This window comes from Hymenobacter rigui (assembly GCF_003944715.1).
GTDB classification, from domain to species: domain Bacteria; phylum Bacteroidota; class Bacteroidia; order Cytophagales; family Hymenobacteraceae; genus Hymenobacter; species Hymenobacter rigui.
This window is the reverse complement of the sequence record NZ_RWIT01000007.1, coordinates 57,672-115,342: the sequence shown is the minus strand read 5'-3', so window position 1 is coordinate 115,342 and position 57,671 is coordinate 57,672. Positions and strand designations below refer to the sequence as shown.

Sequence of the window (57,671 nt, the reverse complement as noted above, 5' to 3'; positions counted from 1 at the left end):
CGTGGCCCTGAATGCCAATACTCACCTGGGCATCCTACGAGGGCTGGCTACGCTGCGGCAGCTGGCCCAGGTGGAAAAGAAAACAGTCGTGTTGCCTGAAGTGGACGTAGTGGACGCGCCGCGCTTTCCGTGGCGGGGGCTGCTGATTGATGCGGCCCGGCACTTTATGCCCGTATCCGTTATCAAGCGCAACCTAGATGGCATGTGGGCTACTAAGTTCAACGTGCTGCACTGGCACCTCTCCGACGACCAGGGTTTCCGGGTGGAGAGCAAGCTGTTTCCGCGCCTGCACCAAGTGGGCGGACAGGGGCAGTTTTACACCCAGCAGCAGGTGCGCGACATTGTGCGGTACGCAGGCCGGCGCGGTATTCGGGTGATTCCGGAGCTGGATATGCCCGGCCATGCCACGGCCTGGCTGGCTGCCTATCCCCGCTTGGCTTCTAACGACTCCACCTACGGCGTGGCCCAGCGCTGGGGTGTGCTCAACATTGCTATGGACCCCACCCGGGAAACCACCTACAGCTTTATCGACTCCCTGCTGAGCGAGGTGACGCCGCTGTTTCCGGACCCCTATTTCCACATCGGAGGCGACGAAAACGACGGCCGGCAGTGGCGGCGCAACCCGCGCATTATGGACTACATGAAGCAGAATGGCTTTGTTACCGAGAAAGGCCTGCCCGATAAACACGCGCTGCAGGCCTACTTCAACCAGCGGGTGCTGGCTATGCTGGTACGCTACAAAAAGCAGCTGGTAGGCTGGGATGAAATACTGGGCCCCGGGCTGCCACCCAGCGCCGTAATCCAGAGCTGGCGCGGTAAAAAAGGATTATATGATGCGGCCAAAACCGGTCATCAGGCCCTGCTGTCCAATGGCTACTACATCGATCTGAACCTATCCGCCGCCTCTCATTACCTTCCGGACCCGCTGCCCCAGGACGCCCCGCTTACGCCCGAGCAGCAGAAGCTGATTCTGGGCGGTGAAGCCACCATGTGGGCCGAGTTTGCCGATTCCGTCATCGTAGATTACCGCATCTGGCCCCGGGCTGCGGCTGTGGCGGAGCGCCTCTGGAGTGCTGCCTCCGTGCGCGACGTGCCCGATATGTACCGCCGGCTGGCCCTGCTTAGTCCGCAGCTGGAAACTCTGGGCCTGCAGCACCGCAAAGCACCGGCGCAGTTGCTACAGCAGTTGGCCGCCAGCACCGCCGCCGTGGTACCGCTGCGCACCCTGGCACAGGTATTGGAGCCCGTGAAGGAATACAAGCGCCACTTTCAAGGTTTCAAATACACCACCCAGACCCCGCTCAACCGCCTTGTAGATGCCGCCCCGGCTGAGTCGGATGTGGCCCGGGAGTTTGGCGGACGAGTAGATAAGCTATTGGAATATAGCCGTACTACTCCTACGGAAGCGCGTTTCCGGGAGGCCGGCGGCAAGCAGCAGCTGGCGGCACTACAGGAGCAGTTGCAACAATGGCAGAACAATGATGCGCTGGTACAACCCATTCTGCAACAGAATCCGCTATTGAAAGAATACGCCCCGCTTTCCACTACCCTGAAAACCGCCACCGCCCTGGCTCAGGAACGCCTCACGCTGCTGGAAAAGGGGCAGGCACCCACTCCGGCCTGGCAGGCGGCGGCCCTTAAGCAGCTCGATGCCCTGAAAGCTCCAGCAGGACAGACGGAGCTAGCCGTACTACCGCATCTGCGCCGGTTGGTGGAGGCAAAATAATGACGAAGAAAGTGAAGCGAAGACCGTCATGCTGAGCTTGTCGAAGCATCTCTACCGCTTCGTTGAATCAAGGTAGACGAAGCGGTAGAGATGCTTCGACAAGCTCAGCATGACGTGCTTTCTTACTGCCCTATATACCTGTCACTTTCTACCAATTCTAGAACAGCACGGCTACCTGCATACGGCCGGTGTGTACCGCATTGAGGCCGTTGGCTTTGCGGCCGTCGTAGGCCAGCGTTACGTTGAGGCCGTTGCTGAGGCGCTGCTCCACGTTCAGGTTCCAGGTGAAGTTGCTGCCGGGCCGCAGGGCGTTCAGAATTTCCAGGCCCACCAGACTGGCCTGATTGCCCTGGAAACCCACCCGCACGAAGCGCGTGGTGGCCGACACCGTGCGTTTGCCCACCTGACTGATACGGGTTTCCAGCCCCAGGTCGTCGAAGGTGCCGCTGGTGTCGCCATCGGGGCCGGCGGTGTTGGTTTTGGTAGTACGCAGGTAGCTGCCGGTAAGGCGCAGCACTTGGCTGGGCTGGTAGCTTAGCTCCGGAGCCAGCTCATACTGCAGCACCCGGAAATTGCGGTTGTCGAGGTAGTTCGAGCGGTTTTCGCGGATGCTGCGGGTGGTGGTGAAGCGCGCCGTAAAGGACTGGGCCAGCGTCCGGCGTAGCAGCAGGCTCTGAGTGGCGAGGTTGCGGGTATCGGAGCCCTGCGTGAGCAGCACCTTCTGCTGGGTTTGCTGCACGGTAAATTCAGCCCCGAAAATGGGATTAGAGCGGTTGAAGTACAGCGTATTGCGCAGCAGCTTGTTCAGGCTCAGCAGCAAGGAATCAGCCGTTTGAAAAGCAAACGGGTTCAGGCGCGACGACAGAGAATTGTCCGTGGAGCGGCGGTCCAGCGTGACGGTGGTAAGGGCTGAAAACCGCCCTGCCAGGCCCCGCCAGCCCGGCTGCTCCCGCCAGCTGCGCGGCGCATTGGTGGTGAGGCGGTAGCTGAACCGGTTGGAATACGCCGGCACGTACACATCCGTAGGCAGAAACAGCTTGATGTATGTGCGGTACTGCGCGTCGGGTGTCTGGGCCTCAAAGAACTCATTGCGCTGCTGCTGCCCGTCCTGGTTGAGGTCGTCCCAGTAGTGGGTACCCTGGCCGGCCGGCACACTCAGAAACGTATAGTCCCGCTTGGCTTCGCGGCCGGTGGCCACGGCATAGCTCAGCTCCGAGCGAAGCACATTCTGCAGGAAGCTGGCATTCCAGTCGAGTTTGCCCAGCACGGTACGCTGCCGCACCGAGTCACGTACGGCCAGGTCGCGGTACGTAGCCAGAATGGCCAGGTCCTGCGTTTGGCTGAAGCGGGAAGCGAAAGTACCCTGCCAGGTTTGGGCCCGGCCCCGCTCACGCAGCGCGGTCTGCTCGGGGTTAGGCGTCTGGTCGCGGCGGTAACTGTAGTCGAGCCGGAAACGGGTGCGGGCGGAGTCGCGGCTTTGCAGAAACAGGGCGTGCTCGTCGTAATAATTGGCCGAGGTGAGCGAATCGCCGGAGGTTTTGGCTACCCGGTTCTTATCGAAGCGGTACACGTAGCCCGGCACCACTGGCCCGGCCACGTAGCGCGCCGCCGCCTCGCCGCGCGCCCACCGTGACTGGCGCCGGCCGGCCTCCGAGTTCAGCAAAAACAGATTCCCGCGCAGCTGCACCGGGCCCAGCTGCCGGGCGGCATCCAGCCAGTGCTGCACGCCATTCACCTCCCCGGCCCGGTAGCGCCGACTCAGGCGGTACCCAATGGCGTTATCGGCATCCTTCACCAGGCCCACGGCTGCATTCAGAATATTCTCTTCGCGGGGGCGCTGATTGTTGGTGATGAGGGTGTTGCTCGTGCTCCAGTTCCGGTCAAACTCAATATCCCGGTACCGGTCGATGGGCGCAAACTGGTGGCTGGTGTACTCGTAATCGAGGGAACTGCGCAGCTTATAGCCCTGCAGGCCGGGCAGGCGTACCGGCTTGTCCTGCACCGTATAGCCCACCCGCATAGCCCGCCCCTGCGCCGACTCCGGCGAAAACCGGTTCAAATCCAGGTCGGAAGCGGCCAGATCCACAAATACCGTGGAGGTAGAATCGACCTGGTAGCTGGTGCCCACCGTCATCAGCTGCTTCTGCAAGGGCGTGGGCAACAGCCGCAGCGGAGCATAGTCGCCCCGGCCCTGGCCCACAAACTCATACACGCGCCCGTTGGCCGTGCCATACTGCGTACTGATTTTGTAGCTTCCTTGGTTGGTGCCCACATTGGTAAACCGCACCGTGTAGGCACCCTGCAGCGTGTCGCGGAGAGGAAACACAAAAACCGGCACCTGCTGGCCCGTTACGGGGTCCGGCTGCACTACGCGGCTATATTGAATCTGTTGCCGGTCGTACTTCGCGGAGTCGGCGCCGGGCAGCTGAGCCAGGCTCACGTTGCCGCGCAGACGCCGCAGCCGGGCTTTGGTAGAGTCGTCGAGGGTAAGGTTGGGCGAGTTGTCGGGGTTGTCGGCTTCGCGGTAGAAGTTGGCGTGCACCTGCAGGCGGCCCAGCTGCTGGTAGTGGCTGGCCTGCAGCAGGGAGCGGGTGTAGTTGAAGTCGGAATACTCGAAATCAACCTTGATGCGCGAGTTACTAGTGATGAGGTGGCGGGGCGAAAACGTCAGCTCAGCCTGGTTGTAGTCGATTACATAGTCAAAATCGAAACCCCGTACCATCAGCCGCCCATCCAGGTACACCCGCTCGGAATTAGCCAGAATGATAATGAACTGCTCGCCGTTGGGCCCGCGCAGCCGGTAGGGGCCCTGCACGTTTTCCAGCGGGGCAATATCGAGGCTGGCAAACTTGCCTTTGGCCACGCCCGCCGCCACCGAAGTAGTAGCAAAGGCCTCGCCCCGCTTGGTGGAAAGCAGCGGCTGCCGGCGGCGCACCGTGGTTACTGTCTGGCTCAGGCCATTCGGCCCGATGCCGTTGGGCGTGACGCTGCCGGGCGCGGCGGCAGTGCCGTTCTGTACCTGCCCCGAGCCGGCCGGCACGGGTACCGTGGGCGGCGCCGTCACGAAGGTGCCGGTACTGGTGCCCGCCGCATTGGGGTACTGAAACAGCTGCGGTGTACTCGCCCCCGGCCCTATTCCGCCGCCAAAACCACCTATCGGCAGCTGCCCAAAATTGGTTTCCAGCGCCCCGCCCTGAATGTTTTTATAGTAGCGCAGAAAGTAATCGGGCTTGTTGCGCAGCACCACGTCGCCGGCCGTCAGGTTCCAGCGTGGGTGCGTGAGGGTGATGTAGATCCGGTCGAATTCCTGCAGCTGCTGGGTATTGCCCTCGGGCTGGAAGGGCACGTTCTGGTCACTGATAGCCGCCGTGAGGTTAATCTGGTCCGTCAGTTTGCCTTCCAGCTGCAGGTTGAGTGAGGAATTGACAAATACGTTCTGGGCATTGCCGAACGATACGCCCCGCGACAGGTTACCGGTTTTGTTGATGCCCGGCGTGCTCAGAATCTGCTCTTTCACCGCAAAATCCTCTGCCCCAAACGAGGGTCGCCGGAAGAACTCCAGGCTGTCCATGAGCCGGCGGGGCCGCAGGTACCGCGCCGCCGACAGCTGCACCGGCAGCACCCGGTAACACACCAGCACCGAATCGGGCCCACCGGGCAGCACCACATCGGGGCGGCCGGTTTCGGGGCTGGGTACCCGCCGCCCCGGCAGTACCAGCCGGTACCGGTCCAGGCGCGCATCATAGGCAACAGAGCGGCCCTCTACACTTACCGAAGCCGGGACTACCGTGAGAGTATCCCGCACAGTAAATTCCGTCGTATCGCGCCCCGGCGTGAGGCGCACCCAGGTGCAGCGGCGGGTGCTGGGGGGAGCATCGGGCCGCAGCTGGGCCTGCGCCTCTCCAGCCAGCAGCCACAAAACCGCCAGCAGCCCCCAAATGCGCAGGAAAGAAGGCGTAGAGCTGCGGGTCAACGGAATTAAAAATTGAGAATTAAAAATTAAAAATTCCTTGAGCAAAGGTAGCGGCTGACGTGCGGAGCTGTTGCGGCCCTCAGTGTGGGTTGCGGAGCATTCGTCTTGCAGGCGCAGCCAGATTTACCGTATAAACGCCCCAACTGCCGTTTTTAACTTTTAATTCTCAATTTTTAATTCCTCCGTCACCCCGCCAGCGGCAGCTCAATAAAGAAATGGGTACCCTGGCCTTCCTCGGTTTCAAACCAGATGTGACCACCGGCACTTTCGATGCCACGGCGGGCCACGGCCAACCCGATGCCGGAGCCTGTTTCCTTGGTGGTGAAGTTGGGCACGAACACCTTACTCTGCACGTCCTCCGGAATGCCCGTGCCGTTGTCCTGAATGCCGATGCGCACCCGGTCGGGGCCTACTGTTTCCAGAGTGGCCGTAATTTCCGGCGTGCGCCCCGCCGGCATTGCCTGCAGCGCATTGATGAGCAGGTTATTGAAGGTACGCACCAGCAGGCTTTCATCGGCAAACACCACGTAGCGGCCGGTTTCAGCATCGGCGGGCAGCTGCAGGCTAATGGTGCCGCCATTGGCGCCGCCCTGGTGCAGGCCCACGCAACGGCGCAGAATGGGTGCCACATCCAGCCGCTCGGGGCGCATGGCAGGCAGGTTGGTGAAGTTGCTGAATGAGGTGGCAATGTCCGTCAGCACGTCAATCTGCGTGATGAGCGTCTGCGAAACCTTATTCATCAGCTCGTCCAGGTTGGGGCGCTGGTCCTGAATGGCGCGCTGCAAAAACTGCAGGCTCAGCTTCATGGGCGTGAGCGGGTTCTTGATTTCGTGGGCCACCTGCCGGGCCATTTCGCGCCAGGCAGCTTCCTTTTCCTGAGTAGCCAGCTCCTGCTTGCTCTCCTCCAGCTTCAGCAGCATCTGGTTGTACTCGCGTACCAGCAGCCCAATCTCATCTTCCGACTCATAGGCCAGCATTTCGTTCTGCCCGGTAAGCGTGGTTTGCTTGAGCTTCTCGGTGATGAGCTTGAGCGGCTCGGTGAGGATACGCGAGGCAATAAAAGCCAGCAGCAGAAACAGAATGAACATGATGGTAAACACGTTCAGAATGGTGCTCAGCAGCTCCGTCAGCTTGTTATCCAGGTCCTTTTCGGAGTCGAAGAACGGAATACCCACGTACCCGACTACCGGGCCGGCCCGGCCCTGACGCACAGCGCTGGCCCGCAGCGGCAGATACAGCGTGTTGAACGACAGAGAGCCGGCCCGCTCCGTCAGCAGCGCCTGCGGCTGACCATCTTCGGCCAGGGCAGCCACGGCCTGCGGGTTCATGAGGGTACTGAGCAGGCTGGCCTCGAAGATGAGCGGCTGACTGCTTACCAGTAGTTCCCCGTGGGCATCATACAGGTTCAGGTCGGTTTCCGTAAGGGCAGCTACGTTTTCCGCCAGCTCCACCAGTTCGGCCCGGTTGGCCGATTCGCTTAGCATCACCCGGTTTTTCAGCAGGTTTTCCTGCACCGCCTGTCCCCGCCGCTGATACGCCCGGCGCAAATCCCGCTTGTAGGAGCTGGTTACCTGGCTGGCAATGGCCACGCTCACCACAATCAGGGGCACCAGCACCCCGAAATTGAGGAACAGTTGAATCTTGGTGCTGAAATTGGTGCGCAGCAGCGTCCGGTAGCGGCCCTGCACTAACAGCACTACGCCCATCAGCAGCAGCCAGCAGAAACTGTACAGCAGAAACAGAAACGAGAAATTCGCCAGCCAATCGGAAAAAGAATACGTGGCCGTCGTCACCACCACCATGCGCCCCGAGCGGTCAGTGCCGCGCACGGCCAAGTGGTGGTAGCCATTCAGGGCCACGCCGGTCGTGTATAGGCGGGCATCCCGAAACAGGCTGGCCGGCAGTCGGTTGATGTAGTCAAAATCACCCTCACTGTACACCAGCCGCCCGTTTTCGTAGCCGGCGTAACTCAGCTCAGTACCCAGGCGCGGCTGAAAAAACTTCTGGTCAATGAGCAGCTCCGGCACCACGCTGTTGGTCGTCAGCTTTTTCAGCGTTAGTTCCAGCACAATAGTACTGGCGCCATCGGCTGCTTCCGGGGCTGGCACCGTAATAAAATCCACGTAGCGCCGCGAGCTGAAAGCGGTGCTGTTGTCGCGCACGAGGTATAGGTTGGGATGGTCGGTGGTGCGGGCATTCCGCAGCAGATACTCGCGAGTGGTAGCCAACGTGCCGCCAATAGCCACGCCCCGTCCTTCCGGATTGAAGAGCATCACCCGCACTTCGTACTTATTGAAATAGTCGCGCAGGTAGAACTTCACCACCTTTTGCCGGATCAGGTCCAGATTCACGAAGGGACTGGCGAGCATGGTGCGCAGCACAGGGTCTTGGGCCATTTCCTGGCCACGCTCCACCAGCAGATATTCGCCCTGCAGGTCGTTATCAGTGAGCAGATTACCGGCCAGGTTTTGCTTGTTGAGTTGCAGCTGGCGGTTGAAGTGCTCGTACAGCGCCAATGCCCCTACCGCTGAGCTGATACCCAGCATCAGGAAAATAAACAGGTACACCTGATACGGCAGCACCGCCCCGGCCGACTTCAGCCCGGTCAGGCGCAGAATCAGGAAAAACAGCAACGTGATACCCAGTAGCGTACAGTGCACCTGCGCAAAACCAAGCCCCGCCACCAGAAAGACTACCCCACTCAGCGTCAGCAGCAGCACGCCGATGCGGCGGGTAACCGGCCGCACAATAGCACTGAACAGCTGTGCCAGCATGTAGAATCCGGCCAGGAAACTGCCGGTGTGGAGTACAATAGCCAGACCCAGCACCAGCTTAAAGGGATTTACCTGAATATCCTGCGTGATATCCAGAATAAGCTGCGAGTTGCTGAAGCTGCTGGTGTAGAAATCAAACAGCAATTCCAGCAGCCCGTAGAAACCCAGCACTACCCCAGCCCCGGCCAGCACCCGCTGCCGCCAGCTTTGCACCCGTTGCATCAGGCGCAGCACCCCATACCGCCGGAACAGCAACAGCCCGTACCAGGCCAGTACCGCCAGCAGCAGCGCATTCAGCAGCAGGTCGCCCAGAGAAGGTGACATCCAGGAGGCGGCGTACACGCGCGGGTCAAAGATGCGCACTTCCAGAAAGGAAAACGGTAGCCCCAGGTACAGAATCAGTGCCCGAAAAGCCACCAGCGGCAGAATCAGCAGCGCAACGCCTTTCACAATTCTACCGGCCGCAAACTCCCGGCGGGCCAGCACCACCCACCCGGCTATATAGGCCGCCACGCCCAGCAGCAGCAGCAGCAGCGGCAGATATTTCCCGGTAATGGGGTCCGCCTGCAGGCTTCCAATGGAAAACAGGTAGTTACCCTCGTTGGATACCAGCCGGGGCAGGTCGGTTTCCCGACCCGGTTTTTCTATTACCAGCCGTACGTTCTGCCCCTGAAAAATACCTTGACCATTCCCGTCGCGCAGGTACCGGTTGCTGATGCCGTAGCTGATTTCCAGCGGAATGTAGGTGAGCACCGTGTAGGGCCCTTCCACGTGGCGCAGTACCAAAAACTTACCGAAACGGGTTTCCAGCAGCCGCTCGTGGTAGCGCTGCAGCGCCTGCTCCACATCCGGCCGCACCGTGTGGTCGGACCAGTACACCACCTGCTCACCGCGGAAGATGAACGTAGGATAGGTAGTGTGACTGGTAAGGCTCCGGAAGCTCACCCGCCCCGTTGCCAGCCGTTGCAGCAGATCCGTTGATTCCCGCTCCCCGGTCAGCTCCGCTTCCATCAGAGCATCCTGCAGCCGCGTGGCGGAGGCCCGCAGCACTATCTCGGGATTCTGGCTGTAGCGGTTGCTGAAGTAGGCCCCTGCAAAGCAAAGCAGCGCCACGAGTAACAGCCAAACCGAAGATAAACGCAGGAATTTCAACAAAATGGACGGCTGGTGAGCCTAAGACACTACAACCTTGATACCAAACAAAAATGCCGCCCTATGGCGGCATTTCCTAACCCATACAAACAGCACCCTTTCTCAGCCCCGAATGGAGTAGCGTTTATCATACTTTACCCCACCAAAGAAGTATAGCATCAGCGTCCGGGAATAACGCAGGCTTAGAGGTGTAAGTACCAGTGCTACAACGGCTACGGCTGTTGTATACACCCACGTATCAGGGTCGTTGAGCAGGTAGTACACCGCAAATCCCACTACCAGCATAATACCCGTAGAGAAAGCAAAGCTGATGTACATGGCTCCCCAATAAAAACCGGGTTCCGGCTCATAGGCCTGCCCGCAAACCGGACAGGCCACCGGCATTTCAGTGAAATGAGCCAAGCTCAGGGCAGAGTGCGTGAACAATGGCCCCTGGTGGCATCGGGGACACCGTTGCTGCAGAATGCTGAGGAAGGTGGAATTCATGCGTTAGGCCTGACCAACGGCCTTTTTCTTCAATTGCCGGCTGTGCCGGTACCAGAAAAAGCCCACGGTTCCAATCAGCACGTACGGAATGGTCATCAGGAACAGAATCCCTTTGTTGAGGCCAGTCGTATCATAGCCATCCTTCTCCTGTCGGGAGGCTTCCACCTGCGTTTTACACATGGTGCATTGTGCTTGCGTAGTCAGTGGCAGTACACTGAGCAACAGTACAATCAGCACGGCAAAAAAACGGCCAAACGCTGCTTTCTTCATGATTTCTGACTTAAGGGTAAGTTGCTTGACTAACCATCCGCAGCCCTCCTGGGTTCAGGCTACCACAGACAATAATTTCAGCAGGTATTAGGTGTAATACGGCGAAATCATGAAGTACACGATAACACCCGTAACCGACACATACAGCCAGATGGGATACGTCCAGCGGGCAATGCGGCGGTGCTTGGCAAACTGCTCCGTAAGGGCAAAGTAAAGCGTGAACAATACCAAGCCCACCGTCACGGCCGCCAGCAGAATATGCGTTAGCAGAATAAAGTAGTAGATGCCTTTAATTATGCCTGTACCCCCAAACTTCGTGCTGGGCACCTGTGAGTGATAGGCTACATACGAGAGCAGAAACAATGAACCCAGCAGAAATGCCAGTCCCATCATAGCCCGGTGCTTCGCCACATCCTTCTGCCGAATGAAGTAATAGCCTACCACCAGAAAAACGGCTGTTAAGGAGTTCAACACCGCATTTACCGCCGGCAGCATCTTCACATCCAGACCCGGAATGACGAACACGCCCGGGAAATAATACAGAATGGCCACAGCAACCGGGATAATGGCGGCCAGAGCCACCATTATTACCTTGTACTTGGTAAAGCCCGCCGGATTGACGGTTGGATCAGGGGTGTTCATAGGTGTAAAGCAGAACGTCTATTTCGGTAATGAGGCGGTTCACGTCCTTTTCGTCGGTGCCCTCGTAGCAGCCGCGCACCTGTCCGTTGCGGTCCACCAGAAACACCGTTTGGCTGTGTACCAGTGCCGGACCGCTGCCGGTAGGAGCCGGCAGCCGGAACTCCTGCGTAGCTAACCGGTTCAGGGCCGTTTTGTCACCGGTCAGGAAAAACCATTTGCCGGCAATGGCCCCGTACTCCTCCGCATAACGGGCTAGTACAGCCACTGAGTCGTGCGCGGGGTCAACGGTGAAAGAGGCCAGCCGTACCCGCGGGTCGCTACGAAACTTCTCCTGCACTCGCACCAGCTGGCTGTTCATGCGCGGGCAGGCACCGGGGCAGGAGGCAAAGAAAAAGCTGGCTACATACAGGCCCTTGCTGCGCAGTTCCGCCCCCGTCACTTGCCGCCCGGATTGGGAGGTAAACTGAAAATCACCGACTTGGTGAAAAACAGTATCGCGCTGCCACTTTCCGTCAACCTGAGTAGAATCTACTCGGTCGGGCAGGAAAGTTGGCAGCGCGTAACGGTTGGTACCAAAGCTTTTCAGAAACAGAAAGGCCAGTACCGGAACTAGCAGAATCAGGCCCAACACCAGAATTTGTGGGGGCCGCATTCGTTAGTATATGGCGTTGTGAATGGCGTTACCTTCCGTAACCAGTGCCACCAGCAGCCACACCAGCAGGGCCATTGGTATCAGCACCGACCAGATGAGGCCTTTGGTTTCATGCTTCAGGTGCATGAACTCAGCTACAATGAAGAATGCTTTAAAAATCGTGAGAACAATGAAGATGGAGTTACGCAGCGTGCTGGGATCCATCAGGAACACGAACACGAATTCCAAGGCTGTAATACCAACCAGCACAAAGAAAGTCTTCCAAATCCACCCTACGTTCGGCTTCGGAATTTCGCCAACATGCGTTGACTGGGCAGGAGCGTGATGAGCCATTGTTGAGAAAGTAAATGCGTGGTCAGGTAAAGAAGAACTATCCGCCGCTACCCGACCAATGCGTTACTGTGAAGTTGAATTAAACGAGGTAGAAGAACGTAAACACGAACACCCACACCAAGTCTACAAAGTGCCAGTAGAGGCCGATTTTTTCTACCATTTCGTAGTGCCCACGCTTTTCAAAGGTACCGTTGGTGGTAGCAATGAAGCACCATACCAACAGGCAGACACCCGAGAATACGTGCGTACCGTGGAATCCGGTAATGAAGAAGAACAAATCAGCAAACAGCACTGGACCATACTGATTCATGGCCAGATTGGCACCATGGAATACAGTACCATCGTTCATCAAGGTACCCTTCTCAGTACCATGGATGAAGTGGCTCCACTCCCACGCCTGTGAGCTGAGGAAGGTAGCGCCGAACAAAATCGTCCACAACAGCCACTTCTGCACATCCTTCTTGTCCATGCGGTGACCAGCTTCTACGGCCAGTACCATCGTCACGGAGCTGAAGATGAGAATCATCGTCATCAGGGCCACGAATCCCAGCGGCACATCGGCATGACCCATTCCAGGGAAGGCATTAAATACCTTATCGGGCACGGGCCACCACTTGGTGGAGAAGTGGAAAGCGCCGTTCACGGCCGGGTCGTACGCAGCGTAACGGTGACGGATGAGGCCGTAGGTGGTCAGGAAGGCCGCGAAGGTAAAGGCATCCGACAACAGGAAGAACCACATCATCAGCTTGCCGTAGCTCGCGTTGAAAGGCTCGTTCCCGCCGTCCCAGGTACCGGTGCGCGGCTTATCCAGGGCGGAGTCAGAAATTACCTGCGTCGTGGAAATGGTGGACATAGCGTGCGGGGTTGACAAAAATCTAGTGGTTCAAAAGTAGGAACAAATACAGGTACAACCAAAGCGCGCCCAGGAAGTGCCAGTAAATGGTGACGTTGCCAATAGAAAGCATCTGGCGGGAATGCACCTGATACTGAAAGCTTTTACGCAGAACCTTGATCAGAAAGATAAGCCCGGTAATGATGTGAAAACCGTGCAGACCTACTAATACATACAGAAATGAGCCGGAAGGGTTGGCATCAGTGCCCCCAAAAAACACCCGCTGCTCTACCAGCTGCCCCCACAAGAGCCACTGGCCTACCAAAAATGCCACCCCAAGCGCAAACGTAACTACCAGTGCGGTGCGCACCTGAGCCAAATTGTCTTTACGGGCCGCCAGCCAGGCCCACTGCAGGGTAATGGAGCTAACTACAATCAGCAGGGTAGTATAGATGAAGCCGGCCGGTAGGTCAAACTCCAGCCAGTTCCCTTCGTTGCGGCGCACAATGTAGCCGCTGCTCAGACCGGCAAACATCATGAAGATGCTGACAATCATCAGAATCAGCAGAAAGCGCGTCGGGTGAATCCCGGTGGCCGGCTGTTTGGTATTCAATGCTTCGGAAGAATGCATATTTTTTGAAAAATGAGAAGTAAGACAAGCAAAGTGAGTCTCTTCAAAAACATGGAAAGGAGCACTTTTGTCTCATTCCGCATGCCTGATTTCTCACTTCTGATCCGCTGTCATATTTTGTCCAAGACCAGCGCAATCTGCACAATGGGCAGATACAGGAACGAACCGAACATGATACTCATGGCTGCCTTTTTACTTACGGTGCGCATCAGATAAAACGTCTGCATTAAAAACAGCACGCCACAGATAGCCGCCACCATCGGGTAAGTGGTACCCGTCATATGGAAGTAGAACGGCAGCAGGCTCAGCGGAATCAGCACCAGCGTATAGGTCATGATCTGAAATGCCGTGCGCAGATCCTTTTTGCCGGGGGTAGGCAGCATTTTGAAGCCAGCCTTCTTGTAGTCGTCGTCCAGCACCCAAGCAATGGCCCAGAAGTGCGGAAACTGCCACATAAACTGAATACCAAACAGAATCCACCCCTGTGTGCCCAGGAACCCGGTGGCCGCTACCCAGCCGATAAGTGGTGGTAGCCCACCAGGAATAGCCCCCACGGCCACGCAGATTGGGGAAATGGTTTTGAGTGGGGTGTACACAAAACCATATAAAATCAGTGAAACCAGCGAAAGGGCCGCCGCCAGCGGATTGAAGAAGTAGGTTAGCAGACCTAACCCCAGCACGCCCAGCACCACTACAAATACCCAGGCCTCCTGCGGACTAATGATACCCAGCGGTAATGGCCGTTTGGCCGTACGCTTCATTTGTCGGTCCAGATCAATCTCAAAAATCTGGTTGATGGTATTCGCCGAGCCGGTTACCAGCAGCCCCCCTACCAGTACCAGCAGCGCCCTGCCCCAGTCCAGTTCATGGGCACCCAGCAGGTAGCCAATAGCACTGGAGAAGGCGACAGTAAGAGCCAGCCGGAATTTGAGTAACTGAAAAAACGCCCTAGCCTTGCTCATCAACTGCTGAAAACAGATTGCGCGGCGAAAAAGTCCGCCAAACGGGGCCGCAAAGTTACGCAACAACGGCCGGAGTAGCCACCTGCCGCCGCAACTTCGTGGTCTGCTGATAGGCAACCAGTGCTAAAAACTGGGCTCCGAACAGCAGCGTCGCCAACGTGAGGTGAATCGGCTGCACTGCCGCCGGAAATGAAAAGTACGCCAGTACAATGCCGGCCAGTATCTCGCCTGCTATTAATACCAGAATAGCCGTAGCCAGTCTATGTAGCCGCCGGACCGGTAACGCGTACAGTCTATACGCCAGATACACGTTGAGCAGCAGCAATACAGCCGAAAACGTACGGTGAAAGCGGAAGCTACCACCTAGCTGCTCTACCCAACCAGCCCGGTTCAGATAATTAGCCGCTGCCGCAATCAGGTCAATCTGTTCCCGCACTTGGGTACCCAGTACAATCTGACCGAATGTGAATAACACCGCAGTCCACAGCACCGCTGTTAATCCAGGTATGCGATGCACTGGTCCACTATCGGCTATCATACCTCGCTGCGAACGGTCGACGGCATACAGCAACATAGCCACAATCACCAAGGCCAGCCCCATATGAATAGTTACCATGATGGGTAACAAGTTGGTCGACACAACCAAAGAGCCTAGCCAGCCTTGTACACCAGTCAGGATGAAAGAGCCAAATGCCAGCCAGAATACTGCCGGGTCGCGGCGCCAGTATGGCAGGGCAAATACCACTGTTCCGAATACGAATAATCCAATCAAGGCTCCTACCAGCCGGTTGACGTATTCAATCCAGGTTTTGACAGGGTTAAAGTCAGTTTCAATGTATTGTGTGGGGTGTGCAAAAATGTCCCCGGCCACCTGATGAAACCCCATACGCTCCAGCCGGGCGGCCAGCTTCTTGTTTTTTTCGACGCGCTGGGCCGTGTAGATTTCCTTGTAATTGGCTGGTAGTTGGCTGATATGAGTGGGTGGCACCCAGGTACCAAAGCACTTCGGCCAGTCGGGACAGCCCATTCCAGAGCCTGTGCTACGCACTACCCCGCCTACCAGAATCAAAACGTACACGGCCGCCACTGTCAGGATGCCCCAGAACCGAAAGCGCCGCACAAATGCAGGTATTGACATACTCGCCTGAATAAAGGAGAAATAGTCGGCTGATAATCTCAGCACGGATAATGAAAAAGGGAAACCTTGCCCGGCGCTGCCGAACCGGTTTCCCTTTAGAAAAGTAAAACGGGCCGCCGTGGATACAGCGGCCCGTTTTTAGAAGGCAGATGTCCGAAGACACTTATTCCATTTCTTTCTCGTACGGCAGGTTCGACGACTGAGTCTGCGAGTAAGGAACGTGCTGCGGAATGAAATCCTCAGCGGCACCGGGCTTGCTGTAGTCGTACGGCCAACGGTGAACAGCCGGAATAGCGCCGGGCCAGTTGCCGTGACCCAGTTCAACTGGCGTCGTCCACTCCAGCGTCGTCGAGTTCCAAGGGTTCTCAGTAGCCCGACGGCCACGGAAGATGCTGTAGAAGAAGTTAAAGATGAAAATGAACTGACCGATGAAAGCCACAATAGCAGCTACCGAAATAAACTTGTTCAGGTCAGCAAACTGGCTGAACGTGTCAAAACCAGTCCAAGCGTAGTAACGACGGGGGAAACCGGCAATACCCACGTAGTGCATTGGCAGGAACACCAGGTATACACCAATGAACGTCAGCCAGAAGTGGATGTAGCCCAGTTTTTCGTCCATCATACGGCCGAACATCTTGGGGAACCAGTGATATACACCAGCCCACAGACCAAAGAAAGCCGACGAACCCATTACCAAGTGGAAGTGAGCTACCACAAAGTAGGTATTGTGCATCTGAATGTCCAGCGCAGCGTTACCGAGTACAATACCCGTCAGACCACCGGCAATGAACAGCGACACGAAGCCGATAGAGAACAGCATAGCCGTGGTAAGGCGAATGTTACCGCGCCACAGCGTAGCCAGCCAGTTGAAGGTCTTCACGGCGGAAGGCACTGCAATGATCAGCGTCAGGAACATGAACACTGAACCCAGGAAGGGATTCATGCCGGTTACGAACATGTGGTGAGCCCACACGATAAACGACAGCAGCGAGATACCAAGCAGGGAACCAATCATGGCACGGTAGCCGAAGATGGGTTTGCGGGCGTTGGTAGCCAGAATTTCCGACACCATACCCATGGCGGGCATGATTACGATGTACACCTCTGGGTGACCCAGGAACCAGAACAAGTGCTGGAACAGGATGGGCGAACCGCCGGTGTTCGACAGTGCTTTACCGGCAATATAGATATCCGACAGGAAGAAAGACGTACCGAACGAACGGTCAAAGATCAGCAGCAGTGCAGCCGAGAACAGTACGGGGAACGACAACAGACCCAGAACAGCAGTGAGGAAGAATGCCCAGATGGTCAGGGGCAGTTTGCTCATGCTCATACCCTGCGTACGCAGGTTGATTACCGTCGTGATGTAGTTCACACCACCCAGCAGCTGCGATACGATGAACAGTGCCATCGATACCAGCCACATCGTCTGGCCCATGCCTGAACCCGAAATGGCCTGGGGCAGCGCCGACAGTGGCGGATAGATTGTCCAGCCGGCAGCGGCAGGACCGGTTTCGATGAACAGCGACGTGAACATTACTACGCTCGACAGGAAGAAGAACCAGTACGAGAGCATGTTCATGAAACCCGAAGCCATGTCGCGGGCTCCAATCTGCAGCGGAATCAGGAAGTTAGAGAAAGTACCAGACAGGCCGGCCGTCAGCACGAAGAATACCATGATGGTACCGTGCATCGTAACCAGAGCGAGGTAGAACTCTGGGTTCAGCTTTCCGCCTTCGATCCACTTACCCAGGAAAGGCTGAAGCCACTCCAGAGTAGCCTCGGGCCAACCGAGTTGCAGACGGAACAGGCTCGACAGCGTACCACCGATGATAGCCCAGAAGATACCCGTAATCAGGAACTGCTTGGCAATAACCTTGTGGTCGGTGCTGAAGACGTACTTCTGCAGGAAATTCTGCTCGTGGTGCTCGTCGTGGTGCAGGTGCTCGTCGTGCGAAATGCCTGGCTCGGTAGCCCCGATGCCACCCTGCACTTGCGCGTGAGTAGGAATGTTAGCAGCCATATGGTGAAGCGTGCGATTAAATTAGTTTAGAGCGAAGCCTTAGCGGCGGGAACTACGGCAGCAGCGGCCGGAGCAGCATCTTCCTTCTCAACCAGTTTGTTCGACTTCTGTTTGAAGCTGGCTAGAACATCTGGGTTTTGTTCCGAAAATGACTTCTGAGCGGCAAACCAAGCCACGTAGTCGTCCGGATCATCCACCACAATGTTGAGCTTCATAGCGAAGTGGCCACGGCCGCAGATCTGGTTGCACGCCAATTCATAGTTGAACTTGGGGTTACCAGTCTGGGCGCGCATTTCGTCGGTCGTTTTGGTTGGGGTGAACCAGAACTTGGTCGGCATACCGGGAACGGCATACATCTGCACGCGGAAATGCGGCATATATACAGCGTGCAGTACGTCACGCGAGCGAATCTTCAGCAGTACCGGATGGCCCTTCGGCACGTGAATCTCGGGGGCTACGAAGTCATCGATGCCGTTCTGGTCACTCAAATCGAAGCCAAACTCATTGGTTGCGTCGATCAGGCGGTAGTTCACCAAGCCCAGTTTCTGGTCGCGGCCAGGGTAACGAACAAGCCAGTTAAACTGCTTACCCATTACTTCCAGTACAATAGCATCCTTAGGAGCCGGTCCCGTAATACGGGTCCACTCTTTCCAGCCAGCGAATACCAGACCCGCCATCACTACGGCCGGAATCAGCGTCCAGATAACTTCAATTTTGTTGTTGTGTGGGAAGAAGAAAGCCCGACGGCCCTCTTTGTGCTGATACTTGTACGAATACACGAACAGCAGCACCTGGGTAAGCGTGAATACAATCCCCAGAATAATCATGGTCGTCCAGAACATCCGCTCGGTAGCATGACCGTGAACGGAAGCAATAGGCGGGTTCATCTTATCGTAGTTGTCAACGAACGACCAAGCAAAGGCCGCACCACCGACAACCAGAAAGATAATGCACATGATGGCATTTACGCGGTTGCTTACCCCTACTTCACGGGTTGAACTGCCCGAGAAAATAGAGGTCAGGATCTGGAGGCGGAACAGCAGGCCGAACACGACCAGCAGCAACACCAGCACCAGAAGAATACCAAGAGTAGTCATTTGGAAAGAAGTTAGAAGCTAGGAGCCAGGAGTCAGGAGCTAGGTGGAGAATATTCTCACTCCCAGCTTCCAACTCTTAGCTTCTTCAAATTTAGGTGGTGTGGTGGACGCTTTCATCCAGGAAAGGATGATGCACTGGCACCAGAGATGCCTGAGCCAAACGGTTAGTCATCAGAGTCAGGAAAGCACCCAAGAAAATCAGTGCTACGCCTATCTCAATAACAAACCCGTTTCCAGCCTTCATCGTTCCGGGCATGATTGCCAAATAAAAGTCCGACCAATGGCCTACCAGAATGGCAATACTCACGATTTTCATCATAATCATCTGACGCTTCGCATCCCGGGTCATCAGCACCAAGAAGGGGAATACGAAGTTGATGAGCAGGTTGCCGAAGAACATCCAGGTATACTGACCATCAAAGCCACCGAGGCGCTGGTTGAAGTACACCGATTCTTCCGGAAGGTTAGCATACCAGATCAGCATGAACTGCGAGAACCACACGTAGGTCCAGAAGATGCTGAAACCGAACATGAATTTACCTAAGTCGTGCAGATGCCCTTCCTTCACCCACTGCAGGTAGCCGGCTTGTTTCAGCAGGATGGTGCACAGCGTGATGGCAGCCAGACCCGATACCCACCAAGAGGCAAAGATGTACCAGCCGAACATAGTGGAGAACCAGTGCGTGTCAATCGACATTACCCAGTCCCAGGCCGCAATAGGCGATGAAACGGCGAAAATCACCAGAAACAGCGCTGATACATTAATGCTCTTGTGGAAGTACTCCGTACCGCCGTTCAGATCTTCGGCCAGCGACAGGTCGCGCAGACGTTTGGTAAAGAAAGCCCACAGCCCCAGGAAGATGACCATGCGGGCAATGTAGAAGGGCAGATTCAGGAAGCCTGATTTACCAGCAATGATTTCATCATAGTTGGCATTGCCTTTCTCCATAATGCCCGGCAGCGTCCAGTGGAAGATGTCGTGCGTGAAATAGCTGATGCCAAACACCACAATCATAATCACCAAACCCGGAATCAGCCAAGCACTCAGTGCCTCCGCTACGCGCTTAATCAGCACCGACCAGCCGGCATAGGCTACGTATTGAATAGCCACGAACACTGTACCAATAGCGGCGACGCCGGTAAAGAATACATTGTTGTGCCACAAGCTTACAATCAGGCGTTTCAGCCAGGGAGCACTGCCGTGATGTTCAGCAGCACCATGCGCGGCGCCGTGAGCAGCGGCAGCACCTTCGTGATGCGCTGCCCCAATCCCCATCATGGACATAATGATGCCGATTGCCAGCAGAACAACGCCTGCTACGATAATCAACATGAAGTTTTTACGGGTACCCGGCGTAACCTCCAGGTATTCAGCCGTAACGCTTTCTTGATGCGTCAGAGTTGCCATAGAAGTCAGTTAAATAGCCGTTCCGTTGTTTGCTTTGTCCCCCTGACCGGGCGTTTCCGATGCCTTATCGGAGCCCGCCTTCGTGGGGTTTTCTTTCACCTGACCACTGGTCATGGTAGAGTCTGCCGTGGGTACATTGGCGCTTGCGCCACCGGCTTTCACCATGTCAGCCAGCCCATCGGGGCCTTTGCCGAGTTGCAGAGCACGTACATACATGGCAATTTTCCAGCGTTCCTCCGGGTTCACCTGCGAGCCGTGCGGCATCATGCGGTTGCGTCCCCACTGAATCACGTGGTAGATGTGGCCGTCGTTCATCGTTTTGTAGGCACCAGCCGAGTAGTTCGGTACCCCTTTGAACTTCGCCCCTACCGGACCCTGACCGTCGCCCTGCTCACCATGGCAGTGCTGGCAATTGCGTGAGTACAGCACTTTGCCTTCTTCCAGATTCTCCTTGGTATAGGGGAACGGGTTACGCAATGTGGTTTCAGCGGTGGCCACATCGTCTTTGGCAATGTGGGTATAGTAGTTAGCCTTACCGCGGGCCACCGTGCCCACCGCAGGGGTGCGCTCGTTGATGCCCATGGGGTTAACCGTGTTGGCGTTAATCTGGCGCAGTGGGTCGTACGGAATCGATTCGTACATCTCCGGAGCGTACTCCAGGCCGGGGTCATCGGCGCGGTTGCAGGCGGTGGTGAACACCGATGCCAGCAGAACCGCCGACGCTTGCAGAGTTAGTTTCAGCGAATGCGTCATTAGAACTTAGACATTTCTTTTTGGTTCACCTCCGAAGCGCCGTTGTCACGCAGCAGTTGGGTCAGCTTGGTCATATCGGTATTTTCGTTCACCTCAATAGCCACTACAAACTTGTCGTCAGTAGAGCGGACATCCAGCACCGGCGTTTTCCAGCGCGGATAGAGTTTGCTGATGGTATAGAAAGTAATCACCATACCATGACAGCAGAAAAGTACCGTCAACTCGAATGATACCGGAATGAAAGCTGGCAGCGCAATGTGCGGCTTACCACCGATAATCATGGGCCAGTCGAAACCCAGCGTGTAGATCTGCAGCCACAGAGCGAAGCACAGACCCGTCAGGCCAAAGAAGAAGGCCGCAATGGGCAGACGGGAACGTTCGATGCCGAGAGCATCATCCATCCCGTGGATTGGAAACGGCGTGAAAACTTCGTAGATCTTAACGCCCGCTTCGCGGACGTTTTCAACGGCGTGCAGCAGCACGTCTTCGTCGTCGAAGATGCCGAGGGCGAAGCGCTTAGTCATGCTTATCGTAGTTTACAGAGGCCGAGGCCGGAACCCCGTGAGTGGTGGCAGACTGATGAGCGTGGTGGTGCGGGTCGTGACCAGTGTAGGTCGGGCCATTGTCCACCGTGTATTTCAGGACCGACTTCACTTCCGCCATGTTGATTACCGGGAAGAACTTGGCAAACAGCAGGAACAGCGTGAAGAACAGGCCAATGGTACCAACATAGATGCCGATGTCGATAATAGTGGGCGAGAACATAGCCCAGCTCGATGGCAGATAGTCACGGTGCAGGGAGGTTACGATAATCACGAAACGCTCGAACCACATACCGATGTTCACGATAATGGAGAGGATGAACGTCAGCGGAATGCTGTAACGCACCCGACGGAACCACACCAGCTGTGGCGTAATTACGTTGCAGGTCATCATCGACCAGTAAGCCCACCAGTAAGGACCGGTAGCGCGGTTAATGAAGGCGTACTGTTCAAATTCTACGCCCGAGTACCAAGCAATGAAGAACTCCGTGATATAAGCCACACCTACAATCGAGCCCGTAATCATCATGATTTTGTTCATGAGGGCAATGTGCTCGATGGTGATGTAGTCTTCCAGCTTAAACACTACGCGGGTAATGAGCATCAGCGTCAATACCATGGCAAAGCCGGAGAAGATAGCACCAGCTACAAAGTAGGGAGGGAAGATGGTGGTGTGCCAGCCCGGTACTACCGAGGTAGCAAAGTCCATCGATACGATAGTGTGTACCGAGAGTACCAGCGGGGTAGAAACACCGGCCAGAATCAGCGAAACCGTTTCGTAGCGGCTCCAGTGCTTAGCCGAGCCTTTCCAGCCGAAGCTCAGCAGCGAGTAAGCTACTTTAGCGATAGGGCCTTTGGCACGGTCACGGATGGTTGCGAAGTCAGGCACTAGACCCGTGTACCAGAACACCAGCGACACGGAGAAGTAGGTCGAAATAGCAAACACGTCCCACAGCAGCGGCGAGTTAAAGTTTACCCACAGCGAACCAAGCGTGTTTTGCAGGGGAAATACGTAGAAAGCCAACCACGGACGGCCCATGTGCAGTACCGGGAACATGGCGGCGCAGATTACAGCAAAGATGGTCATTGCCTCAGCTGCCCGGTTGATAGAAGTGCGCCACTTCTGGCGGAACAGCAGCAGAACTGCTGAAATCAGCGTACCGGCGTGACCGATACCTACCCACCATACGAAGTTGGTGATGTCCCAGGCCCAGCCTACGGTTTTGTTCAGACCCCATTCACCGATACCATACCAGAGGGTGCGGTATACAGAATAGAAGAATACACCGAGGAGGAAGAGGGCGACGCTCAGGGCGGCCATCCACCGAATATTCGGGGCGGCTTCTACCTGGCGGCACACGTCCTGGGTGACGTCGTGGTACGTTTTCCCCCCGGTAACGAGCGGCTCCCGTACAGGCGATACGTGCTGCATAGTTTTTTGGACTTAAAGGAGTAGTGAGGGAGGGCAATAGTGCAGTGGGCGCTTCTGCCCTCCCCCGTGGCTCTGTTTCTAGGCGTTGAACTCCGACGTTTCCGTGTTACGGATCTTCGTCAGGTACGTGATGTTCGGCTGTACGTTGATGGCGTCAAGCACGTGGAAGGCACGCTCACCATCTTCACGACGCAGCAGTTGCGAGATCCGCGACTCGGGGTCACGCATATCACCGAATACGATGGCCTGCGTGGGGCAGGACTGGGCGCAAGCCGAGACAATCTCGCCATCCTTCGGACGACGCTTCTGTTTCTTGGCTTCCAGTTTACCGAGCTGGATACGCTGCACGCAAAGCGAGCATTTCTCCATCACACCGCGGGCCCGTACCGTTACGTCGGGGTTCAGTACCATGCGGCCCAGGTCGGTGAACATGTGGCCGTTTACGGTTTCGAACTTCTCGTTGGTGTAGTACGAGAACCAGTTGAAGCGACGAACCTTGTAGGGGCAGTTGTTTGCGCAGTAGCGCGTGCCCACGCAACGGTTGTAGGTCATCTGGTTCAGACCTTCCGAGCTGTGGGTGGTAGCCAGTACAGGGCACACCGTTTCGCAAGGAGCGTGGTTGCAGTGCTGACACATCATCGGCTGGAAGATAACCGAGGGATTCTCGGAGGGGTCTTCCATAGCCGCGTAAGTATCGAGCTTGCCTTTGGTCTCGAAGTCGGATTTGTGCGCATCGGAGCTGTAATACCGGTCGATACGCATCCAGTGCATCTCGCGACGGTTGATTACTTCCTGCTTTCCTACTACCGCTACGTTGTTCTCAGCCTGACAACCCACTACGCACGAGCCGCAGCCGATGCAGGAGTTGAGGTCGATGGCCATGCCCCAGTGGTGGTTCTTGTATTCGTAGTCCTGCCACAGCGAAACCTTGTTAGGCTTCTGCAGGCCGTCGGGGGTCGAAATCTTTTCGTATTCCGTTACCTCTTTGGGGTCTTTGATGTACTGCGCCAGCGTAGCTTCCTGCACCACCGGCTTGCGGTCCATGATGGTATGGTGCGTCTGCGTCTGGGCAATGGGCTCCTGCGTGCCGGTAGCTGCCAGCGTTGCCGAAGCAACATAGCTGATAGCATCATTGCGCATCGTCAGTAGCGGCAGTACGTTCTGCCCTAGGTCGTTGCCAACTTTGCCAGCTTTCGTTCGGCCATAGCCGAGAGCAATACCGATGGTACCGGCCGCCTGACCCGGCTGGATCAGAATGGGCAGTTCAACCGATTTGCCGTTTACCGTTACTTTAACCACATCACCCTGCTCCCATTTCTGGGCTACAGCGTAGGCGCGTGGTACAGTTACGTAGTTGCCCCAGGTAGCTTTGGTTACCGGATCGGGCAATTCCTGCAGCCAGGGGTTGTTTGCATCAGCACCGTTGCCAACACCTATTTTTTCATACACGGCTAGCTCAATACCCGAGGGCTTCGGAGCCGATTTGATAGCCGAAATGGCCGCATTTGCATCCAGAGCAGCAGCCGTTTGTGCGGGAGCAGCCGGAGCGGCGGAACCCATAGCTACACCGTCGTGCACTGCCTTATCCCAGGCTTTGTTGAAGTCGCCACCCAGTACACCTTTCCACTGCGTGCGCAGGTAGTTGTAGTACGTGGTGGGGTTACCGGCCCAGGTCAGGAGTGAATCCTGAGCCTGACGCGTGGCAAACAGCGGCGTAATAACCGGCTGAGCCAGGCTCAGATAGCCGCGTTTGGGCTCGTAGTCATTCCACGATTCCAGGAAGTGGTGGTCGGGAGCGGCGTAGGTGCACAGCTCGCCGGTTTCATCCAGACGGTCGTTCAGCGAGATGGTCGTGCGAACTTTGCCGGCTTTCAGCGCAGCCGCCAGATCCGCCCCCATCGGGTGGTCGAATACCGGGTTGGCGTTGTAGAAAATGACAGCACCTACCTGACCTGCGCTGATGGCCTTGAGCAGATTGCTCATTTTGGCATCATCCCCCTGACGAATCATAGAGGGGTTGGCTACGTCAACGGCAGCAGAGGCAAGCTTCTGGTTGATGGCAGCTACCAGCGTCTGGATAGCAGGGTCATTCGAACCAGATACAACCAGACCACGCGAACCAGCTTTAGCCAAGTCAGCAGCAGCCGTTTGAATGCGCTTGTCGGTGTACGAGGAAGCACTGCCGCCACCAACTACCGAGTTATACACGGCCAGCACGGCTTCTCCCAGTTCGGAAGGCTTCAGCGGCACGCGTACGTCGGCGTTGGAGCCGGTCAGCGACATGTTGGTTTCGAACTGATAGTGGCGCGACATGCTACGCTTCTCGCTCGAAACCTTACGGTTGGTTACGTACTGACGGGCAAACTCAACGGGCGACAACCAGGTACCCAGGAAATCAGCACCGAAGCTTACAATAATATCCGCTTTGCTGAAGTCATAGGCAGGTATTACGCCGCCATTAGCACGCAGCAGGCCGGATGCCGAATTCACGTCGTACATCACGTGCTCCGTACCAGCGAAACGACCAGCAAACTCAGCAATTACCTTCTTGGTAGAAGGGCTGATGATGGTGTGCGATACAATAGCCACGCGGCCGGCGCCAGCCAGTGCATTACGCACTTCCTGGTCCAGCTGATCCTTATCGATTTTGGCACCTTTCTTAGCGAAGTGCTGCAGGCGGGCACCATCATACAGGCTCAATACCGAAGCCTGCGCGCGGGCCGACAGACCGCCACGCGTGATGGGCGATTCTGGATTACCTTCCAGCTTAATCGGACGGCCCTCACGGGTTTTCACCAGCACACTGTTATAGTCCTGGCCGTTGAAGAAGGTAGAAGCGTAGAAGTTGGCAATACCCGGATCTACCTCCTCGGGCTTGTTGAGGTAGGGAATAGCCTTTTTAATGGGGGTCTCGCAGCTGGCGAGGGTGGCTGCGGCCAAGCCGAAGCCCATGAGCTTGAGGAAGTCGCGGCGCGGGGCCACCGTGGCATCCGAGGTGCCATGGGATTCCTTCACCGGTAGGAAGTCAGCAAACTCAGTGAGTGCATTCTTCACGAACTCCGGTGAGTTCTCCAGTTCCTCAATTCCCTTCCAGTACTTAGGCGACTCTTGCATCGTGTTTTTGGAACTTAGGGTCTTAGAGACTTAGGGACTTGGATTTGCGGTCCGGTAAGTCGCTAAGTAGGCTGTTTTTAAAGGTAGGTGGGGCCCTGAGCGCCCTGGCTGCTGACAGTAAGATCAGAAACCGAGGCGCCCAAGGCCCTAGCTTACTAGTAGTGGCACTTCGAGCACTCCGTGCCGCCGTTCGACGATACGGTGAACGGTACAGCACCATTCTCCGAGTCGTGCAGCTTCACGAGGTTGTCGTAGTAGCCGTTGCCCTTGGTGTTGAGCGGAGTTTCGCGGTGGCAGTTGATGCACCAGCCCATGGTGAGAGCTGAATACTGATATACCACGTCCATGTTCTGGATGGGGCCGTGGCAGGTCTGGCACTCAATGCCGCCCACCTGCGTGTGCTGCGAGTGGTTGAAGTAAGCCAGATCAGGCAGGTTGTGAATACGAACCCACTGAATCGGCTGCTTACGCTCAATGGCGCGGTAGATTTTCTTGATTTCCGGCGACTCCGTCTTGATCTGCGAGTGGCAGTTCATACAGATGTTCGGCGAGGGAATATTGGCCGATTTGCTCTTGTACACCGAAGTGTGGCAATAGGCGCAGTTGATCTGGTTTTCGCCAGCGTGCAGCTTGTGCGAGAAGGCAATCGGTTGGGTGGGCTGGTAGCCCTGCTGCAGGCCTACACCCATAGCACCCTGGATGGTCTCGTACAATACGGCCAGCACGAATACCGTTCCGACAATACCGCGTACGGCCGTCGACTTGTAGATTTTGGCGAAATCAAAGCGCTGGTCAATCACTTCCAGGTCGCGGCCATCAATGTCCTTCCGGCCACGCAACACATCCTTCATGATGTTGGCGATGATAACCAGCGTTACCACCAGCACAATCAGCACTACCACCAGCACGATGAGCAATACGTTCATCGTTTTGCTGGAACCAGCTTCGTCACCGGCAGCAGCAGCCGTACCGTCTACAGCAGCTTGGTCGCCGCTTTTAGCGTTCAGGTCAGTCTTCTGACCTTGCTTGCCTTCTTCTGACGTGATGTAAGCGACAATCGAAGTGATTTCCGCATCCGACAGCTGGAAGCTGGGCATCTGCTGCTTCTGGTACTGGTTGAACAGCTTCACGGCATATTCGTCGCCGCTGGCTACCAACTTGCTGGAATTCTTCACCCATGGAATAATCCAGGACATGGGGCGGCGCTTGGTAATGCCACCCAGAGCCGGACCAACTACTACGTCGTTCACGGCGTGGCACTGGGCGCAGTTGCCTTTGAATAAAGCGTCGCCAGCGGCAATGGCAGCAGCGTCACCAGCGGGGGCGCCAGCTGCGGCGGCGGGGGCAGCGGCCGCCGTAGCGCCGGGTGCCACGCCTGCTTTGCTCGGGTCGGTCGCAGTTCCCTGAGCAAAGGAAGAACCTACGCTGGCAAAGAACAGAGACAGAGCGAGAAAGAGGCGGGAAAGGGGTCGTAGTCGGATGCTATCCATAGCACAATTTGACTGGAAAAAAGAAACGCGGGGGTGCTTCAAGGCCACAAATGTAGGTCGGGAAACCCAGAGAACAAACCAGCCCGGGCTAATTTTCGCCCTATTCGGAAAGCTTAGAAACATTCTAAGAACCGATAAGTGGCTGCGCAGAATACCAAATGCTATTCGTCGCCCAGCCAGTAAGTCCTCCTCTTCTACCTCCTTATTAATTAGGGAATACAGCAGTACTTGCTCTATTCAGAATAGATGACAACCAACCCGCCGATTAGTTTTAGGTTTGATAGTCAATTTCTTACCAACCTGAGTTTTCTACAAAAAGACGGGTTGAGCAGTAGTAGGTGCGGTAAATTCCGTTATCTTTGCCCCTCATTTAGTTTTTCACATCAATTTCACCCCGTCGTAATGGCAGTAAGAAATTACGAGACGGTCTTCATTCTGACTCCCGTGCTGAACGAGAGCCAAGTGCAAGAGACGGTCGAGAAGTTCTCGCAGGTGCTTAAGGAAAATAGCGCCGACATCATCAACACTGAAGCTTGGGGCCTCAAGAAACTGGCGTACCCGATTCAGAAGAAAAACACTGGCTACTACTTCCTCGTGGAGTTCACCGGTGAAGGTAACGTGGTAGACACGCTGGAACTCGCGTTCCGTCGTGACGAGCGGGTTATCCGTTTCCTCACTACTGTACTGGACAAGCACGCCGTGGCCTACGGTGCGCGTCGTCGTAAAGGCGAGATGAACCAGCAGAAAGTTAAACAATCGGAAGCCGTAGCCCAATAAGTATCATGAGCCTCGCCAACGAAAAGATCCACAAGCAGGATACCCGCAAAAAGTACTGCCGCTTCCAGAAGAACGGTATTAAGTACGTTGATTACAAAGACCCGAACTTCCTGCTGAAGTTCGTGAACGAGCAGGGTCGCATCCTGCCCCGTCGTATTACCGGCACCAGCCTGAAGTTTCAGCGCAAAGTGGCCCAGGCCGTAGCAAAAGCTCGTCACCTGGCCCTGATGCCCTACGTAACCGACTCTTTGAAATAAGTTTCTAGTTGCTGGTTGCTAGTTGCTGGTTGATGCTCATTGACATTCTGCCAATAACTAAAAACCAGAAACCAGAAACCAGAAACTAATTTTCGACATGGAAGTAATTCTGAAAGACGACGTTAAAGGCCTGGGTTACAAGAACGACATCGTTGCTGTAAAGCCCGGCTACGGCCGTAACTATCTGCTCCCGCAGGGTCTGGCCGTTCTGGCCGACAAGACCAACAAGAAAATCGTAGCTGAAAACGTACGCCAGGCAGCCCACAAAGCTGACAAAATCAAAGGCGACGCGCAGGCTGTTGCCGACCAGATTGGCGACATGGTGCTGGAAATTCCGGCTAAAGTAGGTGAGAGCGGCAAAATCTTCGGCCGTGTAACCACGCTGCAGCTGGCTGACGCCCTGAAAGCAAAAGGTGTTGAAGTTGACCGCAAGCGTCTGTCGTTCGACTCGGAGCCCGGCTCCGTTGGCGAATACACTGCTACGGCTGACCTGCACCGCGAAGTGAAGCACAAAGTGCGCTTCAACGTAGTGGCAGAATAAGTTATCTGCCGCTTAGTTTACTATAAACGCCCGGTTGCGCAAGCAGCCGGGCGTTTTGCTTCTGCTTGTTGCCGCCGATGCGCGAGAAGCTGCCGACTATTCGTGACCTTTGTCCGTACAATCAGCGGCCAGGATCTGGCATGCTGAACCGATATTCTCTTACGGGGCCTCTACCTCGCGTCTGCCAGGCGCGCGCCCGCGTAACCTGCCATTGTTTGGCTGAACGCGGGATGTTAAGTAGGTTGCCCATCCGTTGGCCCGGTCCGGGCCGTATTACTTGCAATGTTTCGCACTGAACTACCGCTTACGCCTCATCCCCAACAACTGCCGCATTCTGCGCGGGTGTTGACGATTGGCTCCTGCTTTTCGGACTCCATCGGCTCCCGCCTGCGCGAGTTTAAGGTGGCGACCATGGCCAATCCATTCGGTACCGTTTTCAACCCTATTTCCGTATGCCGGCTACTTCGGGCCGCCGCCGGGGAAGACATAGATTGGCAACAGCACGTGGTAGAAGCCCGGGGCCGCTGGCAGAGCTACGACCTGCATGCTGAAATTGGCGCAGACTCCCCCGTTGAACTGCTCCAGCACATTCAGACGCTGACGCGCGAAGTAGGCGTATTTCTGGCTACGGCCGACGCCGTGGTGCTGACGCTCGGTTCTGCCTTCGCCTACCGCTTGCGCGAAACTGACGAAATCGTCAGCAACTGCCACAAGGTACCGGCTGACAGGTTCGATAAGGAGCTGCTGACGGCCGATGATATTATTGCGGCAGTAGCGGAAACGCACGCGTATCTGCGGCGCATTAACCCTAGGCTGCGCTTTATTCTGACGGTAAGTCCGGTACGGCACCTGAAGGATACGCTGGTCCTGAACTCGGCCAGCAAATCGATGCTACGGGTTGCCTGCCACTACCTGAGCGAGCTGCTGCCCGACGTTACATATTTCCCGGCCTACGAGCTGTTGCTGGATGATTTGCGCGACTACCGCTTTTACGCGGCCGATATGCTGCACCCATCCGATGTAGCCGAGAACTACATCTGGGAGCGGTTTACCCGCACGTATTTTGACGCTGCTTTCGGGCGGTTTAAGAAGGAATGGGAAGGAATTCGGCAGGCGCTGGGACACCGGCCCCTGTATGCATCCGCCCCCGAACACCGCCAGTTTCTGGAAAGCACGCTGGAGCGCCTGCGTCGGTTGGAGAAACAGGCCGATGTACGCATGGAAGTGCTACATCTGGAGCGTGAAATTGCTGCCTTGCCCTTACCTCCTCCCCCATCTGAGCCGGAACCGGAGGAAGACGATGACGAGGAGCGCATCGACATCGGTGAAGATGCAGTAACCGTACCGTCGCAGGCCACGCTTACTCGCCATGGGCAGGGAATTCTGCTGGAAAGCGACGACGAAGCAGAAGAGGAAGAAGCAGAAGAATCGGCAGAGGCAGCATACGACCATGCCTACACGGCCGGTTTGGCCGACGAAGAGGAAAGTCCGGAAGAAACCGCAGAGGCATCTGCTGAAGACCCGGTACGCCGGAAAAAGCGTCGCTCACGCGGCGGTGCCAAGCGCACTAAGCGGAAGCATGCCCGTCTGGCCGCCGAAGCTGCTGCCACTGAAGCTCCCGAGCAGGCTACTACCGTTGAAGAGCAGCCTCCTGCACCGGCCATTGATGAGTTTATCCCGGCTTCCGACATTGTTTATATTCAGGAAGAAGCATTGCGCCAGCCTACACCTGCGGTAGCAGAACAGCCGGCGGAGGAAGTGGATACCGCGGAAACATCTGATACAGCACGCGAAGAAACAGGACGCCGCAGCCGCAATAACCGTCGCAACAAACGGGAGCGGCCGGCGCGCACTGAAGGGCGGTCGGGTCGGCAGCCGCTGTACAGTCCGCAAGCGGAACACGAGCCTGAATCCAGTGACTCCCGCATTGCGGCTGATGAAGTGGCAGCCGCAGTTCCTGCTCAATCGGAGTCACAACCGCCAGTAGTAACTGAGGAAACTCAATCGGCCGAAGCTCAATCAGTGCCGGAAACGCAACCCGCATCGGACACCCCAACCCCGACGGCACGGCCTAAAAAGGCTCCGGCCAGCCGAAGCAGAAGCCGTAAGAAAGGAAACCCAACCGAACCGGAACAGGCTACTCTTCCTACGCCGGCCACAACGGAGCCCACAGCACCGGTGGTTGAAGCAACGCAACCAATCCTTACTCCGGCTCCTACGCCCAAAGCCCGCGCACGGCGCAAACCGGCAGCAGTAGCGGTACCGGCTTCAGCTCCGGAACCACAGGCAGAGCCGGAAGTGGCAGCTCCGGCGAAAAAGGCACCAGCCCGGAAACGGCCCGCCAGAAAGGCTGCACCAGCAACGGGGGTAGAAACAGCAACACCGACATCGACGGTAGTGCCTCCGGCAGCACCGGCGGTAGTTACTACCCCGGAAGTGCCCGTAGCGGCCCCTAAGCGCAAGCCCCGGCCGCCGCGTCGCAAGCCGGCCACGGATGCCCCGACCACCGAAAACAGCTAAAGAGAAAACCCGGCCCCTGGTGGCCGGGTTTTCTCTTTAGCGGGTGCGTGGCGGGTGCTAGAAGAACCGCAGCACCGTATCTTTACTGACCGGGGCCAGCCGTCGGCCGGGCGGTTATCCTGCTATACTCTGCTCACGCCAACCCCGGTTTTTACTGCTTTAAACTGGAAGAAGCCTGTGCTTCTTCGTCTCTGCCTTTGAGCCTCACGTTTGATTTTGTGCAGCCCCAGCCCGAACCGGCCGCTGACCGCTTAACGCTGTTTGCGGACGTGATTCTGCCCCTGCCGCTGCCCAAGCTATATACTTACCGCGTCCCCTTTGAGCTGAACGACCAAGTGGTGGTGGGCGGACGCGTGATTGTGCAGTTCGGGGCCAAGAAAACCCTGAGCTGCATTGTAGCCGCCGTACACGAGAATCCGCCTAAGGAATACCAGGCCAAGTACATTCTGGAGTTCATCGACGATGCGCCGGTAGTGACCCAGCCCCAGCTGAAGCTGTTTCGGTGGATGGCCGATTACTACCTCTGTACGCTGGGTGAAGTCATCAATGCGGCCCTGCCTTCGGCCCTCAAGCTCAGTTCCGAAAGCCGGGTGCAGCTTCATCCAGCCTTTGAGGCGGAAACCAACCCCTACCCGCTCAGTGAGCAGGAGCAGAAAGTGGTGGATGCACTGAGCACCGGCGAGGAAGGCAAATCCATGACGTTCACGGAAGTGGGCGAACTGCTGGGTATTGCGTCCTTTCACAAGTACATCAAGTCCCTGATGCAGAAGGACGTGGTGTTTCTGTTTGAGCATCTGCAGGATAAATACTCGCCCAAGGTGGTGAAGAAAGTGCGGCTGGCGCACCAGTACATTGCGGAGGCGGCGCTGGAACAGCTGTTTGCGCAGCTGGCCACCAAGGCCAAGCAACTGGATGTGCTGATGCGCTATCTGCAAAAGGTGCCGGTCTATCAAAACGAATTCGCCAACCACCGGGGCATTGAGAAGGCCTACCTGACGTCGGCCCCGCACCTCTCCCCTTCGGCCGTCAATACGCTCATCAAAAACGGGGTGCTGGAGCAGTTCGACCAGATTGTGTCGCGCTTTCCGCTGGATGAGGACGATGCCGAGGCCAAAATCCATTTTACCCTGAGTGAGGCCCAGCAGGAAGCCCGGGAGGACATCATGCGCCAGTTTCAGGACAAGGATATTGTGCTGCTGCACGGCGTAACGGGCGCGGGCAAAACCGAAATCTACATCGACCTGATCAAGCAGGCTTTGGACGGCGGCGGGCAGGTGCTGTACCTGCTGCCCGAAATTGCCCTTACTGCCCAGATTGTCACCCGGCTGATGCGCGTATTCGGCTCCCGGCTGGGCGTCTATCACTCCAAATTCTCCGACAATGAGCGGGTGGAAGTGTGGAATGGGGTGCTGTCGGGGCGGTTCCAGGTGGTGGTGGGCGTACGCTCCGCCGTGTTCCTGCCCTTCGATAACCTGGCGCTGGTGATTGTGGACGAGGAACATGAATCCAGCTACAAGCAGTACGACCCGGCCCCGCGCTACAATGCCCGCGAGGTGGCCCTGATGATGGCCAACTTCCAGGGAGCCAAGACCCTGCTGGGCTCGGCAACGCCCGCCGTGGAAACCTACTACCAGACGCGTACCGGCCGCTACGGCCTGGTTTCCCTGACCAAGCGGTTTGGGGAGGCGGGCTTACCGGAAGTGGAGCTGGTGGATACCCGCAAAAGCCGGGAGCAGAAAACCATGCTCAACCACTTCACGCCCGAGCTGATGCAGGCCATGGAGAGCAAGCTGGCCCAAAAGGAGCAGGTGATTCTATTTCAGAACCGGCGCGGGTATGCCCCATTCATCAACTGCCTCGACTGCGGCTGGATACCCAAGTGCCAGAGCTGCGCCGTGAGCCTCAGCTACCACAAGCACAGCCACGAGCTGCGCTGCCACTACTGCGGCTACCACGAGCGAATGTACGTGCAGTGCCCGGCCTGCGGCTCCCGCAACGTGAAAACCGTGGGCTTCGGCACTGAGAAGCTGGAAGACGACCTGAAGGTAATGCTGCCCCAAGCCAACGTGCAGCGCATGGACCTGGATACCACCCGCGCCAAAAACGCCTATCAGCAGATTATTTCTGACTTTGAGAAGCAGAACACCAATGTGCTGGTGGGCACCCAGATGGTGACCAAGGGCCTCGATTTCGCCAACGTGAGCTTAGTGGGCATCATCAATGCCGACAGCATCATTCACTACCCCGATTTCCGGGCGCACGAGCGGGCTTTCCAAATGTTTGTGCAGGTAAGTGGCCGGGCTGGGCGCAAAGGCAAGAAGGGCCGCGTAATTATCCAGACCGGTGACCCGGAGCAGGTAATCTTCGATAAGGTAATCCGCAACGACTACCTGGAGTTTTACGAGTACGAGATTCTGCAGCGGCGCGAGCATGGCTACCCGCCATTCATGCGCATCATCCGGCTCACGGTGAAGCACATGGATGCGGTGGTGGGTGAGCGGGCTGCCATTCTACTCACCCAGGAACTGGTGGATCGGCTGGGCCGGGAAGCCGTACTGGGGCCGGAAGCACCTTACATTTTCCGCATCCGCAACTTCTACCTCCAGGAAATAACCATCAAGCTCAGCCGGGAGCACACCGTGCTACGTGCCGCCAAAGCTGATATTCTGGAAGCCATGAATGTGGTGCGCGACCAGAAGGAGTTCAAGCAGGTGCGCCTGGCCGCCGACGTGGACCCGATGTAGTGCTAAGCTGCTAAAAATCTACTTCCCCAAGCAGAATCGAAACCAGTCCGATAACTAAGCATATAAGCCCGATGGGCACTAATAAAAAGGCCAGAAAGCTAGGTATCACTAGTGACGACATACATAGGGCACCTAGTAAAACCAGCACCAATCCTCCCGTGCTACGCTTATTGGCTGGCTTTTGATCAACTGCCGGGGAAGCTCCCGGTGCAGGGGCCTCGGCGGCTTTGCGGGCCTGGCGTAACTGGCGCAAACGGCCGTTTTTCCCTTGGAAGAACAGTAGTGGAATGCCTAAACCCAGCAATACCAACCCATAAAATCCCAACACCAGATTCCGGAGCCCGCCGTATTCCGTCTTCGGAGGCTCAGATGTCGCTCCGGCAATCAAGAAGCCAATACCAGCGGCGGAGATAACGCCACCCATAGCATTTACGATTGTTGTAGCCTTATCAGCAGGCTTCCTGGCAGCTACCGCCACCCGACTATCAACTGGGTAACCTATCAACGTATCGGGGCCGTTAATAATGAGCGTTGGCTGTGGTGTTTTTGCTTTTCTGGCAGCCGTGCGGGAAGTATCAGCGGCCACTATAACTGGTTTACGTACTGCCTTTATTATAGTAGGCGCAACCCGTTTTTCGGGGTGGGGTACTACAGTTCTGCGTACTACAGCCGTCGTATTAGGGTGCGGAGGGGGTACTATGTGCGTAGCATATTCCCGCACTGCCGGCAGATATGCCGGAACCCGGGTACTCTGGCAGGCGCTTAGCCACAGACTGCACAATACCACCAATAACTGTCGTGTATTCATCCGGGAAAGTGAATAAGTAGATATACCTCTTAAATCTGACACGCTTAGTGACTCAGCAATATAGATTTTTAGCCATAAAAAAACGTCCTGACTTACACCAGGACGTTTTTTTAATTAAGAAAGCTGCGGGAGCTTATACTTCGTCGAGCAGGCCCAGAACGATGAATACAATACCGATAATGGCAATAACAGTACCCAGAATCGGAATAATCAGACCTACCAGGATACCTACCAGCAGCAAAACGATACCCAGCTTGATATTGCGGCTGATGGCGTTGGCGTCCTCCTCAGAAGCAGCTTCTGACTTTTTGCTAACCTGCGCCTTGGCGGTCAGTTTGTTGGCCTTCTTTGTCAGCTTGGCTACCAGGGCCTTCTGAGCAAAGTTGAGTTTGGGGGCTTTGGCTACGGCAGCCGTTTTTTCGGCTTTGGCAGGAGCAGCAGCAACGGCGGCTTTCTCAGCGGCTACGGGCGCAGCGGCGGGCGTTACGGCCGGAGCAGCAGCCTCAGCCTGTGGCGTGGTGGGCGTAGCAACTGCTACCTCATTGGCTGTCGGAGCCGGCGTTACCGTTACCGCGCGTTGCGTACCATGGTAAGCCGACGACGTTTTGGGCAACATGGCGTATTCAGCACGGTTGCAGCTAGTGAGGGCCACAGCTACGGCAGCAACGGCCGTAAGCTTGTGCAGGATTCCGGACAGGTGTTTCATAGGAGAAAGAGTTGGTGAAGAGAATGGAAACAGGGCTTTGTACGGACGAATGTAGAAGAAAGACAACAAAAAAATGGCTTTTCGCTATGTATTACTGACTTTCTGCTACTTATGCTGCACAAAAAGGTGTTCAGAGCATGCTCGGCACTGGTTTGATGCGTAGCCGAACGCTTCCAAGCGGATGAATGTTGAGACTGCACCATTACTTTGCATTGTGCATATGCCCTTTCCGAAAAAGTCGTTGCTGCAGATTGGCGCAGCCGGGTTACTGGCAGGTCCCCTGGCTTGTACGCAGCCGCTTACCGAGAGTACTGCCGCTCAGCTTACTGAGGAGCGCCGCCAGGCTTTACCCGACTCCAGCGGATATGAGCACCGCGCGCCGCAGGATCTGAATGGAATTGGCAAGTATTATCTAGGCCGGCAAATTGCCCATGTGATGGGCCACGAGGGCGCGGCTTGGCTGGAGCGCTCTGACCGCCAGCAGGAAGAAGGAACCGATATTCTGCTGCGGGAACTGCACCTCAAGCCCACTGATGTAGTAGCTGATATCGGCGCGGGCACGGGTTTCTTTACGTTCCGAATCAGTCCGTTGGTACCGCAGGGCAAAGTGCTGGCCGTGGATATTCAGCCCGAGATGCTGACAGTTCTGCGGGAAACCAAGGGCCGCCTGCATGCCAATAACGTAGTGCCCGTGCGCGGCACTACTGATAACCCTAACCTGCCCGAAAAAGGAGTGGATCTGGTGCTAGTGGTGGATGCGTATCATGAGTTCGACCATCCGCGGGAAATGATGCGCTCCATCCGGAACTCACTGACGCCCAGTGGCCGCGTAGCCCTGGTCGAGTACCGGGCCGAAGACCCCAAAGTGCCGGTGAAGCGCATTCATAAGATGAGTATAGCCCAAGCCCGGCGCGAAATGGCCGCCATAGGCCTACGCCTCACCGATTCCATCGAGTCGTTGCCGCAGCAGCACCTGCTTATTTTCCGGCGCTGATACTGCGGCACCCTGTCGGCCGGGGCAGTACCTTTGCAGCGTATGTCTGCTTCTGCTTCTAACCCCCGCCAGCTTTCCATTCACGACTTCACGTATCAGTTGCCGCCGGAGCGCATTGCCCCGGAGCCGCTGCCAGCGCGCGACCAGTCGAAACTGCTCCTGTACCAGCAAGGTGCCATCAGTGACAGGTCGTTTCAGGAATTACCCGGGCTTTTACCCTCCGACAGCCTGTTGGTATTCAATGACACCAAAGTAGTGCGGGCCCGCCTGTTTGCCCGGCGGCCTACCGGCGGCATTGTGGAGCTGTTTTGTCTGGAGCCCGTTGCGCCGCACACTGCCATTGAGCCCGCTATGCAGCAAACCGGCAACTGCGTATGGAAGTGTTTGGTGGGCAATGGCAAACGCTGGAAGGAAGGTCAGATTACGCTGGAGTTTGAGGCGCAGGGCCAGCCCGCCTTGCTTACTGCGGAGCGCGTGGAGCAGCGGGAAGGCTACGCACTTATTCAATTTAACTGGCAGCCCGCCCAGTTGTCGTTTGCGGAAGTGCTGCGCGGTGCCGGACATTTACCACTACCCCCTTACCTGAACCGCGCCGATACAGATGTGGACGCCATTCGGTATCAGACTGTATATGCCGCGCACGAAGGAGCCGTAGCCGCGCCTACTGCCGGCCTGCACTTCTCGGATGCGGTACTGGCGGATCTGGAGGCGCGCCGGATTGCCTCAACCCGTGTAACTCTGCACGTGGGGGCCGGCACCTTCCAACCCGTAAAGGCCGAGTCCATGGATGGGCACGATATGCACGGCGAAGCCATCAGCGTAACGGCCGACACCCTGCGCCATTTGCTCACTCACCTTCCTGCCCCTATCATTCCGGTGGGTACTACCAGTCTGCGCACGTTAGAGAGTCTGTACTGGCTGGGGGCGCGCCTGGTGCAGCAGCCGCAGGCAGCCAACTGGCACGTAAGCCAATGGCAGCCTTATGAGGAACAGCCGGAAGTATCCGCTGCTGATGCCATTCGGGCGCTGCTGCATCATCTGGAAACCACCGGCACCGAGGCACTACAGGCCACTACCCAACTGCTCATTGCGCCAGGCTACCAATTCCGGCTGGTGCGGGGACTGGTTACCAACTTTCATCAGCCGGAAAGCACCCTGCTACTGTTGGTGGCCGCGTTGATCGGGCCCGACTGGCGGCGGGTATATGAGCATGCCCTGGCCCACGACTATCGGTTTCTGAGCTACGGGGATTCCTCGTTATTGCTACCCTGAGACAGATTTTTACGCAGGAAACCGGTTCCGCACAACTATTTTGGGCCGGGCCGTATAAGGAATCAGAATTCAAGTTCAATCTGACTCTCCTCATGAAAAAGATACTGCTTCTGGCCGCTGCCGTAACTTTCACGGCAACCGCCTCTTTCGCTCAAGGCGACAAGACTACCGTACGCGACAACGCTACTGGCGCAAAAACCACCGTTACCGAGCGTGACAACGGCACCGTAAAAGTAGAATCCCGCTCGGGCCGCACCGAAGCCGGTCAAAAGGCTTACAACACCAAGCAGGATGTGAAATACGCCGGCAAGAAAACCGGTAACGCCATTGAGCGTGGTGCCAAGAAAACCGGCTACGCCGTGAAAAAAGGCGCTAAAACCGTAAAAAACAAAGCTGAAGACGTAGTCGATTAGTCGGTAGTCTTCAATAATAAAAAGCCCCGCCAACAATGTTGGCGGGGCTTTTTATTGTGTTTCCAGTCAAGCTATGGGGGTTTACTGTCCTACAATGAACACAGCGTTTCCGAACAATAGCTTACCGCCCTGCCAGAAAGCCCGGAACAGCGGATTGTCGCCGAGATACACAACCTGGCCCCGGCCCATGTCCTGCGTACCCAGCACAAAGCTGTCCGTGAGGGCGCGCTGGGCCTTCCGGCCGGCAAAACCGGCAGCATAACTGTCTTTTTTCAGCACGCCCACATTCCAGCCCCCCTTGGGCAGAAAGCGGTAATTAGGCACGTCGCGAAGCAGCGCGTAGTAGGTGTCGCCGTAGCCGAAGGCCAGTGGGTGGGTATTATCCAACTGCACGCGGTACACGCTCCCCTGCACCCGCTCTCCTATTTCCTCACGCTCGGCATCGGCGTAGCGGCGCAGGGCGGTGTAAGGGCTGGCTTTGCGGCCGGTGGCAGCGGAGTCGGCCGGCTTGGTTTTCAGCAGAAAATCCTTGCTACCCGATAAGAACCGGGCTGCGCCTTCCAGCGCAATCAGCCGGCCGCCGCCGCGCACCCAGGTTTTTACGCTTTCCAAGCCGCGTTCCGTCAGCACATCATCGTAGCGGCCATCGGGCAGGATGAGCACATCGAATCTGCTGAGCGGCACACTGTTGAAATAGTCGGTACCCAGCACGGTAACGGGGTAGCCTACCTGCTGCTCAAAGAAATGCCATACCTCACCGAAGGCAGTGGCATCTACCCCGGGGCCGGCCAGAATAGCTACGTTGGGCATTTTCAGGGGCCGCACGGTGCGGGAGCCCAGGTCGCCACCGGTGGTGGAGAGGCCCGACTGCACCGCCTGCACCAGCACGCCGGCTGAATCGGCCTGGGCATGCACCAGCTGATCGAAGCGGGCCCCAAGCCGCTCGTTGCCGGTGCGCGGAATGATGAGCGTGCCACGCTGGTATTTCTGCCCTTCCGTTTCAAACGGCTCGTCGGCTACGCGCATCTTTACCCCCTGCTGCATCAACCGGCTCAGGAAACGAACGTCCTGCAGATTGTTCCAGCGGGCCAGATATGCGTAGGGAGCATTGCCAGTGGCCGGCTGCGAACCGGTAACTGCGGATGCAGGCAGTGGCGCAGGCTTACCACCCTTCTCTATCACTGTAGCCGCCGGCAACCGGGAGCTGACAACCAACAACTGATTTTTCAGCGCGTAGCCTTTCAGCCCGAAGGCATAGGGCAACGACCACGCCGTGAGGTCATAGGTCAGGGAATCTTCCAGCTGCGCCTGGGGCTCGAACAGCACTTTCACCAACGTCGATTTGGGTTGATACATGCTGACAACCACGTCACTCGGCTCAATCTGCACGTTTTCGGTTTTGCCCGTGATGTAATTGTAGCCCTGCTGACGGCTGCGCTTGGCGGCAAAGCCGTAGCTGATCTGCTGCCGGTCGAGGTATTGTGTGAGGGCGCGCACCTGGCCGGGGTCGGAGGAGCCGGCCAGTACGTAGGACTTGTACTCGCCGCGCGGTCTGGTACGGGCATCGGTGTAGAATTTCTGGAATTCCCGCACCAGTTCTTCATGCCGCTCGGCGGCGGCCTGCATAGTAGCCAGGCTGGTGGCGTGGTGGTGCTCAATGCGCTGCGCCAGGGTGAGCGTATCGCCATCGGCTTTCACGTAGCTCAGCCCCGCCGGACTGCCCCCACCCTGCTCGTACGTCATGCCAATGGCGCCGTTGAAGCTGGGCCAGGTGTCGCCGTAGAAAGGCGCAAACAGGTCGTAGGTTTCGCGGGTAAAATAGAGCCAGCTGTTGCGGTCAAACACCCGGCGGTTATAGTCGCCGATGATGTTCTGAAACTTGCGCTGCCATTCTGTAAGGTCAGCGTGAAACGGTTTGGCAGCCGGGGAAAAGTAATAGGGGTTGTTGGGGCCCATTTCGTGAAAATCGGCGTGTACCTGGGGCAGCCATTGGTTGTACACGGCAATGCGCTGGCGGCTTTCCTGCTGGGTTTGCCAGGCCCAGTCCCGGTTGAGGTCGAAATAATAGTGGTTGTAGCGCCCGCCGGGCCAGGGCTCATGGTGTTCCCAGCTGAGGGGCGAGGCATTGGGCCGCTGATTGGCCACCCGGTTGTACCACTGCGCGTACCGGTCACGGCCGTCGGGGTTTACGCAGGGGTCTACAATTACCACCAGGTCCTGCAGCCACTGCTGCACCTGCTGGTTTTGCGGGTTGGCCAGGTCGTAGAGCACCTGCATCACCGCCTCCGATGATACTGCTTCGTTGCCGTGTACGTTGTAGCTCAGCCATACCACGGCGGGCTGCCGGGTAGCGGCCGAACCAGTTTCCAGACCGGCCAGTCGCAGATTATTGCGGCGAATATCCTCCAGGTGGGCCATGTTTTCGGGCGTGGCCACGTACACCAGCTCCAGCGGGCGGTTCTCGTAAGTACGGCCGTAGCGCTGCTGCTGCATCCGGCCGGGGCTGTGCTGTACCACGTGCTCCACGTAGCGCAGCAGCTCCGCGTGGGGCGTAAAATGAGTGCCCAGCTCATACCCCAGAAACTGCGCCGGCGTGAGCAGCGGCCCAGTCGGCACGGGAGAGGACTGGGCAAAAGTGCACGGAGCCCAAAGCAACAGCAAAAACAGCCAGGCGGTACGAAGGCGGGTAGATAGCACGAGGGGTAGTAATTGGCCCGGTACAGGGGCAGTACAAGAATTTTCAACCAAAGAAAGTGGAAAAGCCGGCCCTCAGAAACAGACGGCGGCAAATACTCCATAACCGTGTAATTTCCCGCCCTAACTATTTTCTCTTTCCTACCCTACGTCATCCCCCAATGTCCCACCTCTCACTTCGCGCAGCCCTGCTGGCCGGCCTGCTCACGGCAGCCGTTTCCGGGCACGCGCAAACGCCCGTTTCGTATCCTGTTCCATCGGCCGCCGATAAAGCGCAGCTTGCCCAAGTGCTGGCTGATACGCTCTATATTCAGCAACACTATACCAAAACGGAATACCAGATTCCGATGCGCGACGGGGTGAAGCTCTACACCGTGGTGTATGCCCCCAATGACGCCGACAAGGTGAAATACCCCATCATGCTCAACCGCACGCCCTATGCCGTGGGGCCGTACGGCAAGGGTAAGTATAAGTACAGCCTGGGACCCAGCAGCACCATGCTGCACGAGGGCTACATCTTTGCCTACCAGGATGTGCGGGGCCGCTACATGTCGGAAGGACAGTTTGTGGATGTGCGGCCCGAGAAGGATACCCACCAGGGCAAAACCGACATCGACGAGGGCACCGATACCTTCGATACCATTGAGTGGCTGCTGAAGAAGGGGCCCAAAAACAACGGCCGCGTGGGCCAGTGGGGCATCAGCTACCCCGGCTATTACACGGCTACCGGCCTGCTCAGCCGTCACCCGGCCCTGAAGGCCGCTTCGCCCCAGGCCCCTATTGCCGACTGGTTCTGGGACGATTTCCACCACAACGGCGCGTTTTTTCTGCCGCACGCCTTCAACTTTCTGGCTTCCTTTGGCCTGCCCCGCCCGCAGCCTACGCCTACTGGCAACCCCGGCTTCAAGCACGGCACCCCGGACGGTTACGACTTCTTTATGAAGATGGGACCGTTGAAAAATGCCGATGCGAAGTATTACAAGGGCCAGGTAGCCTTCTGGAACCAGATGACGCAGCATCCCAACTACGACGAGTTCTGGCAGGCCCGCGACCTGCGCCCGCACCTCAAAAACCTCAACAAAGGCACGGCCGTGCTGACAGTAGGCGGTTTCAACGATGCCGAGGACTTGTTTGGGGCGCTGAAAACCTATGAAACCATCGAAAAACAGAACCCCGGAATGCGCAACGGCCTGGTGATGGGCCCGTGGGTACATGGCGGCTGGGCGCGGGGCACTGGTGAAGTAGTAGGTAACGTGGCCTATGGCGAGTCGCCGTCGTTGTACTACCAAAAGGAAATTGAAGCGCCTTTCTTCAAATCCTACCTGAAAGATGGCAAGCCCGCCGCCGTACCCGAAGCTACCGTGTTTGAGGGCGGGACTAACCGCTGGCGCACCTTTGATGCCTGGCCGCCGAAGGATGCGAAAGAGCGTACGATGTTCTTTCTGCCAAACGGCACCATTGGATTTGAGCAGCCTGCCAGTGGTCCGGAATTCGACCAGTTTCTGAGTGACCCGGCCCACCCCGTACCATTCACGGAGGCCACTGCCGTGGGCATGACCCGCGAGTACATGACCGACGACCAGCGTTTCGCCTCCCGTCGGCCCGATGTGCTGACTTACCAGACGCCTGTACTCACGGAGGACCTCACGCTGGCGGGCCCCATTGATGCCCTGCTACAAGTGGCTACCACCGGCACCGACGCCGACTGGGTTGTCAAGATTATTGATGTATACCCCGACGACACCCCCAACAACCCCAGTCTGAACCCGGCCGTGAAGCTGGGCGGCTACCAGCAGATGGTGCGCTCGGAGGTGATGCGCGGGCGGTTCCGCAACAGCTTCAGCAAGCCGGAAGCGTTTGTACCGGGGCAGGTAACGGCCGTGCCGTTTGTAGTACAGGACCTGTGCCACACCTTCCGCAAGGGCCACCGCCTGATGGTGCAGGTGCAAAGCAGCTGGTTTCCGCTCGTGGACCGCAACCCCCAGACCTTCGTGCCCAACATCTTCGAGGCCGACGAAAAGGATTTTCAGGCTGCTACGCACCGCCTCTACCACTCGCCCCAGCATGCCTCCCAGCTGAAAGTGCGCGTGCTGTAGACGAACAAAATAGAAAAGAGGCTGACTACTCATCTTGCCGGACTCCGCCAGCAATCAGGATGAATAGTCAGCCTCTTTTTTTGTGGTGTTGCCTTTACAGTCGGGCCACGTTGTTGTAATCCAGCTCAGCGGGCTTTTCGTGAAGGTCGTATTTAACTTTTTCCACTACTCCCCGGCCAAACAGGCTGATTCCGGCATTAAATACCACTAAGGCAGCGGTACCGGCAGCCACCCACTCTTTGGTGGAGTGGCCGTTACGCTTTTTATCGGCTGCCCACTGTACCAGGCAAGTACCTAGCCCAATCACTAGTAATCCAGTTGGGGCGAACACCAGCCATTTTTCCTTGTGCGTCATGGTTTGGGGGGGAGAGAGTGATGGGTAAGTAACAGCAATGCGTGTCAACGGTTTTTATCCGGCAGCGTCATCTTACACAATCGTACCTTTGTACTGTGGGGTTACAGAAGGCCCCAATTATATTTTGCCGACAGCATCTGCGTTGGCTTTTTGGTGCTTCATATGCTTTTCCCTCCTTATCAGCGGCTGTTGCAGCTGGCTTTTCCCCAACCGGCCGACGCCGCCCGCTACCTTCACCCCACTACCACTGCGGCATACAAGGTGTTTGAGCAGGCCGACCCCAACGATATTACCTACCGCTTCGAGCGGGTGCGCCTGGGAGTAGCCTTGGCCCTGATGAAGCTCCTCTCCGACCTCGGTGACCTAGAGGAAGGCCGGGCCGTGCTGGACGTACTGCACCGGGCCCTCAAAGCGCCGTCCGTGGGGGCTATTGATGCGACTATCCAGAAGGACGCCGCCACGTTTGAACGTCTCTATGCCGATTTGTACGTGAATGAGGAGGGCGAGCAGCTGTTACACCTCTTCGAGCGCACTCTGGACGCTGACTCACAGCCCCTCATGGACGACGTAATCCGTGAAGCGCTGCGACTGGCCCCCACGCTGGATTTCACGCATCTCACAGAAGATGACGACGAGGAATAATCCGCACTGAATTGGGACGGCGCTGTTGCGGCCAGCCCGGCAGATGGTGCTGCTACAGGGCCGGTTGGTTTCAGACAACCCCACTCCCTACCTTTACCTCAACTTGCCGACCATTTTCCGGCACTTCACTTTTCGACCTTCCGTATTTAATGCCTGATATCCAGTATATCACCGATGCCGCCGCCGTTTTACAGGTAGCACAGGCACTGCACGAGCAGCCCCGCGTAGCCATTGATCTGGAGTTTGACGATATGCGCCACCGCTACGGGCGTAACCTGGCTCTGATTCAGCTCTTTGATGGCCGCACGGTATACCTGATTGATCCGCTGGCGCTGACCAACCCGGCCCGGGAGTTGGAGCCGCTGTGGAGCATTCTGCGCGACCCCGCCACTGCCAAAGTGTTCCACAGCTGTAAATCGGATATTCTGCTGCTGGATGAGCTTTACGGCGTGCACGTGCGCAACATCATCGACACCAGCGTGCAGTACACGCTGCTGGCCGAGTCCGACAACAACATTTCCCTGGGCCGCCTGATTCAGCAGGAACTGGGCATTGAGGTGGACAAGGGCGAGCAGAAATCAAACTGGCTGAAGCGCCCCCTCACCCAGGCTCAAATGCAGTATGCGGCCAACGACGTGCTGTACCTGTTTGAGCTGGCCGACCGGCTGGAAGCCAAACTGGCGGCTCTGGACCGCACCGCCTGGGCCACCCAGGAAAACGAGGCGCTGGAGGAAGTGCGCTACACCCGCGACGAGCGGCCCTACCTGCGTCTGGCGGGTAAATACCGCATTCAGCCTCAGGAGCTACCCATGTTCCGGGACCTGTTTCTGCTGCGCGACGAAGTGGCCCGCCACATTGACCGGCCGACGTACATGGTAGCCAGCAACGACCGACTGGCCGAGCTGACGCGCCTTCCCGTTACCAGTTCCGGCCACCTGCGCAATGCGCCCGGCCTGCATCCCGAGCTGAAACGCAGCCCTTTTGCTGAGCGACTGGTTAGCCTGGCCAACGAGGACCGCGCCCCTGAGCCGGCTCTCCCGGCGGAGCAGCGCCGCTTTCCGTTCCGCCGCCGGCTCACCGGGGCCAAAGCCGCCCAGGCCGATGCCCGCGAAGCTCTGTTGATGGCACTGAAAACGCATCTGGCCGAAGACCACAGCCCTATCATGGCCAACCTCGTGCTCAGCAACCGCCTCATTTCCGATATCGTGGAGCAGGGCGCGGATCAGTCGTTGCGGCCCTGGCAGCATGCGCTGCTGCTGGAAACTGCCCAGCGCCACAACCTCGACTTTGCCCTGGTTGCCCAGCCTTTCGAGCTGAAGGGATAAGCTTCCCGGAAAGTATTTCAACAACCGCCCGGCGGCCTCCAATGCTACAAGCAGGAGCCGTTGGGCGGTTGTTGGCGCTTAACGGAGCTTCTCGTTTTGCTGGTGCCGGGTGGCGTCGCGCTGCGTTTTCTTGGCTAGGTTGCGCTGCAGGGCCTCCGTGAGGTTCACGCCGGTCTGGTTGGCCAGGCAAATCACCACAAACAGGACATCCGCCAGCTCATCGGCCAGGATTTTGTCCTTGTCGGATTCCTTGAAGGATTGCTCCCCGTATTGCCGCGCAATGATGCGGGCCACTTCGCCTACTTCCTCCGTGAGCATGGCCATGTTGGTCAGCTCGTTGAAATACCGCACGCCAGTGGTCTGAATCCAGTGGTCGACGGTTTGCTGGGCTTCTTCGATGGTCATGGTGACAAAGTTGAATGGATATGGTACACCGGAATTATTCCTGCTTATCCGGTGAGTCAAGCACAATCGTAACAGGGCCGTCGTTGAGGAGTTCTACCTGCATATCGGCACCAAACTCGCCCGTGGCAACCGGCCGCCCCAGCAACTGGCTTACCTGCTGCACAAACTGCTCATAGAGCGGAATGGCTACGGGCGGCGGCGCGGCTCCGATGTAACTGGGCCGGTTGCCTTTGCGGGCATCGGCTAACAGCGTAAACTGGCTCACAACCAGCACTTCACCGCCAATATCCTGTACCGAGCGGTTCATTTTCCCCTGCTCATCCGAGAAAATGCGCATCTGCAGCAGCTTGCGGGCCATCCAGTCGAGGCGGGCCGGGGTATCATCGGGGGCGAAGCCGGCCAGTACCAGCAGTCCGGCACCAATCTGGCCGGTTACCCGGCCTTCTACAGTCACGCGGGCTTCCCGCACCCGCTGTATTACAACACGCATTGAGGCAAAACTTACAGAAGTAGTAGCACTTCGTTGGACAAACCGAGGCGCAAGTACGCTTGTATTGCCCGGAATCGGCAATATTCGGGAGCTAAATACGACGCGGCCGGTTTCTCACGAGAGTTCGGCCGCTTTTCCGATCCTTTCGTTGCCCACCCCTTCTTTCTCTCTTACGGCTCATTCGCAGCGGCTGTGGCTGCTGGCGGCCCTGGCGCTGCTGGTGCCCGTGCGCCTGTACGGGCTTGCTGCCGCTGCCCTGCCCGATTATGACTCGGTGCGCAACTGGCAGATTGTGCAGGAAGTGGCTCAGGGGCAGCTGCAACACCTGTTTCATCATGGCAGCCCGGCGTTTGCGCTGGTGTACGCCCCCGTGGCCTGGCTCACCACTGATTACCGGGTATTCCAGCACCTGAATGCGCTGGTAGCCGTGGTAGCGCTGGGAATACTGGCGGCGTTTGTTACCCGTATTTTCCGGCTGCCTGGCTGGCAGACTACGCTACTGGTGCTGCTCATGGGCACCAGTGTCTTCCTGACTTTCTCGGGGCGTGATTTTACCATGAGCTCCTGGAGTCTGCTGTGCTTTGCCGGACTGCTGCAGGCCTACTACCGACGCCTGCAGCAGCTCGAGCCCCGTACGGTGTACCAGGCCGCCGGCTGGTTGGTGCTGGGGCTCTGCTTCAACTACAAGTTTTTGCTGACGCTGCCCATTCTGGCGGTACTGGAATGGTGGCGGGCCGACGCGCTGCTCCTGCGCGCTGGTATTTGGTGGCGGGTGCTGGCCTTGCTGGCGCTGCCGTATGTGGTAATGGGAGCCGTAGGCGTTGCGGCCGGGCTGCCGTGGTATCTGTGGCCGGCTATCTACTACAAAATTGCCTTTCCGGATGCAGCCAATGCCGCCGGGCGGGCCGCCACCCTCCACCCCGATTTTCTGTACTACCTGCGCTACCTCTGGGATTTTGAATCGGGGCTGGTGTGGGTGGGGCTGCTGGGGCCGCTCTGGCAGCTCCGGCGGGCGCGGCGCGGGCAGATGTTGCCACCGGAGTTGTATCTGGCCGCGTGGGGATGGTGCCTGCTGGCGGGCATGTCGTTGCTGGTAAAAGCGCCGCGTGGGCTGCTGTGGGCGTATGGGCTGTGGTACGCGCTGGCGCTGCTGCAGCTCCGGCGGCTTCCGGCCCCGGTGCTGGCCGGGCTGCTGCTGGCCGCTATTGGCCTGAATCTGCACCGCATTCAGCGCGAAATCTATGCGTATTCGCCTACCCGGTATCCGGAGCTGATCGGCTGGCTGGAAGGTCAGGGCGAGGGGCCGGTTGCCAGTACCGTCGGGCTGGGGTTTGCGCCGTTCTGGAGCCCCACCCATTCCATACAGGCCGTGATGGACGAACAGGAACTGCCGACGCTAAGCCTGCGAGGCTACCGCTATGTGCTGCTGGATGCCTACTGGCGGGTGGCCAACGTCCGGCATTTCCGGCACCTTCAGCAGCAGAAACCGGTGGCGGCCTGGCCGGAGCCGATGCTGACCTGCCCTCTGCTCTTCCTGGAGCACTCGGAATTTACCGGGCTGGGCTACGCCGAAACGCTGCAGCTCCAGCAAGCCGCCGCCCTTGACTCCTTTCAGCTGCGGTTGATGCCGATACCGGAATAATAGACTGGGACTGCGCAAAACGAGAAAAGGCCCCACCGAAGCAGGGCCTTTTTATATATCATACACACGCGCCGTTTACTGCGGACGAGCCGTGGTTGGCAGCGTGTTAGGGTCCACAAACGGAATATTTGCCTGGTACCGGGCGTTGATAACCTTGATGAAGGTATTGGCCAGCAAGGCATTGCCGCGCGGCGTGAGCGAATACAGATCCAGCGAGTAGAAATTACCGCGCACCGGCTCCGACGAATATTCCACCCCATTCACCGAAATCCGGCGGTTGATCTGCGTGAACAACTCGTCGTCCAAGTTCACGGTGGGTAGCTTGTACACGGTTTTCGCCAGGCGGTCCAGCTCCGTATTCAGGGCTATGAGCGGCGAGTTTACGCGGCTGAATTCAAAGTAATCCAGCACGTCGCGGCGCACCAAAGGGTTGCGCTTGCTCAGGCCGTAGCGGGCCGTTACGGTAGTGCCGTTGGGAAGCGTTACCTGCTCCGCCGCACCCAGCCGGGCCAGACCAGCCGGCAGGATAAAGTCGCCGGCATCAATGGCCCGTACCACGTTGGCCGGGGCAGAGCGCACATAGATGGAGTCGGGGCTGTTGCCCTGCGTGAGGGTTCCCCGGATACCGTCCTTGCCACCCAAACGCAGCACCGGCAGGTTCTGAAGGGTAGGCAGCAGCGCAATAACGCCCTGGCGCCCATTGGTTGTGAGGCGGTCGAGCACCTTTTTGGCGTTGGTGTTCAACGTAGTTGCATTAGGAAACGTGCCGCACTCGCCGCCACTCAGCACGTAGGGCAGCGCATCGCCCAGGCCCATGAAGAAGGTGAAGAACGTCGCCGAAGCCGACGCATCGGTCACGGCCTGCAGGTAGGTGCGGTTATCGTTGGCGGGCAGCAGCCGCTCGAAGTACGGATTGAAAGAGCCCGAACGGCCCTGGTTAGCTGTATTGCCCAGACCCACTACTTCTATCTGGGTAAGACCAATACCGGGCACGCCCAGGTTCTGGCTCAGCGGCGACGAGGCCGCCTGTGCGTACAGAAACGTCGTATCGGCACCACCGCAGGCTGCAGGGTTGGCAATGAAGCTGCCACGCACGGCCCGGCCACGCGTTACGCGGCTAGTTTGCGGCAGGCCCCGGTCATCAATGCCGCGCAGCGTGAGGTAGCCGGTGCCGGTACCGGCCGGCAGCAGGCCCTGCGTAAAGCGGCCCTCCGGGTTGATGCGCAGCAGCTGCTGAGCAATCAGGGTCGGGTAAGCATACTGCTGGCTGGTGGCCGTCAGGCCACCGTCGCTGATACCGGCCGTGTAGCCGTCACCAACGGCCAAGTACTGGGCTACATCCAGCGTACCGGCATTAGGAGTGGGCTCCGACTGGTCCGGCGTGCAGCTGGTGAGCACTGCCCCCAGCGCCAGCGGTAGCGTGGCAAAGCGAAGTATCTGACGGGAAATCACGCCCGAAGAACGAAGAGAAAAGCGTTGCATGAGAAAAGGCAGGAGCAATTAGTTCTTGGAGCCAAACGAGTAGGAAACCCCGGCCGACAGCGTGTGCACCAGGGTGCGGTACGTACCCGCAATGTTGGGGGCCTGGTACTGCGTGCGGTTTACCCGGGCAGTGCGTTTACCTGTCACATCCAGGCCGTAGCCCAGGTTCAGCATCACGCGGTTCAGGCGCAGGCTGGTCCCTAGGGAACCACCCAGTCGGTTACCGTCGGGCAGCTCCGGCGAGATAAACTCGTCCCGGATGGGGGTTTCATCGTAGCTCACGCCGGCCCGCAGCAGCAGGTCCTTCGATACGGTGTACTCGCCGCCCACCCGGAACGACATCGCATCCTCGTAGCGACGACCAACGCGCACCTGAGGGCCGCTGTCGGTTTTGAAGTTGATGGAGTCGTTGCTGCTCCAGCCGGTAAGGGCGAAGTCGAAGGTTACCAGCAGCTGCTTCGTCATCTGATCGGCCAGACCTACGGCCAGTGCCGAAGGCATTTTCAGGCGGGTCATGAAGCCGGAGCTGGCCGGATAGCGGCTGGCATCCAGCGCCGGAATATTGGTGTATTCCGCTTTGCCGTTATTCATTTTCAACGCCACGGGCCCACGGTAGCTGATACCAAACGACAGGTCGTCGCCGGTGCGGCCGTAAATACCCACATTGTATCCCAGTCCGCTGCCGCTGGCTTCGTAGCGGGCCGTAGCGCCCAGATCGTCGTACTGGCCCAGGCCCCGCTCCCGCTTCATCTTGCCATACGCGTAGATGAACCCAGCTCCTACGCTGAAGTTCTCGCTGACTTTGAATGCTGCTGTGGGCTGCACATATACTGTATTAAGGCTGGCGGAGCGCACAATGCTGCTGCCTTCCCACTGGCCAGGCCACTTGGTATCGTAGCCAAACGGAGTATTGATACTGAGACCCACCTTAAACCGGTCGGAAACAGGATGGGATGCGTAGAAATATCCGCCGGGCTGAATGGTAAAATCCTGCACCGTCTGCCGGCGCGAATCAGCCCCCAGAAACGAGGTATTGCGGGCCGTACCCAGTCCGCCGAAGCTCAGGTGCGTAAGCGAATCCAAATGCCCCAGAATGCCGGGATTATAAAAAATGGCCGACGCGTCGCGGGCATAAGCCGTAGCGGCACCGCCCAGGCCTACCAGCCGGGCGCTTTGCGGGCCGTTCTGGAACCCGCCCGCCAGGGCGGCACTGGAAAGAAACAAAAAACCAACGGGGAGGAAACGTCGCGTCATGCAGGCAGTTTTTCGGATAATAGGCTGCAAAGGTAGCTGGAATTCAGCTGACTGATAAGGGAAAGAAGAACGATTTATAGGCACTGTTCCTGGTTGCTACGCTCCGCCAAACACGCAATGCACCGGACGCTCTCACCGCTTAATGCCCAAGCTGTCGAGCCGTTGCTGGTATCGGCGGGCGTTCTGCTTGTGCTCGGCGTAGGTGGCCGCGAAATCGGAGAAGCCGCTGCCGTCGGGGCGGGCGCAGAAGAACACGTAATCGTGCCGGGCGGGTTTGAGCACCGCATCCAGGCTCTGGCGGTTGGCGGAGGTGATGGGACCGGGCGGCAGGCCTTTGTGCTTATATGTATTGTAGGGCGAGTCCACCAGCTTGTCCTTGTTGAGCACGCGCTTCACCCCAAAGTTACCAATGGCCCAGAGCAGCGTGGGGTCGGCCTGAAGGCGCATACCCCGACGCAGGCGGTTGAGGTAGGCTCCGGCAATGAGGGGCTTGTCGGTTTTCTGGGCGGTTTCGCGCTGCACAATGCTTGCCAGCACGTGCACCTCAGTGGGGCTGAGCTGCAACGAATCGGCGCGGCGGCGACGCTCGGCCGTCCAGAAGCGGCGGTGGGTGGCGGCGGCGGAGTCGAGAAACTGCCGGGCCGAGGTGTTCCAGAGCAGGTGATAAGGTCCGGGCAGGAACATAGTCAGGATGGTGGTGGTATCGAGCTGGTAGCGGCGCTGCAGATCAGCATTATTCTGCAGCAGCCGACGCAGGCTCACCGAGTCGGTTTCGAGCTGACGGGCTACCTGCCGGGCCAGCTGGGGCTTGTACTTGAAGGCATCGAGGGTGAAGGCCACCGTATCCTGCTCGCCCCGGCGCAGCATTTCCACCAGCGCCCGGTTGCCCATTCCCGGCCGCAGCAAGTACCGCCCCGGCCGCACCTGGGCCGGGTAATCCTGCCAACGGGCCACCCGGTCGAACATGGCCTCATCGTGCAGTAGCTCGTACTTACGCAGGGAGTCCAGCACCGCCCCGTAGCCGGTGCCCGTGCGGATGTACAGGTACGCCGGCCCAAACGCCGAGTACCGCACATTGGGTTTCCAGAGCACGTACCACGCCCCGCCCAGCCCCGCCAGCACGGCCACGCTCAGGGTCAGCAGGAAAATCAGCCAGAATTTACGCAAATGGTCAGTTGATTATACTGTCATCCTGAGCGGAGCGAAGGACCTTACCACGTTGTAACTAATCTGTTTAGACGTGAGAAGGTCCTTCGCTCCGCTCAGGATGACAGCTGTTCACTTTTCAGGACAACCCCAATTCTGCCTTACTGATTCACCAGCGCGGCTACGGCGGCTTCTAGCTCCTGCTGGCGCTGGCGGCGCTCCACTTCCACGGGGGCGGCGGCGCGCACTTCGCAGTTGGGGATGGTGCACCGCTCGCAGGTTTCGTTTACTTCCTTCAGCACAATGGCCGGGTCGTCGAGGAAGCGGACTTTCTGGCGCAGGTTGTCGTCGCAGAGCAGGCCCACGGTGACGCTCACGGCGGGCTCGGTGGCCGAGCCGGCGCGGGCCAGCGTGAGGCACAGGTACTCGTCGCCGTTGGGGTACAGGGAGCGTTGGGCACCCAGCGTGTAGTTGGGCGCGTGGCTGGCGGGCTGCTGACGCAGCTCGGCAATCAGGCGCAGGGAAATCCAGCGGCGGCAGTAGTGCTCGTGCAGCTCGTTGCCGTGGGGGTTGTGCAGGCGCGAGAGATGCAACTCCTTGGTGAGCTTGTAGGCCGCCGACGAATTGGCCTGGTCGAAGCGAAGGAAGAACAGGCTCTGGATGCCGAAGTGCCGGGGCAGCAGGTTGGTGATGCGCTGCATGAACATCTCCGGCGACACGGCATACTTCGTGAGCAGATCCAGCAGCAAGGCTGGCTCCCACTTCTTGGCGTTGAAGAACCGGGTGATGTCGCGCACCAGCGCGTCTTCTTCCATCAACAGGGCCCCGGCAAAGTAGCTGGCCTTGAAGTTATTCAGCACTTCCTCGAAGGAGCGCACCGGAAACGAGGCATTCACGTAGGGCCGCTCCTTCAGGCCCACGTAGTTAAAGGCCACCTCCCGGCCCAGCACGAAGCCCTCCTGGGCCCCGCTCAGGCCTTGGCGCAGCAGCAGGCGGCGCTGCTTGGGCTGAAACACGGAGCGCAGCCGGCCCAGGTGCACGTACTCGTCCAGCCCGGTCCGGTCGATGGTGTAGCCGTACTTCTGCACCAACACCCGCTCCAGCTGGGTGCGGTCGAAGGGTGCGGCGGCCTGCAGCTTGTGCTCCACCAGGAAAGTGCGCACATCCTGCTCCAGCTCCTCGAAGTAGTTGTCGTGCATCTCCTGGAAGGAGCGCAGCGCGGCCAGGAAGAAGTTTTCCTGGCGCATCTCGTAGTTGCGGGCAATTTCGAAGAGCGTGCTGATAAAGGCGTTCATCTTGGCCGGCGCGTCGGCAATCAGCTCCACGATGCGCAGCGGGTCCAGCCCGAACATATCCAGCGGAAACTCCTTCAGCAAATCCGACTGCAGCAGCTCGGAAATGGGCTCCAGGCGGCGGCTCAGCGTGAGGGAGGTGAGCTGGTCGTAGGTGACGCCCAGCACCTTGCTCAGGCTCAGAATCTTGTCGGCCTTGGGATACTTCTTGCCTTTCTCAATCTCGTTGAGGTACGACACCGATACGTCGCAGGCGCGGGCCAGCTCGGCGGGCGTGAAGCCGCGCTCCTGGCGCAGCTCGCGCAGCTTCAGGCCAAAAATTAACCGGACAACCTGGCCGTGACTCAGCATGGATAATGAGTGGTAATGTACAAGAAGGGCAAAAAGGAGTGGGCTGACCGCCGGAAGCGTGCTGTATTTGCACGCCCGGCGCTACTGGCCGCAATACTTCGCAAATCTACGCCTTTGGGGCCGTTCTGAAAAATTAGCGAATTTTCGCTTGTTTGATAAAATTCGCTTTCGTACGTTTGAAGTGTTCACCCGGAACGCCTTTCCTATCTGCCACTTACCTAACCGCCTTGCTTATGTCGCCCTTTGCCGAACCGCAGACGCTGGTGCCCTCGCCCACTTTTCTCACCCCCGAGCGGGTGAAGGTGCTGGGCAGCTTCTCGCCCGAGTATGCCGAAATCCTGACGCCCTCGGCCCTGGCCTTCGTGGCCGAGTTGCACCGCCGCTTCGACGCCACCCGCCGGGCGCTGCTGCAGCGGCGCGAGGAGCGGCAGCGTGAGTTTGAGGCTGGTCAGCTGCCCGACTTTCTGCCCGAGACCCGCCTCATCCGCGAAAAGCCCTGGACGGTGGCCCCCCTGCCCGCCGATTTGCTGGACCGCCGCGTGGAAATTACCGGGCCGGTGGAGCGCAAAATGATTATCAACGCCCTGAACTCGGGGGCCAAGGTGTTTATGGCTGACCTGGAGGATTCCAACTCTCCCACCTGGGCCAACGTGGTGGAGGGCCAGCGCAACCTGCGCGACGCCGTGCGGCGCACCATCTCGCTGAGCACGCCCACCAAGGAGTACCGCCTCAACGAGCAAACCGCCGTGCTGATGGTGCGCCCCCGGGGCTGGCATCTGCTGGAAAAGCACGTGCTGGTAGACGGGGAGCCCATCAGCGCCTCGCTGTTCGACTTCGGGCTGTATTACTTCCACAACGCCCACGAGCTGTGCGCCCGGGGCACGGCCCCCTACTTCTACCTGCCCAAGATTGAAAGCCACCTCGAAGCCCGCCTCTGGAACGACGTGTTCGGGTTTGCGCAGTGGTCGTTGAAGCAGCCCAAGTGCACCATCAAGGCCACCGTGCTGATTGAGACGCTGCCGGCCGCTTTCGAGCTGAACGAGATTCTGTGGGAGCTGCGCGAGCACTCGGCCGGCCTGAACTGCGGGCGGTGGGACTATATTTTCAGCTACATCAAGCGGCTGGGCCTGAACCCCGAGTTCCGGCTGCCCAACCGTGCCGAGGTAACCATGACGGTGCCGTTCATGGCCGCCTACTCGCAGCTGGTTATCCAGACCTGCCACCGCCGGGGCGTGCACGCCATGGGCGGCATGGCCGCCCAGATTCCCATCAAAAACGACCCCGAAGCCAACGAAACGGCCCTGGAGAAAGTCCGCCAGGACAAAATCCGGGAGGCCCGCAACGGCCACGATGGTACCTGGGTGGCCCATCCCGGCCTGGTGCCGGTAGCCCTGGACGTGTTCAATGAGCTGATGCCCCAACCCAACCAGCTGGACAACAAGCGCGACGACGTGCACGTGACGGCCCAGGACCTGGTGCGTGCCCCCGCGGGCTCCATCACCGAAGCCGGCCTGCGCCTGAACATCGACGTGGCGGTGCAGTATTTGGAATCGTGGCTGCGGGGCAACGGCTGCGTACCCATCTACAACCTGATGGAGGACGCCGCCACCGCCGAAATCAGCCGGGCCCAGGTGTGGCAGTGGCTGCACACGCCCGGCACCACCCTCGACAACGGCCGCCCCGTAACCGTGGAGCTGTACCGCAGCCTGGTGCCGCCCGTGCTGGAGCACATCCGCCAGCAGGTAGGCCCCGCCCACTACGACGCCGGCCGCTACCTGGAAGCCGCCCGCCTGTTCGACCAGCTAGTGATGAGCGAGAAGTTCATCGAATTTCTGACCGTACCGGCTTACGAGCAGCTGACGTAACTGTCATTCCGAGCAGAGCGAGGAATCTGGGTTACTGCTTCAACAGATTACTCCAGATTCCTCGCTCTGCTCGGAATGACAACTTGAGGCATTGTCTCCCTTCTATTTTCCGATTTAAAAAAACCGCTTAGCCAGCCGGCCGGGCCGCGCTTTGCCTTCACTTTCCTTATTTTCTCTAACCCCTTACCCGTATGAACAAGCAGGAACAGATTGCCGCATTGCAACAGGATTGGGCCACGAATCCGCGCTGGCGGGGTATTGAGCGGCCGTATTCGGCCGAGGACGTGCTGAAGCTGCGCGGCTCGGTGCAGATTGAGTACACGCTGGCCCGCCGCGGGGCCGAGCGGCTGTGGCAGCAGCTGCATACGGAGGAGTACGTGGCCGGACTAGGGGCCCTCACCGGCAACCAGGCCATTCAGGAAGTGCAGGCCGGACTGAAGGCTATTTACCTGAGCGGCTGGCAGGTGGCTGCCGATGCCAACGGGGCCGGCCACATGTACCCCGACCAAAGCCTCTACCCCGCCGACTCGGTACCCAGCGTGGTGCGCCGCATCAACAACGCCCTGCTCCGCGCCGACCAGATTCAGAGCGTATCCGGTGAGGGCGCGGTGCATTGGCTGGTACCCATCGTGGCCGATGCCGAGGCCGGGTTTGGGGGCAATCTGAATGCCTTTGAGCTGATGAAGATGATGATTGAGGCCGGGGCCGCCGGAGTGCATTTCGAGGACCAGCTGTCGTCGGCCAAGAAGTGCGGCCACCTGGGCGGCAAGGTGCTGGTGCCCACCCAGGAGGCCATCAACAAGCTGGTAGCCGCCCGCCTCGCCGCCGACGTGCTGGGCGTGCCCACGCTGGTAGTAGCCCGCACCGATGCCGACGCCGCCGACCTGCTCACCTCCGACGTGGACCCGCGCGACCAACCCTTCGTGCTGCAGGAAGCCGAGCGGACCTCGGAGGGCTTTTTCCGGGTGCGCTGCGGCGTGGAGGCTGGCATTGCCCGCGGCTTGGCCTATGCCCCCTACGCCGACCTCATCTGGATGGAAACCTCCCACCCCGACCTGGAGCAGGCCCGCCAGTTTGCCGAAGGCATCCACGCGCAGTTCCCCGGCAAGCTGCTGGCCTACAACTGCTCGCCCTCGTTCAACTGGGCCGCCAAGCTGAGCCCGCAGGAAATGAGCACCTTCCGGGAGGAGCTGGCCGCTATGGGCTACAAATTCCAGTTCATCACCCTGGCCGGCTTCCACGCCCTCAACACCAGCATGTTTGAGCTGGCTACGGCCTACCGGGAGCGGGGCATGGCCGGCTACTCCGAGCTGCAGCAGCGCGAGTTTGCCCTCCAGCAGCACGGTTTCCGGGCCGTGAAGCACCAGGCCTTCGTGGGCACCGGCTACTTCGATGCAGTGCAGAACGTGGTAACCAGTGGCCTCAGCAGCACCGCCGCCCTGGTCGGCAGCACCGAGGAAGCCCAGTTTAACCACTGATTACACGGATTTCTCGACGGATTACGCGGATTTTTTGGACGATTGTAGCACACGCTTTAGCTTGTGCCGGGCCCGGGTACCGTGGATGATTGTGGCACATGCTTTAGTTTGTGCAGTGCACCGAATTCTGCTCAGAAATTGGGCTATCAACAAAAAAGGCTTGCCACACGGCGAGCCTTTTTCGTTGTCCTCTATAGTTAGAGGACGATTCACGGCACAAGCTAAAGCTTATGCCACATTATCTGCTGAATGCGGTAATTAGGCCGTGATGCGGCCGTTTTTGAACACGGGTACCAGGTCGTACTCGTCCTGTCGGATGCAGAACTCCATGTCTTTGTGGGCTTCGAGGCTGTTGAGGCGGCGCACGTGGGCCGATTGGAGCAGGTAGCCGGCCAGGTCGGGCGCGGCGGCGCGCCACAGGTCGAGAGCGGCCAGGGTGGCGTCGGAGCCGGTAGTGTCGAAATCGGCTTGCAGGCGGGCGGCCAGGGCCCCGCCGAACAGGGTGTCTTCGAGGCAGAACTTGCCTTTCCAGCCGGCGCACACCACTACCACGTCTTTGTTCAGGCGACGCAGGTGGTCGGCCACGGCCCCGAGGTTCAGGAACGCACCCACCACAATTTCATCGGCGGCGGCGGAGAGGTGTAGCGCCCGGGTGCCGTTGGTGGTGGTAATAGCCACGGCCCGGCCCCGCA

At 58.1% G+C, this 57,671-nt stretch carries 45 protein-coding genes (2 of these 45 cut by a window edge); 15 read left to right on the top strand and 30 right to left on the bottom strand.

Annotation, left to right across the window (positions count from 1 at the left end):
- A protein-coding gene (locus EI291_RS14115) for a beta-N-acetylhexosaminidase (RefSeq protein ID WP_170172642.1) crosses the window boundary here: on the top strand, window positions 1–1,726 show its 3' portion. 383 nt of this gene lie to the left of the window's left edge; 1,726 of the gene's 2,109 nt are visible here — the last part of the coding sequence; its start codon lies beyond the left edge, outside the window; it ends in the stop codon at window positions 1,724–1,726.
- A 157-nt stretch (window positions 1,727–1,883) separates the two neighbouring features.
- On the opposite strand, the gene EI291_RS14110 is transcribed toward EI291_RS14115, so the two are convergent.
- The 19 genes from EI291_RS14110 to EI291_RS14020 all read right to left on the bottom strand — a co-directional run bounded on the left by EI291_RS14110 (window position 1,884) and on the right by EI291_RS14020 (window position 27,430).
- Window positions 1,884–5,699: a hypothetical protein gene (locus tag EI291_RS14110; RefSeq protein ID WP_125421045.1), complete on the bottom strand. Its 3,816-nt coding sequence runs from the start codon at window positions 5,697–5,699 to the stop codon at window positions 1,884–1,886.
- 185 nt (window positions 5,700–5,884) lie between these two features.
- A complete protein-coding gene (locus EI291_RS14105; protein ID WP_170172641.1) occupies window positions 5,885–9,628 on the bottom strand; it encodes a sensor histidine kinase in 3,744 nt (1,247 codons plus the stop codon).
- A 99-nt stretch (window positions 9,629–9,727) separates the two neighbouring features.
- Window positions 9,728–10,009 carry a DUF983 domain-containing protein gene (locus EI291_RS14100; RefSeq protein WP_125421257.1) on the bottom strand — a complete coding sequence of 94 codons (282 nt, stop codon included), beginning with the start codon at window positions 10,007–10,009 and terminating at the stop codon, window positions 9,728–9,730.
- A 105-nt stretch (window positions 10,010–10,114) separates the two neighbouring features.
- On the bottom strand, window positions 10,115–10,381 hold the full coding sequence (locus EI291_RS14095; protein WP_125421039.1) for a hypothetical protein: 267 nt from the start codon (window positions 10,379–10,381) through the stop codon (window positions 10,115–10,117).
- An 87-nt stretch (window positions 10,382–10,468) separates the two neighbouring features.
- Window positions 10,469–11,023, bottom strand: a complete 555-nt coding sequence (locus EI291_RS14090) for a DUF420 domain-containing protein (RefSeq protein ID WP_125421036.1) — start codon at window positions 11,021–11,023, stop codon at window positions 10,469–10,471.
- Window positions 11,010–11,675 carry an SCO family protein gene (locus tag EI291_RS14085; protein ID WP_125421033.1) on the bottom strand — a complete coding sequence of 222 codons (666 nt, stop codon included), beginning with the start codon at window positions 11,673–11,675 and terminating at the stop codon, window positions 11,010–11,012. The genes EI291_RS14090 and EI291_RS14085 overlap by 14 nt, the downstream gene beginning before the upstream one ends.
- Before the next feature lie 3 nt (window positions 11,676–11,678).
- Window positions 11,679–12,008 (bottom strand): cytochrome C oxidase subunit IV family protein, encoded by a 330-nt coding sequence (locus EI291_RS14080; RefSeq protein ID WP_125421030.1) that lies wholly within the window; start codon window positions 12,006–12,008, stop codon window positions 11,679–11,681.
- A 79-nt stretch (window positions 12,009–12,087) separates the two neighbouring features.
- On the bottom strand, window positions 12,088–12,861 hold the full coding sequence (locus EI291_RS14075; protein ID WP_125421027.1) for a cytochrome c oxidase subunit 3: 774 nt from the start codon (window positions 12,859–12,861) through the stop codon (window positions 12,088–12,090).
- Window positions 12,862–12,883: 22 nt separating this feature from the next.
- The gene (locus EI291_RS14070) at window positions 12,884–13,471 is read right to left on the bottom strand and encodes a cytochrome c oxidase subunit 3 (RefSeq protein ID WP_125421024.1); all 588 of its coding nucleotides are present in this window, start codon (window positions 13,469–13,471) and stop codon (window positions 12,884–12,886) included.
- 110 nt (window positions 13,472–13,581) lie between these two features.
- Window positions 13,582–14,433, bottom strand: coding sequence for a heme o synthase (gene cyoE / locus EI291_RS14065; protein ID WP_125421021.1), 852 nt, complete (start codon window positions 14,431–14,433; stop codon window positions 13,582–13,584).
- Window positions 14,434–14,488: 55 nt separating this feature from the next.
- On the bottom strand, window positions 14,489–15,571 hold the full coding sequence (locus tag EI291_RS14060) for a COX15/CtaA family protein (RefSeq protein ID WP_125421018.1): 1,083 nt from the start codon (window positions 15,569–15,571) through the stop codon (window positions 14,489–14,491).
- A gap of 163 nt (window positions 15,572–15,734) precedes the next feature.
- Complete coding sequence (locus EI291_RS14055; RefSeq protein WP_240635554.1) at window positions 15,735–17,594, bottom strand: cytochrome c oxidase subunit I; 1,860 nt, start codon at window positions 17,592–17,594, stop codon at window positions 15,735–15,737.
- Window positions 17,595–17,620: 26 nt separating this feature from the next.
- Window positions 17,621–18,691, bottom strand: coding sequence for a cytochrome c oxidase subunit II (locus tag EI291_RS14050; RefSeq protein WP_125421015.1), 1,071 nt, complete (start codon window positions 18,689–18,691; stop codon window positions 17,621–17,623).
- Between the two features lie 91 nt (window positions 18,692–18,782).
- Window positions 18,783–20,099 (bottom strand): quinol:cytochrome C oxidoreductase, encoded by a 1,317-nt coding sequence (locus tag EI291_RS14045; RefSeq protein WP_125421012.1) that lies wholly within the window; start codon window positions 20,097–20,099, stop codon window positions 18,783–18,785.
- Window positions 20,100–20,108: 9 nt separating this feature from the next.
- Window positions 20,109–20,852: a c-type cytochrome gene (locus EI291_RS14040; RefSeq protein ID WP_125421009.1), complete on the bottom strand. Its 744-nt coding sequence runs from the start codon at window positions 20,850–20,852 to the stop codon at window positions 20,109–20,111.
- Window positions 20,852–21,376 carry a DUF3341 domain-containing protein gene (locus EI291_RS14035; RefSeq protein ID WP_044002828.1) on the bottom strand — a complete coding sequence of 175 codons (525 nt, stop codon included), beginning with the start codon at window positions 21,374–21,376 and terminating at the stop codon, window positions 20,852–20,854. The genes EI291_RS14040 and EI291_RS14035 overlap by 1 nt, the downstream gene beginning before the upstream one ends.
- Window positions 21,369–22,826, bottom strand: a complete 1,458-nt coding sequence (gene nrfD, locus EI291_RS14030; protein WP_240635553.1) for an NrfD/PsrC family molybdoenzyme membrane anchor subunit — start codon at window positions 22,824–22,826, stop codon at window positions 21,369–21,371. The genes EI291_RS14035 and nrfD overlap by 8 nt, the downstream gene beginning before the upstream one ends.
- A 78-nt stretch (window positions 22,827–22,904) precedes the next feature.
- Window positions 22,905–25,940 (bottom strand): TAT-variant-translocated molybdopterin oxidoreductase, encoded by a 3,036-nt coding sequence (locus tag EI291_RS14025; protein ID WP_125421006.1) that lies wholly within the window; start codon window positions 25,938–25,940, stop codon window positions 22,905–22,907.
- 155 nt (window positions 25,941–26,095) lie between these two features.
- Complete coding sequence (locus EI291_RS14020; protein ID WP_125421003.1) at window positions 26,096–27,430, bottom strand: cytochrome c3 family protein; 1,335 nt, start codon at window positions 27,428–27,430, stop codon at window positions 26,096–26,098.
- A 402-nt stretch (window positions 27,431–27,832) separates the two neighbouring features.
- On the opposite strand from EI291_RS14020, the gene rpsF reads away from it, so the two are divergent.
- The 5 genes from rpsF (at window position 27,833) to priA (ending at window position 34,269) form a co-directional block, all read left to right on the top strand.
- On the top strand, window positions 27,833–28,207 hold the full coding sequence (rpsF, locus tag EI291_RS14015; protein ID WP_125421248.1) for a 30S ribosomal protein S6: 375 nt from the start codon (window positions 27,833–27,835) through the stop codon (window positions 28,205–28,207).
- 5 nt (window positions 28,208–28,212) lie between these two features.
- On the top strand, window positions 28,213–28,464 hold the full coding sequence (gene rpsR / locus EI291_RS14010) for a 30S ribosomal protein S18 (protein ID WP_044002832.1): 252 nt from the start codon (window positions 28,213–28,215) through the stop codon (window positions 28,462–28,464).
- Window positions 28,465–28,561: 97 nt separating this feature from the next.
- Window positions 28,562–29,005: a 50S ribosomal protein L9 gene (rplI, locus tag EI291_RS14005; protein ID WP_125420999.1), complete on the top strand. Its 444-nt coding sequence runs from the start codon at window positions 28,562–28,564 to the stop codon at window positions 29,003–29,005.
- Window positions 29,006–29,287: 282 nt separating this feature from the next.
- Window positions 29,288–31,525, top strand: coding sequence for a GSCFA domain-containing protein (locus tag EI291_RS14000; protein WP_125420996.1), 2,238 nt, complete (start codon window positions 29,288–29,290; stop codon window positions 31,523–31,525).
- A 197-nt stretch (window positions 31,526–31,722) separates the two neighbouring features.
- Entirely contained in the window at window positions 31,723–34,269 is a 2,547-nt protein-coding gene (priA, locus tag EI291_RS13995) for a replication restart helicase PriA (RefSeq protein WP_125420993.1), read from the top strand.
- Between the two features lie 10 nt (window positions 34,270–34,279).
- On the opposite strand, the gene EI291_RS13990 is transcribed toward priA, so the two are convergent.
- Both EI291_RS13990 and EI291_RS13985 read right to left on the bottom strand, forming a co-directional pair.
- A complete protein-coding gene (locus tag EI291_RS13990) occupies window positions 34,280–34,855 on the bottom strand; it encodes a hypothetical protein (protein WP_125420990.1) in 576 nt (191 codons plus the stop codon).
- A gap of 355 nt (window positions 34,856–35,210) precedes the next feature.
- Window positions 35,211–35,783 (bottom strand): hypothetical protein, encoded by a 573-nt coding sequence (locus EI291_RS13985; protein WP_125420987.1) that lies wholly within the window; start codon window positions 35,781–35,783, stop codon window positions 35,211–35,213.
- Between the two features lie 220 nt (window positions 35,784–36,003).
- Between EI291_RS13985 and EI291_RS13980 the strand changes: the two genes are divergently transcribed.
- The 3 genes from EI291_RS13980 to EI291_RS13970 all read left to right on the top strand — a co-directional run bounded on the left by EI291_RS13980 (window position 36,004) and on the right by EI291_RS13970 (window position 38,462).
- Complete coding sequence (locus EI291_RS13980; protein ID WP_125420984.1) at window positions 36,004–36,777, top strand: class I SAM-dependent methyltransferase; 774 nt, start codon at window positions 36,004–36,006, stop codon at window positions 36,775–36,777.
- A gap of 42 nt (window positions 36,778–36,819) precedes the next feature.
- Window positions 36,820–38,049 (top strand): S-adenosylmethionine:tRNA ribosyltransferase-isomerase, encoded by a 1,230-nt coding sequence (locus tag EI291_RS13975; RefSeq protein ID WP_125420981.1) that lies wholly within the window; start codon window positions 36,820–36,822, stop codon window positions 38,047–38,049.
- 92 nt (window positions 38,050–38,141) lie between these two features.
- Entirely contained in the window at window positions 38,142–38,462 is a 321-nt protein-coding gene (locus tag EI291_RS13970) for a hypothetical protein (RefSeq protein WP_125420978.1), read from the top strand.
- An 81-nt stretch (window positions 38,463–38,543) separates the two neighbouring features.
- Here EI291_RS13970 and EI291_RS13965 read toward each other — a convergent pair whose 3' ends face one another.
- The gene (locus tag EI291_RS13965; protein WP_240635552.1) at window positions 38,544–41,078 is read right to left on the bottom strand and encodes a M14 family metallopeptidase; all 2,535 of its coding nucleotides are present in this window, start codon (window positions 41,076–41,078) and stop codon (window positions 38,544–38,546) included.
- Between the two features lie 239 nt (window positions 41,079–41,317).
- Here EI291_RS13965 and EI291_RS13960 point away from each other — a divergent pair, with 239 nt between their 5' ends.
- Window positions 41,318–43,252 (top strand): CocE/NonD family hydrolase, encoded by a 1,935-nt coding sequence (locus EI291_RS13960; protein WP_125420972.1) that lies wholly within the window; start codon window positions 41,318–41,320, stop codon window positions 43,250–43,252.
- Window positions 43,253–43,346: 94 nt separating this feature from the next.
- Here the strand turns inward: EI291_RS13960 and EI291_RS13955 are convergent, their stop codons facing one another.
- Window positions 43,347–43,607 carry a hypothetical protein gene (locus tag EI291_RS13955; RefSeq protein ID WP_125420969.1) on the bottom strand — a complete coding sequence of 87 codons (261 nt, stop codon included), beginning with the start codon at window positions 43,605–43,607 and terminating at the stop codon, window positions 43,347–43,349.
- 162 nt (window positions 43,608–43,769) lie between these two features.
- Here EI291_RS13955 and EI291_RS13950 point away from each other — a divergent pair, with 162 nt between their 5' ends.
- Complete coding sequence (locus EI291_RS13950) at window positions 43,770–44,249, top strand: hypothetical protein (protein ID WP_125420966.1); 480 nt, start codon at window positions 43,770–43,772, stop codon at window positions 44,247–44,249.
- A 149-nt stretch (window positions 44,250–44,398) separates the two neighbouring features.
- On the top strand, window positions 44,399–45,574 hold the full coding sequence (locus EI291_RS13945) for a ribonuclease D (RefSeq protein WP_125420963.1): 1,176 nt from the start codon (window positions 44,399–44,401) through the stop codon (window positions 45,572–45,574).
- Window positions 45,575–45,652: 78 nt separating this feature from the next.
- Here the strand turns inward: EI291_RS13945 and EI291_RS13940 are convergent, their stop codons facing one another.
- Both EI291_RS13940 and dtd read right to left on the bottom strand, forming a co-directional pair.
- A complete protein-coding gene (locus tag EI291_RS13940; protein WP_125420960.1) occupies window positions 45,653–45,979 on the bottom strand; it encodes a nucleotide pyrophosphohydrolase in 327 nt (108 codons plus the stop codon).
- 34 nt (window positions 45,980–46,013) lie between these two features.
- The gene (gene dtd, locus EI291_RS13935) at window positions 46,014–46,469 is read right to left on the bottom strand and encodes a D-aminoacyl-tRNA deacylase (protein ID WP_125420957.1); all 456 of its coding nucleotides are present in this window, start codon (window positions 46,467–46,469) and stop codon (window positions 46,014–46,016) included.
- Between the two features lie 148 nt (window positions 46,470–46,617).
- Here dtd and EI291_RS13930 point away from each other — a divergent pair, with 148 nt between their 5' ends.
- The gene (locus EI291_RS13930; RefSeq protein ID WP_125420955.1) at window positions 46,618–48,111 is read left to right on the top strand and encodes a hypothetical protein; all 1,494 of its coding nucleotides are present in this window, start codon (window positions 46,618–46,620) and stop codon (window positions 48,109–48,111) included.
- A gap of 75 nt (window positions 48,112–48,186) precedes the next feature.
- Here the strand turns inward: EI291_RS13930 and EI291_RS13925 are convergent, their stop codons facing one another.
- The 4 genes from EI291_RS13925 to EI291_RS13910 all read right to left on the bottom strand — a co-directional run bounded on the left by EI291_RS13925 (window position 48,187) and on the right by EI291_RS13910 (window position 53,636).
- The gene (locus tag EI291_RS13925) at window positions 48,187–49,593 is read right to left on the bottom strand and encodes a hypothetical protein (protein ID WP_125420952.1); all 1,407 of its coding nucleotides are present in this window, start codon (window positions 49,591–49,593) and stop codon (window positions 48,187–48,189) included.
- A gap of 18 nt (window positions 49,594–49,611) precedes the next feature.
- The gene (locus tag EI291_RS13920; protein WP_125420949.1) at window positions 49,612–50,847 is read right to left on the bottom strand and encodes an OmpP1/FadL family transporter; all 1,236 of its coding nucleotides are present in this window, start codon (window positions 50,845–50,847) and stop codon (window positions 49,612–49,614) included.
- Window positions 50,848–50,979: 132 nt separating this feature from the next.
- Window positions 50,980–52,014, bottom strand: coding sequence for an endolytic transglycosylase MltG (gene mltG / locus EI291_RS13915; protein ID WP_125420946.1), 1,035 nt, complete (start codon window positions 52,012–52,014; stop codon window positions 50,980–50,982).
- Window positions 52,015–52,154: 140 nt separating this feature from the next.
- Complete coding sequence (locus EI291_RS13910; RefSeq protein ID WP_125420943.1) at window positions 52,155–53,636, bottom strand: helix-turn-helix domain-containing protein; 1,482 nt, start codon at window positions 53,634–53,636, stop codon at window positions 52,155–52,157.
- A 233-nt stretch (window positions 53,637–53,869) separates the two neighbouring features.
- On the opposite strand from EI291_RS13910, the gene aceB reads away from it, so the two are divergent.
- Together aceB and aceA are read left to right on the top strand one after the other, a co-directional pair.
- A complete protein-coding gene (gene aceB, locus EI291_RS13905; protein ID WP_125420940.1) occupies window positions 53,870–55,501 on the top strand; it encodes a malate synthase A in 1,632 nt (543 codons plus the stop codon).
- A gap of 191 nt (window positions 55,502–55,692) precedes the next feature.
- Window positions 55,693–56,979 (top strand): isocitrate lyase, encoded by a 1,287-nt coding sequence (gene aceA / locus EI291_RS13900; protein ID WP_125420937.1) that lies wholly within the window; start codon window positions 55,693–55,695, stop codon window positions 56,977–56,979.
- Window positions 56,980–57,237: 258 nt separating this feature from the next.
- Here the strand turns inward: aceA and EI291_RS13895 are convergent, their stop codons facing one another.
- Window positions 57,238–57,671, bottom strand: partial view of a 2-phosphosulfolactate phosphatase gene (locus EI291_RS13895; RefSeq protein WP_125420934.1) — the 3' portion only. The gene runs 289 nt beyond the window's last position; only the last 434 of its 723 coding nucleotides appear in the window; the start codon falls outside the window, past its right edge; the stop codon is at window positions 57,238–57,240.

Bases quoted from the DNA above. Each gene is read 5' to 3' on its own strand.
- EI291_RS14100 (WP_125421257.1), bottom strand. From the start codon at position 10,009: ATGCCGGTGGCCTGTCCGGTTTGCGGGCAGGCCTATGAGCCGGAACCC.
- EI291_RS14095 (WP_125421039.1), bottom strand. From the start codon at position 10,381: ATGAAGAAAGCAGCGTTTGGCCGTTTTTTTGCCGTGCTGATTGTACTG.
- EI291_RS14090 (WP_125421036.1), bottom strand. From the start codon at position 11,023: ATGAACACCCCTGATCCAACCGTCAATCCGGCGGGCTTTACCAAGTAC.
- EI291_RS14085 (WP_125421033.1), bottom strand. From the start codon at position 11,675: ATGCGGCCCCCACAAATTCTGGTGTTGGGCCTGATTCTGCTAGTTCCG.
- EI291_RS14080 (WP_125421030.1), bottom strand. From the start codon at position 12,008: ATGGCTCATCACGCTCCTGCCCAGTCAACGCATGTTGGCGAAATTCCG.
- EI291_RS14075 (WP_125421027.1), bottom strand. From the start codon at position 12,861: ATGTCCACCATTTCCACGACGCAGGTAATTTCTGACTCCGCCCTGGAT.
- EI291_RS14070 (WP_125421024.1), bottom strand. From the start codon at position 13,471: ATGCATTCTTCCGAAGCATTGAATACCAAACAGCCGGCCACCGGGATT.
- cyoE (WP_125421021.1), bottom strand. From the start codon at position 14,433: ATGAGCAAGGCTAGGGCGTTTTTTCAGTTACTCAAATTCCGGCTGGCT.
- EI291_RS14060 (WP_125421018.1), bottom strand. From the start codon at position 15,571: ATGTCAATACCTGCATTTGTGCGGCGCTTTCGGTTCTGGGGCATCCTG.
- EI291_RS14055 (WP_240635554.1), bottom strand. From the start codon at position 17,594: ATGGCTGCTAACATTCCTACTCACGCGCAAGTGCAGGGTGGCATCGGG.
- EI291_RS14050 (WP_125421015.1), bottom strand. From the start codon at position 18,691: ATGACTACTCTTGGTATTCTTCTGGTGCTGGTGTTGCTGCTGGTCGTG.
- EI291_RS14045 (WP_125421012.1), bottom strand. From the start codon at position 20,099: ATGGCAACTCTGACGCATCAAGAAAGCGTTACGGCTGAATACCTGGAG.
- EI291_RS14040 (WP_125421009.1), bottom strand. From the start codon at position 20,852: ATGACGCATTCGCTGAAACTAACTCTGCAAGCGTCGGCGGTTCTGCTG.
- EI291_RS14035 (WP_044002828.1), bottom strand. From the start codon at position 21,376: ATGACTAAGCGCTTCGCCCTCGGCATCTTCGACGACGAAGACGTGCTG.
- nrfD (WP_240635553.1), bottom strand. From the start codon at position 22,826: ATGCAGCACGTATCGCCTGTACGGGAGCCGCTCGTTACCGGGGGGAAA.
- EI291_RS14025 (WP_125421006.1), bottom strand. From the start codon at position 25,940: ATGCAAGAGTCGCCTAAGTACTGGAAGGGAATTGAGGAACTGGAGAAC.
- EI291_RS14020 (WP_125421003.1), bottom strand. From the start codon at position 27,430: ATGGATAGCATCCGACTACGACCCCTTTCCCGCCTCTTTCTCGCTCTG.
- rpsF (WP_125421248.1), top strand. From the start codon at position 27,833: ATGGCAGTAAGAAATTACGAGACGGTCTTCATTCTGACTCCCGTGCTG.
- rpsR (WP_044002832.1), top strand. From the start codon at position 28,213: ATGAGCCTCGCCAACGAAAAGATCCACAAGCAGGATACCCGCAAAAAG.
- rplI (WP_125420999.1), top strand. From the start codon at position 28,562: ATGGAAGTAATTCTGAAAGACGACGTTAAAGGCCTGGGTTACAAGAAC.
- EI291_RS14000 (WP_125420996.1), top strand. From the start codon at position 29,288: ATGTTTCGCACTGAACTACCGCTTACGCCTCATCCCCAACAACTGCCG.
- EI291_RS13985 (WP_125420987.1), bottom strand. From the start codon at position 35,783: ATGAAACACCTGTCCGGAATCCTGCACAAGCTTACGGCCGTTGCTGCC.
- EI291_RS13980 (WP_125420984.1), top strand. From the start codon at position 36,004: ATGCCCTTTCCGAAAAAGTCGTTGCTGCAGATTGGCGCAGCCGGGTTA.
- EI291_RS13975 (WP_125420981.1), top strand. From the start codon at position 36,820: ATGTCTGCTTCTGCTTCTAACCCCCGCCAGCTTTCCATTCACGACTTC.
- EI291_RS13970 (WP_125420978.1), top strand. From the start codon at position 38,142: ATGAAAAAGATACTGCTTCTGGCCGCTGCCGTAACTTTCACGGCAACC.
- EI291_RS13960 (WP_125420972.1), top strand. From the start codon at position 41,318: ATGTCCCACCTCTCACTTCGCGCAGCCCTGCTGGCCGGCCTGCTCACG.
- EI291_RS13955 (WP_125420969.1), bottom strand. From the start codon at position 43,607: ATGACGCACAAGGAAAAATGGCTGGTGTTCGCCCCAACTGGATTACTA.
- EI291_RS13950 (WP_125420966.1), top strand. From the start codon at position 43,770: ATGCTTTTCCCTCCTTATCAGCGGCTGTTGCAGCTGGCTTTTCCCCAA.
- EI291_RS13945 (WP_125420963.1), top strand. From the start codon at position 44,399: ATGCCTGATATCCAGTATATCACCGATGCCGCCGCCGTTTTACAGGTA.
- EI291_RS13940 (WP_125420960.1), bottom strand. From the start codon at position 45,979: ATGACCATCGAAGAAGCCCAGCAAACCGTCGACCACTGGATTCAGACC.
- dtd (WP_125420957.1), bottom strand. From the start codon at position 46,469: ATGCGTGTTGTAATACAGCGGGTGCGGGAAGCCCGCGTGACTGTAGAA.
- EI291_RS13925 (WP_125420952.1), bottom strand. From the start codon at position 49,593: ATGCAACGCTTTTCTCTTCGTTCTTCGGGCGTGATTTCCCGTCAGATA.
- EI291_RS13920 (WP_125420949.1), bottom strand. From the start codon at position 50,847: ATGACGCGACGTTTCCTCCCCGTTGGTTTTTTGTTTCTTTCCAGTGCC.
- EI291_RS13910 (WP_125420943.1), bottom strand. From the start codon at position 53,636: ATGCTGAGTCACGGCCAGGTTGTCCGGTTAATTTTTGGCCTGAAGCTG.
- aceB (WP_125420940.1), top strand. From the start codon at position 53,870: ATGTCGCCCTTTGCCGAACCGCAGACGCTGGTGCCCTCGCCCACTTTT.
- aceA (WP_125420937.1), top strand. From the start codon at position 55,693: ATGAACAAGCAGGAACAGATTGCCGCATTGCAACAGGATTGGGCCACG.